Source organism: Pseudomonas sp. B20(2017), assembly GCF_002113125.1.
In the GTDB taxonomy this organism is placed as follows: domain Bacteria; phylum Pseudomonadota; class Gammaproteobacteria; order Pseudomonadales; family Pseudomonadaceae; genus Aquipseudomonas.
On record NZ_NEJP01000015.1, the window covers coordinates 115,343 to 173,013 of the forward strand.

The 57,671-nt window shown below is 61.5% G+C and carries 45 protein-coding genes and 1 pseudogene (2 of these 46 running past the window's edge); 23 read left to right on the forward strand and 23 right to left on the reverse strand.

Annotated elements, in window-relative coordinates:
* Positions 1-415 carry the 3' end of an acyltransferase gene (locus CAF63_RS21470; protein WP_085688545.1) on the forward strand. The gene continues 473 nt to the left of window position 1, outside the view, so the window shows 415 of its 888 coding nt (coding positions 474-888); the start codon falls outside the window, past its left edge; it ends in the stop codon at positions 413-415.
* Between the two features lies 1 nt (position 416).
* Here the strand turns inward: CAF63_RS21470 and CAF63_RS21475 are convergent, their stop codons facing one another.
* On the reverse strand, positions 417-974 hold the full coding sequence (locus CAF63_RS21475) for a DUF2780 domain-containing protein (protein ID WP_085688548.1): 558 nt from the start codon (positions 972-974) through the stop codon (positions 417-419).
* Between the two features lie 582 nt (positions 975-1,556).
* Here CAF63_RS21475 and CAF63_RS21485 point away from each other — a divergent pair.
* Positions 1,557-1,772 carry a cold-shock protein gene (locus tag CAF63_RS21485; protein ID WP_085688552.1) on the forward strand — a complete coding sequence of 72 codons (216 nt, stop codon included), beginning with the start codon at positions 1,557-1,559 and terminating at the stop codon, positions 1,770-1,772.
* A gap of 72 nt (positions 1,773-1,844) precedes the next feature.
* Here CAF63_RS21485 and fdhA read toward each other — a convergent pair whose 3' ends face one another.
* The 8 genes from fdhA to CAF63_RS21525 all read right to left on the reverse strand — a co-directional run bounded on the left by fdhA (position 1,845) and on the right by CAF63_RS21525 (position 11,885).
* Positions 1,845-3,044 (reverse strand): formaldehyde dehydrogenase, glutathione-independent, encoded by a 1,200-nt coding sequence (gene fdhA, locus CAF63_RS21490; protein WP_085688554.1) that lies wholly within the window; start codon positions 3,042-3,044, stop codon positions 1,845-1,847.
* A 174-nt stretch (positions 3,045-3,218) separates the two neighbouring features.
* Entirely contained in the window at positions 3,219-4,076 is an 858-nt protein-coding gene (purU, locus tag CAF63_RS21495) for a formyltetrahydrofolate deformylase (protein WP_085688556.1), read from the reverse strand.
* A 132-nt stretch (positions 4,077-4,208) separates the two neighbouring features.
* Positions 4,209-4,841 carry a sarcosine oxidase subunit gamma gene (locus CAF63_RS21500; RefSeq protein WP_039768018.1) on the reverse strand — a complete coding sequence of 211 codons (633 nt, stop codon included), beginning with the start codon at positions 4,839-4,841 and terminating at the stop codon, positions 4,209-4,211.
* Between the two features lie 168 nt (positions 4,842-5,009).
* The gene (locus CAF63_RS21505; protein WP_085654007.1) at positions 5,010-8,027 is read right to left on the reverse strand and encodes a sarcosine oxidase subunit alpha; all 3,018 of its coding nucleotides are present in this window, start codon (positions 8,025-8,027) and stop codon (positions 5,010-5,012) included.
* Positions 8,024-8,353 carry a sarcosine oxidase subunit delta gene (locus CAF63_RS21510; RefSeq protein ID WP_011336273.1) on the reverse strand — a complete coding sequence of 110 codons (330 nt, stop codon included), beginning with the start codon at positions 8,351-8,353 and terminating at the stop codon, positions 8,024-8,026. The genes CAF63_RS21505 and CAF63_RS21510 overlap by 4 nt, the downstream gene beginning before the upstream one ends.
* A gap of 14 nt (positions 8,354-8,367) precedes the next feature.
* Positions 8,368-9,618 (reverse strand): sarcosine oxidase subunit beta, encoded by a 1,251-nt coding sequence (locus tag CAF63_RS21515; RefSeq protein WP_085688558.1) that lies wholly within the window; start codon positions 9,616-9,618, stop codon positions 8,368-8,370.
* Between the two features lie 20 nt (positions 9,619-9,638).
* Positions 9,639-10,892, reverse strand: coding sequence for a serine hydroxymethyltransferase (gene glyA, locus CAF63_RS21520; protein ID WP_085688560.1), 1,254 nt, complete (start codon positions 10,890-10,892; stop codon positions 9,639-9,641).
* 282 nt (positions 10,893-11,174) lie between these two features.
* Entirely contained in the window at positions 11,175-11,885 is a 711-nt protein-coding gene (locus CAF63_RS21525; protein ID WP_085688562.1) for a TraX family protein, read from the reverse strand.
* Positions 11,886-12,012: 127 nt separating this feature from the next.
* On the opposite strand from CAF63_RS21525, the gene CAF63_RS21530 reads away from it, so the two are divergent.
* The gene (locus CAF63_RS21530) at positions 12,013-13,053 is read left to right on the forward strand and encodes a low specificity L-threonine aldolase (RefSeq protein WP_085688563.1); all 1,041 of its coding nucleotides are present in this window, start codon (positions 12,013-12,015) and stop codon (positions 13,051-13,053) included.
* Between the two features lie 235 nt (positions 13,054-13,288).
* Positions 13,289-14,113, forward strand: coding sequence for an NAD(P)-dependent oxidoreductase (locus tag CAF63_RS21535; protein WP_085688565.1), 825 nt, complete (start codon positions 13,289-13,291; stop codon positions 14,111-14,113).
* A 53-nt stretch (positions 14,114-14,166) separates the two neighbouring features.
* Here CAF63_RS21535 and gbcB read toward each other — a convergent pair whose 3' ends face one another.
* Positions 14,167-15,267, reverse strand: coding sequence for a glycine-betaine demethylase subunit GbcB (gene gbcB, locus CAF63_RS21540; protein ID WP_011336281.1), 1,101 nt, complete (start codon positions 15,265-15,267; stop codon positions 14,167-14,169).
* A 281-nt stretch (positions 15,268-15,548) separates the two neighbouring features.
* On the opposite strand from gbcB, the gene gbcA reads away from it, so the two are divergent.
* Positions 15,549-16,841, forward strand: coding sequence for a glycine-betaine demethylase subunit GbcA (gene gbcA / locus CAF63_RS21550; RefSeq protein WP_085688567.1), 1,293 nt, complete (start codon positions 15,549-15,551; stop codon positions 16,839-16,841).
* 107 nt (positions 16,842-16,948) lie between these two features.
* Here the strand turns inward: gbcA and CAF63_RS21555 are convergent, their stop codons facing one another.
* The 9 genes from CAF63_RS21555 to CAF63_RS21595 form a co-directional block, all read right to left on the reverse strand.
* The gene (locus CAF63_RS21555; RefSeq protein ID WP_085688569.1) at positions 16,949-18,193 is read right to left on the reverse strand and encodes a metallophosphoesterase; all 1,245 of its coding nucleotides are present in this window, start codon (positions 18,191-18,193) and stop codon (positions 16,949-16,951) included.
* Between the two features lie 25 nt (positions 18,194-18,218).
* Entirely contained in the window at positions 18,219-20,087 is a 1,869-nt protein-coding gene (locus CAF63_RS21560) for a hypothetical protein (RefSeq protein WP_085688571.1), read from the reverse strand.
* Between the two features lie 163 nt (positions 20,088-20,250).
* On the reverse strand, positions 20,251-23,703 hold the full coding sequence (locus CAF63_RS21565; protein WP_085688573.1) for a GMC family oxidoreductase N-terminal domain-containing protein: 3,453 nt from the start codon (positions 23,701-23,703) through the stop codon (positions 20,251-20,253).
* 1,087 nt (positions 23,704-24,790) lie between these two features.
* Positions 24,791-25,561, reverse strand: coding sequence for an electron transfer flavoprotein subunit beta (locus CAF63_RS21570; RefSeq protein WP_085688575.1), 771 nt, complete (start codon positions 25,559-25,561; stop codon positions 24,791-24,793).
* A 9-nt stretch (positions 25,562-25,570) separates the two neighbouring features.
* Positions 25,571-26,791: an electron transfer flavoprotein subunit alpha/FixB family protein gene (locus CAF63_RS21575; RefSeq protein ID WP_085688577.1), complete on the reverse strand. Its 1,221-nt coding sequence runs from the start codon at positions 26,789-26,791 to the stop codon at positions 25,571-25,573.
* Positions 26,791-28,740, reverse strand: coding sequence for a dimethylglycine demethylation protein DgcB (gene dgcB, locus CAF63_RS21580; protein ID WP_085688579.1), 1,950 nt, complete (start codon positions 28,738-28,740; stop codon positions 26,791-26,793). The genes CAF63_RS21575 and dgcB overlap by 1 nt, the downstream gene beginning before the upstream one ends.
* 155 nt (positions 28,741-28,895) lie before the next feature.
* On the reverse strand, positions 28,896-30,956 hold the full coding sequence (dgcA, locus tag CAF63_RS21585; RefSeq protein ID WP_085688582.1) for a dimethylglycine demethylation protein DgcA: 2,061 nt from the start codon (positions 30,954-30,956) through the stop codon (positions 28,896-28,898).
* A 15-nt stretch (positions 30,957-30,971) separates the two neighbouring features.
* Complete coding sequence (locus tag CAF63_RS21590) at positions 30,972-31,502, reverse strand: DUF5943 domain-containing protein (protein WP_010452075.1); 531 nt, start codon at positions 31,500-31,502, stop codon at positions 30,972-30,974.
* Positions 31,503-31,579: 77 nt separating this feature from the next.
* Complete coding sequence (locus tag CAF63_RS21595) at positions 31,580-32,557, reverse strand: dipeptidase (protein WP_007959776.1); 978 nt, start codon at positions 32,555-32,557, stop codon at positions 31,580-31,582.
* Between the two features lie 234 nt (positions 32,558-32,791).
* Between CAF63_RS21595 and CAF63_RS21600 the strand changes: the two genes are divergently transcribed.
* The 3 genes and pseudogenes from CAF63_RS21600 to CAF63_RS21610 all read left to right on the forward strand — a co-directional run bounded on the left by CAF63_RS21600 (position 32,792) and on the right by CAF63_RS21610 (position 33,877).
* Entirely contained in the window at positions 32,792-33,193 is a 402-nt protein-coding gene (locus CAF63_RS21600) for a lysozyme inhibitor LprI family protein (protein ID WP_085688675.1), read from the forward strand.
* Between the two features lie 16 nt (positions 33,194-33,209).
* Positions 33,210-33,428 (forward strand): annotated as a pseudogene (locus CAF63_RS21605) (helix-turn-helix domain-containing protein); the annotation flags it as partial.
* A 32-nt stretch (positions 33,429-33,460) separates the two neighbouring features.
* On the forward strand, positions 33,461-33,877 hold the full coding sequence (locus tag CAF63_RS21610; protein ID WP_085688587.1) for a DUF3010 family protein: 417 nt from the start codon (positions 33,461-33,463) through the stop codon (positions 33,875-33,877).
* 138 nt (positions 33,878-34,015) lie between these two features.
* On the opposite strand, the gene CAF63_RS21615 is transcribed toward CAF63_RS21610, so the two are convergent.
* Complete coding sequence (locus tag CAF63_RS21615) at positions 34,016-34,960, reverse strand: GlxA family transcriptional regulator (RefSeq protein ID WP_085688589.1); 945 nt, start codon at positions 34,958-34,960, stop codon at positions 34,016-34,018.
* A 191-nt stretch (positions 34,961-35,151) separates the two neighbouring features.
* Here CAF63_RS21615 and choX point away from each other — a divergent pair, with 191 nt between their 5' ends.
* From choX to CAF63_RS21645, 6 genes are all read left to right on the forward strand, one after another.
* Positions 35,152-36,096 carry a choline ABC transporter substrate-binding protein gene (gene choX / locus CAF63_RS21620; protein ID WP_085688591.1) on the forward strand — a complete coding sequence of 315 codons (945 nt, stop codon included), beginning with the start codon at positions 35,152-35,154 and terminating at the stop codon, positions 36,094-36,096.
* Between the two features lie 75 nt (positions 36,097-36,171).
* Positions 36,172-37,059, forward strand: coding sequence for a 3-keto-5-aminohexanoate cleavage protein (locus tag CAF63_RS21625; RefSeq protein WP_085688594.1), 888 nt, complete (start codon positions 36,172-36,174; stop codon positions 37,057-37,059).
* Positions 37,060-37,200: 141 nt separating this feature from the next.
* A complete protein-coding gene (locus CAF63_RS21630) occupies positions 37,201-38,166 on the forward strand; it encodes an L-carnitine dehydrogenase (protein ID WP_085688596.1) in 966 nt (321 codons plus the stop codon).
* Between the two features lie 128 nt (positions 38,167-38,294).
* Positions 38,295-38,771 carry a thioesterase family protein gene (locus tag CAF63_RS21635; RefSeq protein ID WP_085688598.1) on the forward strand — a complete coding sequence of 159 codons (477 nt, stop codon included), beginning with the start codon at positions 38,295-38,297 and terminating at the stop codon, positions 38,769-38,771.
* Positions 38,772-38,795: 24 nt separating this feature from the next.
* Positions 38,796-39,959, forward strand: a complete 1,164-nt coding sequence (locus tag CAF63_RS21640; protein ID WP_085688600.1) for a gamma-butyrobetaine dioxygenase — start codon at positions 38,796-38,798, stop codon at positions 39,957-39,959.
* A gap of 401 nt (positions 39,960-40,360) precedes the next feature.
* Positions 40,361-40,621 carry a hypothetical protein gene (locus CAF63_RS21645; protein ID WP_085688602.1) on the forward strand — a complete coding sequence of 87 codons (261 nt, stop codon included), beginning with the start codon at positions 40,361-40,363 and terminating at the stop codon, positions 40,619-40,621.
* Between the two features lie 75 nt (positions 40,622-40,696).
* On the opposite strand, the gene CAF63_RS21650 is transcribed toward CAF63_RS21645, so the two are convergent.
* Both CAF63_RS21650 and CAF63_RS21655 read right to left on the reverse strand, forming a co-directional pair.
* Entirely contained in the window at positions 40,697-41,800 is a 1,104-nt protein-coding gene (locus CAF63_RS21650; RefSeq protein WP_085688604.1) for a GlxA family transcriptional regulator, read from the reverse strand.
* A 541-nt stretch (positions 41,801-42,341) separates the two neighbouring features.
* A complete protein-coding gene (locus CAF63_RS21655; RefSeq protein ID WP_085688606.1) occupies positions 42,342-43,718 on the reverse strand; it encodes an L-serine ammonia-lyase in 1,377 nt (458 codons plus the stop codon).
* Between the two features lie 436 nt (positions 43,719-44,154).
* On the opposite strand from CAF63_RS21655, the gene CAF63_RS21660 reads away from it, so the two are divergent.
* From CAF63_RS21660 to choV, 3 genes are all read left to right on the forward strand, one after another.
* On the forward strand, positions 44,155-45,102 hold the full coding sequence (locus CAF63_RS21660) for a choline ABC transporter substrate-binding protein (protein WP_085688608.1): 948 nt from the start codon (positions 44,155-44,157) through the stop codon (positions 45,100-45,102).
* A 66-nt stretch (positions 45,103-45,168) separates the two neighbouring features.
* A complete protein-coding gene (gene choW / locus CAF63_RS21665) occupies positions 45,169-46,014 on the forward strand; it encodes a choline ABC transporter permease subunit (protein WP_064380213.1) in 846 nt (281 codons plus the stop codon).
* Entirely contained in the window at positions 46,011-47,189 is a 1,179-nt protein-coding gene (choV, locus tag CAF63_RS21670; RefSeq protein WP_085688611.1) for a choline ABC transporter ATP-binding protein, read from the forward strand. Before choW ends, choV begins: the two co-directional genes overlap by 4 nt.
* Before the next feature lie 195 nt (positions 47,190-47,384).
* Here the strand turns inward: choV and betT are convergent, their stop codons facing one another.
* Positions 47,385-49,382 (reverse strand): choline BCCT transporter BetT, encoded by a 1,998-nt coding sequence (gene betT / locus CAF63_RS21675; protein WP_085688614.1) that lies wholly within the window; start codon positions 49,380-49,382, stop codon positions 47,385-47,387.
* Between the two features lie 425 nt (positions 49,383-49,807).
* On the opposite strand from betT, the gene betI reads away from it, so the two are divergent.
* The 6 genes from betI to mdtD form a co-directional block, all read left to right on the forward strand.
* Positions 49,808-50,401 (forward strand): transcriptional regulator BetI, encoded by a 594-nt coding sequence (gene betI, locus CAF63_RS21680; RefSeq protein WP_085688616.1) that lies wholly within the window; start codon positions 49,808-49,810, stop codon positions 50,399-50,401.
* A gap of 88 nt (positions 50,402-50,489) precedes the next feature.
* On the forward strand, positions 50,490-51,962 hold the full coding sequence (gene betB, locus CAF63_RS21685) for a betaine-aldehyde dehydrogenase (RefSeq protein WP_085688619.1): 1,473 nt from the start codon (positions 50,490-50,492) through the stop codon (positions 51,960-51,962).
* A gap of 180 nt (positions 51,963-52,142) precedes the next feature.
* Positions 52,143-53,846, forward strand: a complete 1,704-nt coding sequence (gene betA, locus CAF63_RS21690; RefSeq protein WP_085688622.1) for a choline dehydrogenase — start codon at positions 52,143-52,145, stop codon at positions 53,844-53,846.
* 284 nt (positions 53,847-54,130) lie between these two features.
* Positions 54,131-55,573: a TldD/PmbA family protein gene (locus CAF63_RS21695; protein WP_085688625.1), complete on the forward strand. Its 1,443-nt coding sequence runs from the start codon at positions 54,131-54,133 to the stop codon at positions 55,571-55,573.
* The gene (locus CAF63_RS21700) at positions 55,573-56,910 is read left to right on the forward strand and encodes a TldD/PmbA family protein (protein WP_085688628.1); all 1,338 of its coding nucleotides are present in this window, start codon (positions 55,573-55,575) and stop codon (positions 56,908-56,910) included. The genes CAF63_RS21695 and CAF63_RS21700 overlap by 1 nt, the downstream gene beginning before the upstream one ends.
* Positions 56,911-57,056: 146 nt before the next feature.
* Positions 57,057-57,671: the 5' end (the start) of a multidrug transporter subunit MdtD gene (gene mdtD, locus CAF63_RS21705; protein ID WP_085688631.1), read on the forward strand. Its footprint extends 813 nt past the window's final position; the window shows 615 of its 1,428 coding nt (coding positions 1-615); the start codon lies at positions 57,057-57,059; the stop codon falls past the right edge of the window.

Below are 57,671 nucleotides of genomic sequence, written 5' to 3' on the forward strand. Positions count from 1 at the left end.
CAAAGCCGCCTGCGAGCTGTTCAAGCGCCAACCGGTGACGGTGGTGAATTATCTGGAAGGCACGCGTTACACCGCTGCAAAAAGCACTCAGCAGCAGTCACCGTTCAGCCACCTGCTCAAGCCCAAGGCGGGCGGCGTGGCGTTCGTACTGGCGGCGATGGGCGAACAACTGGACGCGATTCTCGATGTGACCGTGGTTTATCCACAGCAAAAGATTCCGGGGTTCTGGGACCTGATCAGCGGCAATGTGCCGCGCGTGATCGTCGACATCCAGACCCGCGAGCTGGATCCGGCCCTGTGGCAGGGCGATTACGAAAACGATCCGGCGTTTCGCGAGAAGGTCCAGAACTGGGTCAACCAGCTCTGGACTCTCAAGGATCAGCGCATCGCCGAACTCAAGGGCGAGCGCCGCTGAGTCAACCGTTGGTGCCGGTGCCCCAGATGTTGCCCAGGCTTTGCAGCAACGAACCGCCAACACCCTGCTGACCGAGGTATTGCAGGAGGATCGGGGCAAACTGGCCGATCATGCCGCTGTCCATGCCCAGCGCACCGAAGGCGTTGTTCAGGTCATTGGTGTCCTTGACGTTGCCCAGCGCATTTTCCAGCCCGGCGGACTTGCCCGAAGAGCCGAGCAAACCGCTCAATGCCGCAAGGCTGCCAGCCCCGCCCGACAATTGATCGATGCCCGGGACTTCCTTGGCCAGTTCGGAATAATCGCTGCTGCTCAACTGGTTCTTCGCCAGCCCCAGCATCGCACTGGTGCCACCTACGGCCTGTTGTGGCGTCAAGTCCAGCGCGCTCAACGCACTCAACAGACCGGCGGTTTCCGAGGTCGGCGCAGCCGTTGCTGCCTTGTCACCGCCCTGCATGCCCGATACCACGCCGGCCACATCATTCAAACTGAAACCGGCAAACACCGGCCCTGCCGCCAGGGTCAGGAGCGATGCCAGGGCAAAACCGCGTGAAATCTTCATTCAGACATCCTCTTGTGGCGTGAAGATCGCCCGGTACTGGCGATCAAACTGCCGGTTTGACCGGGTAGGCGGCAGCATGTTCCGGCGTGCAACTGGATATTCACATCCTGTTTGTGAAGGAAGCGTGACGCGCTTTCAGCCGAAGGACCGACCCTTTATTTCTCACCCTCATAAAAAGGCGGGCGTTGATGCCGAAAGGATTTCTTTACCTGTCAGATATGACAGTTACCGAGTCATCGGAACTGGAATACGGTGAAGTGGCATCAATGATTCGGAAACAGCGAGGGTCAGGCGCCAGCCATTTGAATGGGAGATACGGCGATGGAAAAGCAATGCGTAGAGCGCAATGAAATACCAGACTCAAAAGTCTCGCCGATCATCTTCTGCATCGACCGGGGCCATCCGGACTTCAAACATATCAAAGCGGGGCGAAAGGTCACTTATGACCTTGTGCAAAGTGATAAAGGCCAGTTTTATGCAATCAACATCCGACTGGCTCAAGACGAGGACGTAGCCAGACCGGCTCGGTTCTCTAAGCTTTTGTAACGCGTCAATCAATCAAACGAAGCGGGAAGCACGAACATGTCAGATGAGAGAGTGAAAGGAACCGTCAAATGGTTCAATGATGAAAAAGGGTTCGGATTCATTACCCCACAAGGTGGAGGCGATGACCTTTTTGTCCATTTCAAAGCGATCCAGAGTGACGGCTTCAAAAGCCTTAAAGAAGGGCAGTCCGTGAGTTTCGTTGCAAGAAAAGGACAGAAGGGAATGCAGGCAGAAGAGGTTCGGCCGGAATAAAACACCCGAAGCCTTTCGTCTTCCAATAAAAAACGGCGACCCGAGGTCGCCGTTTTTTTATTGCCTCATCGCTTACGCCGCACTGAACAACTTGTGCGGATCAATCACAAACTTCTTCGGCACACCCGCATCGAACTCGCCGTAGCCTTCCGGCGCCTGGTCGAGGCTGATGACCTGCACGCCCACCACTTCGGCGATGTTGATGCGGTCCCACATGATCGCCTGCATCAGCTGACGGTTGTACTTCATTACCGGGGTCTGGCCGGTGTGGAAGCTGTGGGATTTGGCCCAGCCGAGGCCGAAGCGGATGCTCAGGCTGCCCATTTTCGCGGCGGCATCGACAGCGCCCGGATCTTCGGTCACGTACAGGCCCGGAATACCGATCTTGCCGGCCACGCGCACCACGCCCATCAGCGAGTTGAGCACGGTGGCCGGGGCTTCGGATTTGACGCCGTCGTGACCATGACCACGGGCTTCGAAACCGACGCAGTCCACCGCGCAATCCACTTCGGGCTCGCCCAGCAGCGCGGCAATCTGTTCGTGCAGCGGGGTGTCTTTCGACAAGTCGACGATTTCGAACCCTTGAGCCTTGGCGTGGGCCAGGCGGATGGTATTGACGTCTCCGACGATCACTACCGCCGCGCCGAGCAAACGGGCGGAGGCGGCTGCGGCCAGACCGACCGGACCGGCGCCCGCGATGTAAACGGTGCTGCCCGGACCAACGCCAGCGGTAACGGCGCCGTGGTAGCCGGTCGGCAGAATGTCGGAGAGGCAGGTCAGGTCACGGATTTTCTCCATGGCCTTGTCGCGGTCCGGCAGTTTCAGCAGGTTGAAGTCGGCGTACGGCACCAGCACGTATTCGGCCTGGCCACCGGTCCAGTCGCCCATGTCGACGTAACCGTAGGCACCACCGGCACGAGCCGGGTTGACGGTCAGGCAGACGCCGGTGTGTTGCTCCTTGCAGGAACGGCAGCGCCCGCAAGCCACGTTGAACGGAACGGACACCAGGTCGCCGATTTTCAGGTTTTCGACGTCGCTGCCCTTCTCGATCACTTCACCGGTGATCTCGTGCCCCAGCACCAGACCGACCTGGGCAGTGGTACGGCCGCGCACCATGTGCTGGTCGGAGCCGCAAATGTTGGTTGAAACCACACGCAGGATGACACCGTGCTCGATCTTCCTGCCGCGCGGATCCTGCATTTTCGGATAGTCGATTTTCTGTACTTCGACCTTGCCAGCGCCGAGATACACCACACCACGATTGCCAGACATGCTTTCACCTCGCTGTTGTTTTTATGGAACCGCGCCGCCCAGGCAGGCAGCGCGTTAAGTGCTCGGGTACAGATGCTGATTCTTGTGTTGCCTGTTATGGCCTCATCGCGAGCAAGCTCGCTCCCACAGGGGTACGCATTCCAATGTGGGAGCGAGCTTGCTCGCGAAAGCGATCTAGAGAACGACCGTGCGATTGGCGTTCAAAAACACCCTCCGCTCAATGTGATACCCCACCGCCCGGGCCAGGGTCAGGCCTTCGATATCACGCCCCTTGGCGATCAGGTCTTCGGGGTAATGACTGTGATCCACCGCCTCGACGCCCTGGGCGATGATCGGCCCCTCGTCGAGGTCGTTGTTGATGTAATGCGCGGTTGCGCCCACCAGTTTCACGCCCTTGTTGTAGGCCTGGTGGTACGGCTTGGCGCCCTTGAAGCCCGGCAGCAGCGAGTGGTGGATGTTGATCGCCTTGCCATCGAGCTTGCGGCACAGCTCCGGTGACAGCACCTGCATGTAGCGGGCGAGAATCACCAGTTCAGCGCCGGCCTCCTCGATCACCTGCCACACCTGCCGCTCCTGGGCCGGTTTGTCGTTCGGATCTAGGGGGAAATGGTAGTAGGGAATCTGGTGCCAGTCGGCCAGCGGCTTGAGGTCCGGGTGGTTGGAGACCACCGCCGCCACATCCATCGACAACTGGCCGATGCGCTGGCGGTAGAGCAAGTCGTTGAGGCAGTGATCGGCCTTGGAAACCATGATCACCACTTTTGGCCGGTAGTTCGGCGCGGTCAGCTCGAAGATCATGCCGAACGCCTGACCACGTTCGGCGAGGCCGGCGCGGAAGGATTGCTCGTCGAAGCCTTCGGGCTGACGGAATTCCACCCGAATGAAGAACCGGCCCGAGAGCCGGTCATCGAACGAGTGGTGCTCGGTGACGTAACAGCCCTGCTCGAACAGAAAACGCGTCACCGCGTCCACGGTGCCGAGAACGCTGGGGCAGTCGGCGGTCAGAATCCATGTATCCGGGGCGCGGCTCATCGTTTTCTCCTGGGGCTGGCCTCTGATCGTTCCCATGCTCTGCGTGGGAATGCCGCAATGGACGCTCTGCGTCCGTTCTTGGGACGCGGAGCGTCCCGGGATGCATTCCCACGCAAAGCGTGGGAACGATCATTACGCCTGAACGCTCAGGCCGTATTCGGCGGACGCATCCTGCAACCACAACCACCAGTAATCCGAGAAGCTGCGGCGGATCAGCAGTTCCCAGGTGTCTTCGGCGGTGTGGCGAATCATCAGCTGCGACTTGGCGAACACCGTGCCCACGGCCTTGCCGACCGGGAAGTTGTTCGGGTGCACGTCGTAGCTGGTGGATTTCATCAGCACCTGACGCACGTTAGGGCCACTCAGTTCGAGAATCTGCTGGCCGCCGCTGACGTTGACGATTGCGATGTGCAGATCGCCCAGCGCTTCGCGCAGTTTCTGCTCGGCGGCGAATTCTTCACCGCTCGGCACGATCAGCAGCCACTCGTCCGGGCCCATCCATTGCAGGCTAGTTTCACCTTTGACGATCACGCTCAGGGCGCCCGGCAACTCGATGCCCAGGGCCTTGTGCACGCCGGCAGCGAACGCGGCATCGTGGCCGTCGCCACGGATGGTCAGATGACCGAGGAGTTTCTTCTCGCGCACGGTCACGCCGGCGGTCTTGCGGCCCTTGCCGACCAGGCTGGCGAGGTCGGCGTGATGCAGCGACGACTCGGCCTTGGCCCCGGTGGTCGGGCGTTGTTGGTAAACGTTGGCTGCGGTCATAAAACACCTTCCTGAATTCTGTTTATTCCGGCGAATGTGGCGGCTGTTCTACCGCCTTCGCGAGCAAGCCCGCTCCCACATTCGACCGCATTCCCCTGTGGGAGCGGGCTTGCTCGCGAATCGGTCAGACGACTCGTTGCAACTGCCCGCCCACAAGGCCCGAGCCCTTTAGATGTTCTGGCGATCGCCTTTCGGATCGAAGAACACCGAAGAAACGATTTCCGCCTCGATCACGCTGCCGTCCGCCAGCGGTGCGAACACCCGCTCGCCCATGCGCTTCAGACCGCCCTTCACCACGCCCATGGCAAACGAATAGCCGAGGGAGTTGTGCGCGTAGCTGGAGGTCACGTGGCCGACCATGGTCATCGGGATCGACTGCTTGGTGTTGAACACCAGCTGTGCACCTTCCGGCAGCCAGACGTTCGGATCGATCGGCTTCAGGCCCACCAGCTGTTTACGCTGGTCACGCACGCAGTCTTCACGGTTCATGCCGCGCTGGCCGATCCACGAGAACGGCTTGGTGCGACCGACACACCAACCCATGTTCAGGTCGTCCGGGGTCATCGAGCCGTCGGTGTCCTGGCCGACGATGATGAAGCCCTTCTCGGCCCGCAAAACGTGCATGGTTTCGGTGCCGTACGGCGTCAGGTTGTACTGCTTGCCCGCCTCGACGATTTTTTCCAACACACCCATCGCGTAATCGGCCTGGACGTTGACTTCGTACGACAGCTCACCGGTGAACGAGATGCGGAATACCCGCGCCGGCACACCGCCGACCAGACCTTCTTTCCAGGTCATGAACGGGAACGCTTCGTTGGCCAGGTCGATGTCGGTCACGGCGCTGAGCAGCTTGCGGCTGTTCGGACCGGACAGGGTCATGGTCGCCCAGTGGTCGGTGACGGAGGTGAAGTACACCTTCAGGTCCGGCCATTCGGTCTGGTGGTACAGCTCCAGCCACTGCAGGACGCGAGCCGCGCCGCCGGTGGTGGTGGTCATGACGAAATGGTTGTCGGCCAGACACGCCGTCACACCGTCGTCGAAGACCATGCCGTCTTCCTTGCACATCAGGCCGTAACGGGCCTTGCCCACGTCGAGCTTGGTCCAGGCGTTGGTGTACACGCGGTTGAGGAACTCGCGGGCATCCGGGCCCTGGATGTCGATCTTGCCCAGGGTCGAAGCGTCCAGCAGGCCAACGCTGTCGCGCACAGCCTTGCATTCGCGTTTGACCGCGGCATGCATGTCTTCGCCGTTCTTCGGGAAGTACCACGGACGTTTCCACTGACCAACGTCTTCGAACTCGGCGCCGTTTTTCAGGTGCCATTGATGCAGTGCGGTGTAACGCACCGGTTCGAAGATGTGCCCGCAGTGACGGCCGGCTACCGCGCCGAATGTTACCGGCGTGTAGTTCGGACGGAACATCGTGGTGCCCATCTGCGGGATGGTCACGTTCAGCGAACGGGCGGCAATCGCCAGGCCGTTGACGTTGCCGAGCTTGCCCTGGTCGGTGCCGAAGCCCAGTGCGGTGTAGCGTTTGACGTGCTCGACCGATTCGAAACCTTCGCGGGTCGCCAGTTCGATGGCGGCGGCGGTCACGTCGTTCTGCAGGTCGACGAATTGCTTCGGCGCCCGGGAAGTACCTTTCTCGTGCGGCACCTGGAACAGCGCCAGGGTTGGTTCTTCGAGACGGCTCAGGGCTTTCGGCAACACGGCTTCAACGGTCTGGAAACCGGCTTCGGACGCAGCGCGCACGCCGCCTTCAAAACCGTCAGCCAGCGAATCGCCAAGACCGTAGACGCCGTTGATGCCACCGACGCACACGCGTTTCTGCGGTGCTTCGCCCGGCACGAAACCGAGGATGTCTTCGCGCCAGATCGGCTTGCCGCCAAGGTGCGACGCCAGGTGAACCACCGGGCTGTAACCGCCGGAGCTGGCGATCAGGTCGCAGTCGAGCCATTCGCCCGGACTGGTGACCTTGTGGCCTTTGACATCGATCGCCGCCACGCGGGCAGCGGTGACGTGCTTGCTGCCACGGGCCTCGATCACGGCGCTGCCGGTGAGGATGCGAATGCCTTTGGCGCGGGCTTCTTCGACCAATGCGCCGCGCGGATTGCTGCGGGCGTCGGCGATGGCGACCACTTGCAGGCTGGCGTCGAGCCAGTCCAGCGCCACCCGATAGGCGTGATCGTTGTTGGTCGACAGCACCAGCTTTTTGCCCGGTGCCACGCCGTAACGGCGCACGTAGGTCGACACTGCGCCGGCGAGCATGTTGCCCGGCACGTCGTTGTTGCCGTAGACCAGCGGACGCTCGTGAGCGCCGGTCGCCAGCACCACACGCTTGGCGCGGACGCGGTGAATGCGCTGACGCACCTGGCCGATCGGAGCGCGGTCGCCGAGGTGATCGGTGAGGCGTTCGTGAATGGTCAAGAAGTTGTGGTCGTGGTAACCGTTGACCGTGGCGCGCGGCAACAGCAGCACGTCCGGCGTGTTCTTCAATTCAGCGATGACACTGGCCACCCACTCCATCGCAGGCTTGCCGTCGAGGCTTTCGCGGGAGTCGAGCAGGCTGCCGCCGAACTCTTCCTGTTCATCGGCGATGATCACCCGCGCACCGCTGCGCGCAGCCGCCAGCGCAGCGGCCAGACCGGCCGGGCCGGCGCCGACGATCAGCACGTCGCAGTGCTGGTTCATGTAGTCGTAGGTGTCCGGATCGACCTCGGTCGGCGAGCGACCAAGACCGGCAGCCTTGCGAATGTACTTCTCGTAAGTCATCCAGAACGATTGCGGGTACATGAAGGTTTTGTAGTAGAAACCCGGCGGCATCAGCTTGCCGCCGACCTTGCCGAGAATCCCCATCATGTCGTTGTTGACGCTCGGCCAGCCGTTGGTGCTGGTGGCGACCAGGCCTTGGTACAACGCCTGTTGCGTGGCGCGCACGTTAGGAATCTGAGTAGCTTCGGTCGCACCGATCTGCAGCACCGCGTTCGGCTCTTCGGCACCGGCGGCGAAGATGCCGCGTGGACGCGAATACTTGAAGCTGCGGCCAATGATGTCGACGCCGTTGGCCAGCAGGGCTGCGGCCAGCGAGTCGCCTTCAAAACCTTTGTAGGTCTGGCCATTGAAGGTGAAGCTCAGCACTTTGTTGCGGTCGATCCGTCCACCGTTGGACAGGCGATTGGTCTGGCTCATACCTTCTCTCCCAGCGCCGTCGTGGCTGTTTTCGCAGTGTCAGCCTTGTCGGTGAATTGCGGCTTGGTGCCGATCTTGTAGGTTTCGAGAATCTCGTAGGTCACGGTGTCGCGGGTGACGTTGAAGTACTGGCGGCAACCGGCGACGTGATCCCACAACTCGTGGTGCAGACCGCGCGGGTTGTCGCGGAAGAACATGTAGTCGCCCCACTCCTCGTCGGTGCAGCTGTTCGGATCCAGCGGACGCGGAATGTGCGCCTGGCCGGATGCGTGGAATTCCTCTTCGGAGCGCAGTTCGCCGCAGTGAGGACAGAAGATATGCAACATGGGGATTTCTCCTGTTAGTGGGCGACAGCCGCAGCGCCGTGTTCGTCGATCAACGCACCGCTGTGGAAACGGTCGATGGAGAAAGGTGCGGCCAGCGGGTGCATTTCACCCTTGGCCAGACTCGCGGCAAACACGTTGCCCGAGCCAGGTGTGGCCTTGAAGCCACCGGTGCCCCAACCGCAGTTGAAGAACATGTTCGGGACCGGGGTCTTCGAAATGATCGGGCAGGCGTCCGGCGTGGTGTCGACGATGCCGCCCCATTGACGGTTCATGCGCACCCGCGACAGCACCGGGAACATCTCGACGATGGCCTGGATGGTGTGCTCGATCACCGGATACGAACCGCGCTGACCGTAGCCGTTGTAGCCGTCGATACCGGCGCCGATCACCAGGTCGCCCTTGTCGGACTGGCTGATGTAACCGTGCACGGCGTTGGACATGATCACACTGTCGATGATCGGCTTGATCGGCTCGGACACCAGCGCCTGCAGCGGGTGGGATTCGATCGGCAGACGGAAACCGGCGAGTTTGGCCATGTGCCCGGAGTTACCGGCGGTGACCACCCCGACGCGCTTGGCGCCGATGAAGCCCTTGTTGGTTTCGACGCCGATGCACACGCCGTTTTCCTTGCGGAAACCGATCACTTCGGTCTGCTGGATCAGGTCCACGCCCAAGGCGTCGGCGGCACGGGCAAAACCCCACGCCACGGCATCGTGACGGGCCACGCCGCCGCGACGCTGAACGGTTGCGCCCATCACCGGGTAGCGGGTGTTTTTCGAGCAGTCGAGGTACGGAATTTCGTCCGCGACTTGCTTGGCGTTGAGCAGTTCGCCGTCCACGCCATTGAGGCGGTTGGCGCTGACCCGACGCTCGGAATCACGGATGTCCTGCAGGGTGTGGCACAGGTTGTAGACGCCGCGCTGGGAGAACATCACGTTGTAGTTCAGGTCCTGAGACAGGCCTTCCCACAGTTTCATCGCGTGTTCGTACAGGTGAGCCGACTCGTCCCACAGGTAGTTGGAGCGAACGATGGTGGTGTTGCGCGCGGTGTTACCGCCGCCCAGCCAGCCCTTCTCGACCACGGCCACGTTGGTGATGCCGTGCTCTTTGGCCAGATAGTAGGCCGTCGCCAGACCGTGCCCGCCGCCGCCGACGATGACTACGTCGTAGACCTTTTTCGGGGTCGGCGTGCGCCACATGCGCTGCCAGTTTTCGTGGTGGCTGAGGGAGTGTTTGAAGAGGCCGAAGCCGGAATAGCGTTGCATAGTCATGTACTCCAGAACGCTCAGCGATAAACCGGGAAGTCAGCGCACAAGGCCGAAACCTGCTGGGCGACGTTGGCCTCGACATCGGCATCGCCGAGGTTGTCGAGGATGTCGCAGATCCAGCCGGCCAGCGTCACGCACTGGGTCACCTTGAAGCCGCGGGTGGTCACCGCCGGGGTGCCGATGCGCAGGCCGGAGGTGACGAACGGCGACTGCGGGTCGTTCGGTACGGCGTTCTTGTTGACGGTGATGTGCGCGCGACCGAGGGCGGCGTCTGCGTCTTTACCGGTGAGGCCCTGACGGATCAGGCTGACCAGGAACAGGTGGTTGTCGGTGCCGCCGGACACTACATCGTAGCCACGTTTGATAAATACGCTCGCCATCGCCTGGGCGTTGTCGATCACTTGTTGCTGATAGGCCTTGAAGCCAGGCTCCAGCGCTTCCTTGAAGCACACGGCCTTGCCGGCGATGACGTGCATCAGCGGGCCGCCCTGGGCGCCAGGGAATACCGCGGCGTTGAGCTTCTTCTCGATTTCTTCGTTGGACTTGGCCAGGATCAGGCCGCCACGCGGACCGCGCAGGGTCTTGTGGGTGGTGGTAGTGACCACGTCGGCGTACGGCAGCGGGTTCGGGTACAGACCGGCGGCCACCAGACCGGCAACGTGGGCCATGTCGACGAACAGCAGCGCACCGACCTTGTCGGCGATCTGACGGAAGCGCGGGAAGTCGAGGGTTTTCGAGTAGGCCGAGAAACCGGCGACGATCATTTTCGGTTTGTGCTCGACGGCCAGACGCTCGACTTCGTCGTAATCGATCAGGCCGGTGTTGGTGTCGATGCCGTACTGCACGGCGTTGTACAACTTGCCCGAGGACGAAACCTTGGCGCCGTGGGTCAGGTGACCACCGTGGGCCAGGCTCATGCCGAGGATGGTGTCGCCCGCTTGCAGCAGGGCCAGGTACACGGCGCTGTTGGCCGAGGAACCGGAGTGCGGCTGGACGTTGGCGTAATCGGCGCCGAACAGTTGCTTGGCGCGTTCGATGGCGAGGGCTTCAACCTTGTCGACGTGCTCGCAGCCACCGTAGTAGCGCTTGCCCGGATAACCTTCGGCGTATTTGTTGGTCAGGCCACTGCCTTGCGCTTGCATGACGCGTTTGCTGGTGTAGTTCTCCGACGCGATCAGCTCGATGTGATCTTCCTGACGTTGCTCCTCGGCATTCATCGCCGCCAGCAGTGCATCGTCGTAACCCTGGATCTGGTCTTGCTTGCTGAACATCGCGTCTCTCCCAGCGGCATCTGTGCGCCATTCGTCTCGGTAAGGCACGGCGTTCAGCCAGTGCCCTTTGATGCGATGGTATGGCCGGCGCAGGGAGGTCAAATGCCTACGGGCGCCACGCAAAGGTGCGTTTACGACATGACGTGAAAAGCCCTCGCCAGACTCCATCTCGAAAACACTGGAGAACCCTGTGGGAGCGGGCTTGCCCGCGAAGAGGGAGTGCCAGTCGACATCATTGCTGTCTGACCCGGCGCATTCGCGGGCAAGCCCGCTCCCACAGGGTTACAGGCAAGCCGTGCGTACTGCGACCAACAGGAGGAAATGTACGGGATAGAGGGCATAGGCCCAGCGGTGCATCGGAGGCGGCTGAAGATGTCGCGCATGTCGCAACAGGAACATTCCGAGCAGTGGCGCGATCAGGCAGGTCGCAATCCCGAGGATGGCGACGATGTTGCCGAACTGCGCGGATTCGTAGAGCACCCGCCATTGATTCGCGGCCAGACACACCAGGCCCGGCAGCAGGCTGAAATACCAGGGTTTGCGAAACACCAGCAACATCGCCAGTGGCAGCAGGACACCGAACAGACCGAACATCAGTTGTTCCGGGAACAACGCAGCCACCAACAAGGCGCTGAGACCCAGCAGTCGTGGAATCGCGCTTCGATCCTGCCAGCCCCGCGCCACCAGTAAACCCAGCGCCAGCGTGGGCATCACGTTCAAAGTGTCGGGCTCGGGAATGTACAAGCGGTAGGGAATCTCGCTGAGCAGGCTGAACAGCAACAACCAGCCCAGATAGCGCCATTCGGTCTTGCGCGCGCCATCACGGGCCAGATTCGCTGCCATCGCCAGGCAGAACCAGGGGAACGCCAGCCGTCCTGGCACATACAGCCAATCGGCGCTGATCCCGACATATCGCAGGTGATCGAGCAGCATGCTCAGCAGCGCCAGCCACTTGAGCAGATCGAGTGCGCCGTCGCGCTGGCTCAGGTGCATAATCGGCTCGCATCCTTGTAAAGTTCTGACAGCGACATCCCGTGTGCTCCCCGGATGATCTTCGGTAAAGTGCGCACCATCATTGACCAACGGAGCGCCACAAGCGCACCGACCACGGAAGCCGGCCATGACCGACAAGAGCCAACAATTCGCCAGCGACAACTATTCCGGTATCTGCCCTGAAGCCTGGGCTGCCATGGAACAGGCCAACCACGGCCACCAGCGCGCCTATGGCGACGATGAATGGACAGCCCGCGCCGCCGATTATTTCCGCAAGCTGTTCGAGACCGACTGCGAAGTGTTCTTCGCCTTCAACGGCACTGCCGCCAACTCCCTCGCGCTGTCGTCGCTGTGCCAGAGTTACCACAGCGTGATCTGCTCGGAAACCGCCCACGTCGAAACCGACGAATGCGGCGCCCCGGAGTTCTTCTCCAACGGTTCGAAACTGCTGATCGCCGGCACTGAAAACGGCAAGATCACCCCGGCCTCGATCCGCGAAGTCGCGCTCAAGCGTCAGGACATCCACTACCCGAAACCGCGCGTCGTGACCCTGACTCAGGCCACTGAAGTCGGCAGCGTCTACACCCCGGAAGAAGTCCGCGCCATCAGCGACACCTGCAAGGAGCTGGGCCTGAACCTGCACATGGACGGCGCGCGTTTCTCCAACGCCTGCGCATTCCTCGGCTGCTCGCCGGCAGACCTGACCTGGAAGGCCGGCGTCGACGTGCTGTGCTTCGGCGGCACGAAAAACGGCATGGCGGTGGGTGAGGCGATCCTGTTTTTCAACCACAAACTGGCCGAAGACTTCGACTACCGCTGCAAACAGGCCGGGCAATTGGCCTCAAAAATGCGCTTCCTGTCGGCGCCGTGGGTCGGCATTCTGGAAAACGACGCCTGGCTCAAATACGCCCGCCACGCCAACCACTGCGCGCAACTGTTGGCCGAACTGGTCAGCGACATCCCGGGCGTGGAACTGATGTTCCCGGTCCAGGCCAACGGCGTGTTCCTGCAACTTTCGGAACCGGCGATTGCCGCCCTGACCGCTCGCGGCTGGCGCTTCTACACCTTCATCGGCAAGGGTGGCGCCCGCTTCATGTGCTCGTGGGACACCGAAGAAGAACGCGTACGCGAACTGGCGCGCGACATCCGCGACGTCATGTCGGCCTGATCCCTCCCGCTCTGATCGTTGATCGTTCCCACGCTCCGCGTGGGAATGCCTCCCGGGACGCTCCGCGTTCCTGCCGCACCGCCGATTCAACGCCTGCCACCGTCATGACGCGGAGCGTCAAAGGCTGCATTCCCACGCGGAGCGTGGGAATGATCTGAGACCGCGTTACTTTCACTGCTTGGTCTACATTGTCTGTCGAGCCATCGCTCACATAACAATAAGCAGGAGCTTGCGCATGTCGCTAAAAGGCAAAACCTTGTTCATCACCGGCGCCAGCCGTGGCATCGGGCGCGAGATTGCGCTGCGGGCTGCACAGGACGGGGCCAATATCGTGATCGCGGCCAAGAGCGCCGAACCGCACGCCAAATTGCCCGGCACCATCCACAGCGTCGCCGCTGAAGTCGAAGCGGCCGGCGGCAAGGCCCTGGCGCTGCAACTGGATGTGCGTGATGAAGACGCGGTGCGTCAGGCGCTGGCCCAGGCCAATGAACATTTCGGCGGGATCGATGCACTGGTGAACAACGCCGGGGCGATCAAGTTGACCGGTGTGCAGCACATCGAACTCAAGCGCTTCGACCTGATGCACCAGATCAACACCCGCGCGGTATTGCTGTGCAGCCAGGCGGCCCTGCTCTACTTGAAGAAATCCTCCGGGCACATTCTCAACCTGTCACCGCCGCTGAATCTGGCCAGCAAATGGTTCGCGCAATACAGCCCGTACACCGTGACCAAGTACGGCATGAGCATGCTGACGGTCGGCATGAGCGAGGAATTCGCCAACTACGGGATCAGTGTGAATTCGCTGTGGCCGCAGACCATGATTGCCACGGCGGCGATCGAGTTTCAATTGGGCAACCGGGAGTCGTTCAAGCATGCGCGTACGCCGGCGATCATGGCGGATGCCGCCCACGTTATTCTGGGCAGCAGCGGACGACGGATTACCGGACGGTTGTTGATTGATGAGGAGATCTTGCGCGAAAGCGGTGTGACCGAGTTCGATCATTACCGCTTTGAACCGGGGAGCGATGCGAAGTTGATGACGGATTTGTTCGTCGATTGAACGACAAACCTGTGGGACCGAGCCTGTTCGCTCCCACAGGTTTCATGCCGGCATCAGTACTCGATACGAACATCCCCCTTCGGCACACTGCAGCAAGAAAGAATGTACCCCTCCGCCTCGTCGTCCTCGGTGATCCCGCCGTTGTGATCCATCTCCACCTCGCCGCCGAGCTTGAGCACCTTGCACGTCCCGCAAATGCCCATGCCGCAGGCTTTCGGGATCATCAGGCCGACCTTGGCCGCCGCCGCATGCACGGTCTCGCCCGGCGCAACGCGGATGCTCTTGTCCGAAGAGGTGAATTCCACCAGGTGCAGATCCGCCGCCGGGACTTCCGGTGCCTCTGCTGCCTGCTCCGCCTGCTCGACTGCATCGGCGCGGGCTTCCGGTGGTGTGGCGCCGAAGGACTCCTCGTGATAGCGCTTCATGTCGTAGCCGGCGTTTTCCAGCAGGCGTTTGACCGCCGTCATGTACGGCGTCGGGCCGCAGCAGAAGACTTCGCGCTCGAGGAAGTCCGGCACCATCAGTTCCAGCATCTTGTGGTTGAGGTAGCCGCGATAGCCGGCCCACGGCTCACCCAAGCCGTGCTTCTCGCAAATCAGGTGCAGGCTGAAGTTGTCGATCCGCGACGCCATGTGTTCCAGTTCGCGGTGGTAAATGATGTCTTTCGGCGAGCGGGCGCTGTGGATGAACGTCATGTCGACGTTGCCGTTGGTGTCGTAGAACCAGCGCGCCATGGACATCACTGGGGTGATACCGACGCCACCGCTCAGGTACAGCACTTTCGGACTCGGGAAATCGATGGCGTTGAACAGCCCGACCGGTCCGTGCACCGCCAGCTCCTGGCCTTCATGCAGAGTGTCGTGCAACCAGTTGGAGACTTTGCCCCCCGGCACGCGCTTGATGGTCACCGAAAAGCTGTACGGCACCGACGGCGAGCTGGAGATGGTGTACGAACGCATGATCGGCTGGCCTTCGATCTCCAGCTCCAGGGTGACGAACTGCCCGGGCTTGAAGAAGAACAGGATCGGCTGGTCGGCCATAAAGCAGAAGGTGCGCACATCCCAGGTTTCCTGGATGACTTTGACGCAACGGACGATGTGTCGGCCATTGGCCCAGGTCTGGGTGGTGACCGGATTCAGGAAGCTGTTCGACATGCTGTTCTCCACGGCCGACTGTCGGCCTTCATGTGGCGATTCTGCGTATAGCGCGAACGGCCCGTTTACCTATCCGCGACATTCACATACTTATCGCGACCAGCCCCCAACCACCGGGGGTTGCGCGTCGGGAACAGATTGCACCATGTCGCCCATGGATAAGGTTCCGGGAAGCGCCGGCCCCACACTCGCCCTCAACACAAACGGTTTCTTTACACCTTGCGCTGCAACCCTGATCAGCCACTTTCGCGGCCACGCAGATGGCCTTGAGGAATTCATCGATGGACACCGCAAAAATCAGCCTGGGCGACCCGCTGGAACCCGCACGCAAGGCCACCGCACAAATGCTGCAGGAACGCGAGCGCACCTTCTCGCTGCCGCAACCGTTCTACAGCGACGAGCGCCTGTTCGATATCGACATGCAGGAGATCTTCCAGAAAGAGTGGTTGATCGCCGGCATGACCTGCGAGATCCCGGCCAAGGGCAACTACCTGACGCTGCAGATCGGCAAGAACCCGATCATCGTGATCCGCGGCGCCGAAGGCGTGGTACACGCATTCCACAACGTCTGCCGCCACCGTGGCTCGCGCCTGTGCACCAGCGACAAGGGCAAGGTCGCCAAGCTGGTCTGCCACTACCACCAGTGGACGTATGAGCTGGACGGTCGCCTGCTGTTCGCCGGCACCGAGATGGGCGCCGACTTCGACATGAACCAGTACGGCCTCAAACCGGTGAACGTGAAGACTGCCGGCGGCTACATCTTCATCAGCCTGGCCGAGAATCCGCCGGCCATCGATGACTTCCTGTCGACCCTGAACCACTACATGGAACCGTATGACATGGAAAACACCAAGGTGGCGGTGCAAACCACCTTGATGGAAAAGGCCAACTGGAAACTGGTGCTGGAAAACAACCGCGAGTGCTACCACTGCAACGGTTCGCACCCGGAACTGCTGAAAACCCTGCTGGAATGGGACGACGTCACCGACCCGCGTGCCGATCAGGCGTTCAAGGATCACGTCGCCGCCTCCGCTGCCGCGTGGGAAGCCGAAAAGATCCCTTACGCCCACGCCAGTTTCGGCCTGCGCAACCGCATCGTGCGCATGCCGCTGCTCAAGGGCACCGTGTCGATGACCATGGACGGCAAACAGGGCTGCGCCAAGCTGATGGGCCGGATCAAGAACCCGGACCTGGGTTCGATGCGCATCCTGCACCTGCCGCACTCGTGGAACCACTGCATGGGCGACCACATCATCGTGTTCACCGTGTGGCCGATCAGCGCCCAGGAAACCATGGTCACCACCAAGTGGCTGGTGCACAAGGATGCGGTCGAAGGCGTGGACTACGACGTCGAACGCATGCGCAAAGTGTGGGACGCGACCAACGATCAGGACCGTCGTCTGGCTGAAGAAAACCAGCGCGGGATCAACTCCACCGCCTACCAGCCGGGCCCGTACTCCAAGACTTATGAGTTCGGCGTGGTCAACTTCGTGGACTGGTACAGCGAGCGGATGCTGAGCAACCTCGGGGCCGAGCCTGCTCCGTACCTCAAAGGCGTGCCTGTCCAAGGCTAAAAGCAAAAAGCATCGCCAGCAGGCTGGCTCCCACAGGGGATTTCTGTGCACCGGAGATCCAGTGTGGGAGCTAGCCTGCTAGCGATGGCGTCATCACTGTCATCGCATCACTTGGATGACCACCTCACGCTGCCATCCTCCCCGATAAACTCCTCGAAAATCTCCTCCCCCACCAACCTGATCTTCGCGTAGCCATTCAACACCCGCAGCGGATAGTCCGGATCGTTAGCATCCTTCGTCTCCGAAAACAGCACCCGCGAATGTCCGTTCAGCTCGCTGGTGGTGCCGTAAGGAATCGCGCCGTGCCCGGCACAGCGCGCATGCAGCCCACCCTGTGGTGCGTAGACGATGCCGTTGTGCAGATGCCCCCAATACCAATAATCCGGCTCGCGTCCCAATGCATCGCACACCGGCTGATACAGCGCGGTCTTGTTGTGCCCGGTGATGTCAAAGCCCTGATGGTGGCTGAGCACCATGAGTTTCTTGCGTTTCGGCAGGCCCTTCATCCACTCGATCTGCGGCTTGTTCAGGGTGCCGTCCATGTACAGGTTCATGACGTCCGAGGCATACGCCGTGTCCAGACCGACAATCAGCCAGTCGTCGTTGATCAGGGCAAAGTAGCTGGTGCCCTGCTGCCCCGGAAAACGCGCGGCCAGTTCCTTGAAATAGCCGTGGGCGCCGCTGTACATCTCGTGGTTCGAATTAAGGGTGAACGAGCCGCGGGTGCCCATCGGCCAGCCCGCCATGTCGGTGTCTTCCTGAGAATGGGTGCCGGCGTAATAAACGTCCCCCAGGTGAATGGTGAAATCGGCATTGGCCAGTTGCATCTGATTGGCCACCGACACCGCCGGCGCATGGCTGTTGAACGGCCCGGTGCCCCAATCGCCGGCAATCGCCAGCGTCACGTCGCGCTCCATTTTCACCAGCGCCGGATCAGTGCCGAAGGTCGCGTGATGGCGCAGGTTTTCGATCCACTTGAGCAGCGCCTCGCTCCACAGCAGATCCAGCAGTTCCCATTTGCGGCAGCCCAGCAGCGTGCCGTCCTTGAGCACCTTGGTTTGCAGTTGATCGGGCGATTGCGGCAGCGGTGTCGCGTTGCCGATGCGCAGGATCGACAAGCCGTGGGACAGTTCCCACGGCACCGCCGGTTCGTCGTCCGGCAGCTCGCCGTGCTTGAGCACGTATTGCGCCTGATCGTGACCGCGCTGGAGCAATTTGATGATGGCTTGAAACTCCTGCGGCTCGAGTTCGCTGATGAGCTTCATCCAGGCCATTTCGATGCGCGTGAACAGGCCGTGCAGGCGCACCTTGACCTTGTCGTATTCGTGTTTCAGATGACCGACCGCTGACATGACGTAATCCTCTATCCGTAAGGGTTCACAGGGTTTTCATGAATTCGATCAGCGCACGCTTGTCGTCGTCCGACAGCGTCGTGCCGTACAGGTGACCGCTGTTGTGGTTGCCCTCCAGGCGCGTGTCGTAGGTGAAATCCGCCGAAGCCTTGGCCTGTGCGCCACTGGTCACGAAGCCGACGTTGACCGGGTCGTAGACATCGGAACCGGTGATGAACACCTGCGGCCGTTTTTCCGGCGGTTGCAGCAAGTCCCACAGGGTCGGCACCGAACCGTTGTGCAGGTACGGCGCGCGCAGCCAGATGCCGTCGGTGGGCGTGTTGCTGTAGCTCTGGGTCTTGCGGTAGGCGCCGAAATCGAACGGCGGTTTCTTGAAGGTATGGAACGCCGCCACCAGCCCGGTAGTGAACGAGTTCAGCCGGTGCGGATCGGTGCCGAGCTGGTCGATGTTAGTGGTGACCTGCCCGGTGTCGACGCGACCGAAATCGTGACAACCCGCGCAGTTGGCCTCCCACACCGGTTTGCCCTGAGCGACCCTGGCCTGATCCAGCGCCCACGGCCACGCCGGCGCCGTGTGCCCGAGCAGCCAGTTGGTCACCCGGTTGAAGCTCGGCGGCAGCACCGATTCCGGCGTCGCGCCCACGGCCATCGCGGCAGCGTAGTTGCGCTCGTGGATCTTGTTGTTATTGCCGTCCCAGTGCAGGTACATCGATTCCCGGGGTTTCTGATTCCACACTTGCGGCAGATCGACGGTGCCGATGGTCGAGTCATCCGGGAAGCCGAACACCACCATTTTCGTCGGGTTGAAGGTGTCGGTGCGTCCCGGCCCCTGTTGCGGGCGCAGCTTCTGCCAGGCGTAGGCCTGCTTCTGTTTGAGCAGCGCGGTCTTGGCCATCGGGATGATCAGGTAACGGTTGTAGAGCTTCTCGAAAAAGCCCAGCTGGAACTTGCTGTTGATCGCCGCCATCACCGCGTCGGTGGTGAATTTCGGATCGCTGGCGCAATCGTAGGCGAACCACTGGAAGGCTTGCAGTTGCAGGGTATTGGCCGGCGCGCTCGGCACATTGACCGCGACGTCGCTGGCATTCGCCCGGTAGGAGCCGGTGTGACACAACGCGCAGTTCGGCTCGACGGTCGGATAACCGATCTGCCGCTTGGCCATCCCGATCGGCAGGTCCTTGCCGTTCTCGAACAGGAAACCGAAGACTTCCCAGCCGCCGGGTTTCGGCAGTTTTTCCGGGCACATCTGCGGCAATACCGAGAACAGGTAATAGGGAATCCGCGCTTCGATGCCCAAACCAATCGCGGCGTATTTGTAGTGATCTTCGTCGGAGGCGTACTCCTGCTCCGGCACCACGCGCAGCATCTGATACCAGGTCTGGTAACCGATGAACGCCAGCAGCGCCACAACGATCAGCGTGCCGACCTTGAACGCGTGACTCTGCCAATGCCGCGCCCACGCCGCGCGCCATTCGCGCCAGCCGTCACAGAGCAGCGCCAGTGGCCGGTTTTCAGGCGTGGTGCCGAGGTACAGCAGAATGCCGAGGATCAGGAAAAAGCTCAGGTCGCCCATCAGCATCGGCACGAACACCGAGCCCTGGCTGCTGGTGTTGATCAGGTAGATCCAGAACGCTACGGCGATCAACCGCGTCAGCACGCACAGCCAGGAATGCACCACGTAGCGCGGCGCGTTGAAGCCCGACGGCATGTAGAACACGCTGATGCCCACCAGCAGCATCCCGGCGTTTTCCAGCCACGGGTCGGAGAGTTGCGGCGGCAGGCCGACCGCCGATGTCAGCAACCCCGGCGCGAACAGCGCCGGGATCGCGAACACCATGTTCATCGCAATGCCGAGCCAGATGAAGCGTTGAAACCAGCGGATGTAGCTGTCCATGTCATCCATTTCCTTGTGCAAACCCGAGAGATGTATTGCCTGACCTACCGCCTTCGCGAGCAAGCCCGCTCCCACATTGGACTGGGGTGTCTGCTGACTTTGTGTCTGGCACAAAACCCTGTGGGAGCAGGCTTGCCCGCGAAGCGGACGACTCGGTCCGAGATCAACCGAGGGCTGTTTTCTCCAGGTGTTCAAGGATGATCGGATACACATCAACCACCGCGTTCTTGCCGAACATGCAATCGATGTGGCCGTAACCCGGCACCACATGCCGGCTGTAACGTTCCGGCCCGTGCTTCTCGCAAACCCGCTGGTAGGTCTTGAGCGTGCTTTCAGGCAGATAACACTGGTTGTCGGCGCCGCTGATAAAACAGATCGGCATGGTCAGCCGATCAAAGTGCGGCATGTACACGTCGTGCCCTTTGAAATCCACCAGATGCCCTTTGCGCACGATCAGCGCCAGGTGCTCAAAGGTCTCGATGTTCGACTCGCCGAACAGCTCGTGCAGGTTGTCGTGCAGCGTCTCGTTGAGGGTGTCGTGGCGGTACAGCGAGGCGTACATGAAGGTGATGCGGTGGCACACCGGGTTGGTGCAATAGCCCTGGGCTTCGATCCGTGCGTAGCCGTTGAGCGCCTTGTCGTAGAGCCGGTTGAACCAGTTCTCCTTGCTGTCGGCGTAGGCAGTCATCGATTTGATACCGATCGCGTCGAGCATCCCCGGCAAGTGCAGACCGGCCTTGAGCCCCGTCGCCGTTGCGACCACCGTGTCGGCGGCGATCTGCGAGCAGACCACCGAGCGCACGCCCTGCAAACCGGCGAGCAGCGACATGAAGAACGTCGTGGCGCCGTAACAATGCACCACGCACTGCACGTCCTTGGCTTGGGTTTCCTGCTGGATCTGCGCAATGGCGGCCTTGAAGTCGTACTGGGCGATCTGGTCGCCGTTCCATTCCTTCTTGCTCGCCGGCAGCAGGATGCTCACCCGGAAATCCAGCAGCCACACGTCGTAGTCGTGCTTGCAGAGAAACTCCAGCAGGTTGGTCTGGATGGTATCGGTGGAAAAGATATTCGAGCCCACACCCAGACCATGCACCAGCATCACCGGGCCTTTGCTGCCAGCCTGATAGCGGGTCAGACGCAACTGCACGCCATCTTCTGTGGAGAAGAAATGCACGGCCGGCGTCGGCGCATCCAGCGGCCGTTTCAACCGTGGCGGCGCGTCGGGGTTGAAGTATTTGTCGCCGGCAAACACGCCGCCGTAACTCTCCCAGAGGATCCCGGCGAAGAACTTGCCGAACCGCGCCAGCCCTTCGATGCGCTCGCGCTCGTTGCGCGCATTGAGGACCTTCATGGTGGTCATCTGTTTGGCGAAGTCGGTCGGCTTGATGTGCATCACGCCAGAGCCGATCACCTCGCCGGTCTTGTCCGGCCCGCGATACAGCGTGACGTAGAGGGTGCTGGTGTCGTGCCAGATATTCAGCACGCCGTTGTCTTCCGGCACGGTCTTGAAGGCGCTGAAGAAATAGTCGTTGCCGTCCTCGGCAGTCAGTTTCATGTCGTACTTCATGTGGCGCGTATCGACCTGCTGCTCGAACTGCTCGAACAGGTTGAACACACCGTTGCTGGCGGTCAGCGGTTCCGGCGACAGCGCCGGGGCGATCACCGTGCCGACAATGGTCGCGGCGTGTTCCGGCTCCTTGATCATCCGGTTGAGGTCGTTGGCGGTGATGGTCAGGGTGAAGTCGATTGGCGAGTTGTCTGCCTCGCCGCGTTTGGCTGCCGCCTCGTAGACCTTCAGGTCGGTGCTTTGCGCAGCGGTGAAGGCGCGGGAGAAGTAGCCTTTCATGGTCTCGGTGAATTGCACGCCAAGGGTCGGTGGCACCGGTTGTTTGCGCGGTGCCGAGGGCAATGTGTAATCGATCTTCCAGCCCCGGTCGGCGGCCAGCAGGCCCATGTTGCGCTCGCTCACGGCGGAGATGGTCAGCAGTGGGTTGACTGCCAGTGACGTCGGGATCACTGCGCCGTCGGTCACGTACAGGTTGGCGTAGACATCGGTGCCACTGGCGCCGCTGAACACCTGGCCCTTGTGGTTGACCACGCCTTGCGCGGCGTCTTCGCCCATCACGCAGCCGCCCAGCGGATGCACCGAGACGATGCTGTGCTTGAGCAGCTTGGTCCAGATCGGATTCTCGACCCAGATCCCGCCCAGGGCTTTGGTGCTCTGGTACAGCCGTTCGTTGCCGATCTTGAAGTTTTCCTGCTCCCCGACGCCCGGCCAGTCGATGCGCAGTTGATCCTTGCTGTCGAGGACCATGCGTCCCTGGCCGCTGTCGTGGCTCATGATCAGGTAGGTCTGCATGTTGTGCAGCGCGCCGTGATAAGGGCCGCGCAGAAAGCTTTCCGCTTCGCGCTCCTTGTACTTCACTTTGCCGCTGAAGCTGTCGTCGGTGGGCTTGCCGATCATCTCGGCGAACCCGGCCATCGCCGGCACCATCGGCCGACCGAGTGCGCCGGGGATCGAACCTTCCTCGATGACCATGCGACTGCTGCGGTCACCCTCGGTGCGCATGTCGATGATCGAGGTGATGCACGGGCCGACCGGTTGCAGTTCCTTGGCCGAATGCGCGCCGAAACCGATGCCGTTGATGGTCTGCTCGCAGTTATGGCCGAAGCCGAGGATGTCGCCGTTGCCGCTCATGTTCTCGCCGAGCTGGCCGGACATCGCCAGGCCTTTGTCCCGCGAACGCAGCAGAATTTCAGTGGAGCCGAGGGTGCCGGCGGACACCACCACGATGTCGGCTTTCACGAACAGCGTCGGCGCGTCGAACTTCTCGCGGCCGCTGTCGAGGTATTGGAAGTGCACGATCCAGCCGTTGCCGTCGCGCTCCAGATGCCGCACCTGGGCCTGGCAGAAAATCTCCGCGCCGTGATTGGTGGCGTCCGGCAGGTAGTTCATCAGCGTGGTGTTCTTGGCCTTGTTGTTACAGCCCGAAACGCAGTCGCCGCAGTGGTTGCACGGCAGTTGCTCGACGCCGACGTGGTTGAGGTTGTTGGGCAGTTTGTCGAAGGTCACATTGATTGGCGGCTTGTAGAAGTGCGCGCCTTGCTTGAGGAAGTCTGCGGATTTTTTGTTGGCGTCGAGTTTCGGCAGGTTTGGCGCGGTGCTCGGGTAGGGGTTGGGTTTGAGCATCTCCCGGGCCCTTTCGTAACCCGCCTTGAGCAGGCCGTCGTGGTCCTCGCGCACCGCCAACGGCCAGCGTGGATCCTTGAACACATCGGCTGTCGGTTCCAGCGAGACGTTGGCATTGATCAGCGACGTACCGCCGAGGCCGCAACCGACCACCACGTTCTGCTGCGCGTTGACGTGCAGATCGAACAACCCGGTACGCGAGCCGATATGGCCGTCCGGATCATGTACCTGCAACTCCTCGGTCGCGGCGATCATGGTGTTGGGGTATTCGCCGGGCTGAATCTCCCGACCGCGTTCCAGCAGACAGACCTGTTTACCGGCCCGGGACAGGCGCGACGCGGCAATGCCGCCGCCATACCCGGAGCCGATGACGATCACGTCGTAGTGTTCCTTGATTTCGCTGATGGGCGTTGCGATCCGTGTCATGAGGGGGTTCCTCTCTCAGGCAGATGGGGCAACTCTGCGGTTGCCTGCAATCAATGGGCGAACGGGCACCTGGCCTCGGGGAAATCCCGACGGCAGTACAGCGGTTTGGGCAGGAATCAGGCGCTACAGACGGGCGTGCTGATTGGCGGCACGACGCAACGTGCGCTTGCGCGGCGAAGGTGCCGGCAGAGCGCGGAGCGTGCAGGGACTGAGGGGTAAGCGGTGGGCCCGGGTATCCATCACGCGTTCTCCCTGAACCAGATGTGGATAAGTGACAGCTGTCCTTGTGCCATTGCAGTGAAGACAGGCACCGGATCGAAGTCAAGGCAGGTTTTTAGAACTGTATGAAATCTGATCAATTGCCTTTCGGACTAAGCACGACGGGGGTTGCCGGGTTTGGCGAACAAGTTATCCACATAGCCACCCACAGCTAATGGGGACAACTGTGGATGACATGGAAAAATAATCGGGGGTTTGTGAAGAAAAACCGTGACTTATCCAGAAGCAGGGTTTCCATTAGCGATTGATTGTTTTTTGATCAATCCGCTACACGGCACGTATTACGTGGATTACAGAGGATGGCGAACACCTTATCCACAGAAGCGCCAACAGAGTTCGGGGGTAACTTGAAGAGTGCTGTGGAAAAGCGCGGGAGGCGTTGATAATTCGGAGTTGGCGTGGGGATTCGCGGTTAAAAGGCTGAATTGAGCGTTTTTTAATCAGAGCGTTGTAAGCCTCGGTTTATATGGCTCTTAGCGGGTAGCGAACATCTTATCCACAGAAGCGCCAACAGAGATTGGGGGCAAGTCTGGGATTTGCTCTGGGGAAAAACCAGGAAAAAACCGCGAGTCAGGCTGGTTGTTTTTTGATCTGGGGGCTGGAGGGCTTGATTGGCGTGGGGTGCAGGGAGGGGCGAACACGTTATCCACAGATCCGCCAACAGGGATTGTGGGTAAACATACCGCAAGCTTCAAATGTGGGAGCGAGCCTGCTCGCGATGGCGTTGGGTCAGCCGGCACGTCTGTCAACGGGCAGTCCGCTATCGCGAGCAGGCTCGCTCCCACAGGGGGATTTTCGGTTCGGTGTATTAACGGACAACACCTTCTTCGATCAGCAGCTTGAGAATGGCTTCAGCACCGGCCTGCGCCGTCGCGCCTTTCAGCACCTGGCCCCCTCCCCCACTGGCCTTGGCCGTCGCCGCCTTCATCCGATCCGCCCCGCTCTTGGCTTTGATCACCTTCAACCGTTTCGGCCGAGGCTTGGCCGGTTGCAAGGTCGCCACCGCCAGCAATTCGTCGTCCACCACTTCCACATCTTCTGCCTGCAGAACACCACGCCGCGCCGGGCCATAAGCACTTTGCCGAGGCTTGGGCGCGGCGTTATCCACAGTCGCGAGAAATGGCAGTCGCACCTTCAGCCGGCGCCGCTGCCCACGGGGCAACGCTTGCAGCACCAGCGCCGAACCGTCGTTGATCGACTCGACCTGCGCCAATCCAACCACCAGCGGCCAGCCCAGCCCTTCGGCCAGCAGGAACGGCAGCATCCCCGAGCCTTCGCCGGTTTCCGCCTGGCTGCCGGTCAGTACGACCTGGGCACCGGCATCACGCAGATACTCGGTCAACGCCGGCAACGCATCCGCACCGGCCGGTTGTTCCAGCACATGCATTTGTTCCAGACCCATGCCCAGATAAGCGCGCAGCGCAGGTTCCGCAATGTCCCCGGCGTGCAGCACTTGCAGGTTATCCCCAGCCAGCTGCAAGCCGAGTTCCACCGCGCGGGCGTCCTGGTCGGCGCGGCGTGGGCGGCCGGAGGTCGGGTGGGCGCCGATTGAAACCAGACTGATGATCTTTGTGCTCATAACCGTTCCTTAAGCCGCATCGCGCTTGGCTTCGTTGCGGTAAGCCTCTACCGCCGCGATCAAGGCCTGAAGAATTTCCGCGCTTTCGCCGATCACCGACAGGTCGGCACGCTTGATCATGTCGCAACCCGGATCGAGGTTGATCGCCACCACCTTGTCGCAGGCTCCGATGCCTTGCAGGTGCTGGATCGCCCCGGAAATCCCCACGGCCACGTAAACCCGCGCGGTAACCCAAGTGCCGGACGCACCGACCTGACGGTCGCGAGCCATGAAGCCGTCGTCCACCGCCACCCGCGAAGCGCCTTCGGTGGCGCCGAGGGCTGCGGCAGTCCTGTGGAAAAGCTCCCAGTCCTTGACCCCGTTGCCGCCGGAGAAGATGAACTCGGCTTCGGCCATTGGAATCGCTGCCGGGTCCACCGCCACTGCGCCCAGATCCTCGATCCGCGACAGGCTGCGCGCGACGGGTGTGGATAACTCCACCGGCAACGCTTCGTGACGGGTTTCGCTGACCGGTTCGGCGCACTCGGCGGACGCCAGAATCAGCCGTGCGACCGGGCGGGCGAGATCCTGCAACCCGGCACCGGCGCGGCCAATGCATTCCTGATCCTTGACCTGCCACACCCGCGTGGCCGGGCGCTCGCCCAGCGCCGCCGCGAAGCGCCGACCGAGTTCGCCGCCACCGCTGCGGCTGTCCGGCAGCAGCCAGTGACGCGGGTTGAACTGGTTATCCACAGCCCGCAGGCCCTGGATCCGTTGTTCCGGTGCATAACCGCTGAATTCTTCGCCTTCCAGCACCAGCAAGCGGTCAACGCCCGCCGTGGCAAAAGCGTTTTCCTTGTGCTCGCCGAACACCACGACCAACACCGCGCCGTCGCTGCCGGCCAGTTGATGAGCCAGACCGAGCAGGTCGCGGTCGTGGCTGCTCAAGCGGCCGCCGACCATGTCGGGCACCACGCTGATATAGAACGCCGGCGCCGGCACCTGATGCAGCGGCAATTGCACTTCCACCGCTGCCGAACGTTTGACAGCCCCGCCCTGCTGGGCGCCGCTGCGGTCGATGCGCTTGATGCCGTTCGGCCCGATGAAGCCGATGCCGTGCAGGTTCTTGCGGATGATCCCGTTGGGGCCCATCCAGCTGTGTTGCGCCGGTTGCATGGCCGCGTGCAGCGGGTGCAGGCGGTTGCGTGCGATCCATTCGGCGCGGGGGTCGCGGCGGATAATGTCGCTCATCAGTGGGCCTCCGCAGGTTCACGTTTGGCCGGGGTGGCAGGCTTGTTCGGCGCGGCGTCTTCGAGCAGCGAGTCGGCCACCAGTTCGGCGATGTCCTTGATCACCGGACGCGGTTCGACCACGCCTTCGAGCATCGCTGTGCACTGTGGACAACCCACAGCCACCAGCTCGGCGCCGGTCTCGCGGATGTCTTCCATGCGCATGTCGGGGATCCGCTGCTTGCCCGGAATGTCGGTGATCGGCGCCCCGCCACCGCCGCCGCAGCAGCGCGAGCGGAAGCCGGAACGTTGCATCTCTTTCACTTCAATACCGAGGGCGCGCAGCACTTCGCGCGGCGCCTCGTACTCGCCGTTGTAACGGCCGAGGTAGCACGGATCGTGATAGGTCACGCTGTTGCCTTTGTGCTGACCGAGGTTCAGCGCGCCGGCCTGGATGATTTCCGCCAGATAAGTGCTGTGATGCTGCACGAGATAATTGCCGTCGAACGCGCCGTACTCGTTTTTCAGCACATGGAAACTGTGCGGATCGCAGGTGACGATGCGGTTGAAACTGTATTTGGCCAGGGTCTGGATATTGCGTTTGGCGAGCAACTGGAAGGTCGCTTCGTCACCAAGACGGCGGGCTACGTCGCCGCTGTCGCGCTCTTCCAGACCGAGTACCGCGAAGTCGACCTTGGCCGCTTTCAGCACTTTGACGAAGGCGCGCAGGGTGCGCTGGTTGCGCATGTCGAAGGCACCGTCGCCCACCCAGAACAGCACGTCGGTGGACTTCTTCTCGCTGAGCAGGTTGAGGTTCAGGTCCGCCGCCCAGTTCATCCGTCCGCCCGGGGCGAAACCGCCAGGGTTATCGGTGGCAATCAAATTTTCCAGGACTTCGGCGCCCTTGTTCGGGGTCGCGCCTTTTTCCAGGGTCAGGTGACGACGCATGTCGACGATGGCATCGACGTGCTCGATCATCATCGGGCATTCCTCGACGCAGGCGCGGCAGGTGGTGCACGACCACAGGGTTTCGGCATCGACCAGACCGTTGACGATCGGTTGATGCGGATTGCCGCTGTGTTCGCCCACCGGTTTGCCCGGATACGGGCTGCCGGCGAACTGGGCATCGGTGCCGCCGGCGAGGCCGACGACCATGTCCTGAATCAGTTTTTTCGGGTTCAGCGGCTGGCCGGCGGCGAATGCCGGGCACGCGGCTTCGCACTTGCCGCACTGCACGCAGGCGTCGAAACCGAGCAGTTGGTTCCAGGTGAAATCCTTGGGCTTTTCCACACCCAGCGGCGCGGTCGGATCATTCAGATCCAGCGGTTTCAAACCGGTGGAACGACCACCACCAAAACGTTCGGCGCGACGGTGCCAGGCCAGGTGCAACGCACCCGCGAAGGCGTGTTTCATCGGGCCGCCCCAGGTCATGCCGAAAAACAGCTCCGACACACCCCACAACACACCGACCCCGAGAATCGCTGCGAGCACCCAGCCGCCGAAGTTCTCCGGCAGGATCCCGGCCACCGGCAAGGTCACCAGGAAGAACGAGGCCGAGAACGCCAGCAGGCTTTTCGGCAAGCGCATCCACGGACCTTTCGACAACCGCGACGGCGGGTTGAGCCGGCGCCGATAAACGAAGATCGCCCCGACGAACATCACCGCCGTCATCAGCAGTAACGCGTAGCCAAGAATGCGGTTATGCAGGCCGAAACCGTGTACCAGAATCGCCAGCACGATCGACGCCACCGCCCCGCCCGCCGTGGCGACGTGGGTGTTGGCGATGTATTTGTCCCGCGCCACCACGTGGTGCAGATCGACCATGTAACGCTTGGGCATGGCGAACAGGCCGCCGATCAGATCGACCTTCGAGGCCCGGCCCCGACGCCACATGGCCACCCGCCGCAACGCCCCCAGCACCGCGAGGGCCAGGGCTGCGAACAACAGGATTGGAAGAAGGGTGTTCAACATGGTGAAGCTCCCACCAGTACAGCCTGGAGAAACACGTTCGGCGTGTTCCTGTGGGAGCGAGCTTGCTCGCGAAAGCGCCGGGTCAGTCGATGCAGCGGTGACTGACTGAATGCATTCGCGGGCAAGCCCGCTCCCACAGGGTCATGTGCAAACCTTTAGAAGTCTTTGCACAACCGCAGGGCGTCATAGATCGCAGCGTGGGTATTACGCTGCGCCACGCAGTCACCGATGCGGAACAGCAGGTAACCGTCGCCATTGCTGCTCAACGAAGGTTGCGGCTGGATCGCGAACAGCGCCTCGACATCGATCTGGCCCTTGTTGCGCGAGCCGTCCTTCAGCGCGTAGTAGATTTCTTCGTCCGGGCGTACGCCGTTCTCGACGACCACCTGATCCACCACCCGCTCCTCTTTGGCGCCGGTGTACTCGTTCTCCAGCACCGCGACAAGTTTGTCGCCTTCGCGGTAGACCTTCTCCAGCATCATGTCGCCGGTCATGATCACTTCTTTCGGGTACATGCTGCGGTAGTAGGTCGGGAACGACGTACCGCCGATGGCCACGCCCGGCTTGATGTCGTCGGTGACGATCTCGACCTGGCTGCCCTTGTCGGCGAGGAAGTCCGCCACCGACATCCCGGTGAACTCGCAAATGGTGTCGTAGACCAGCACGTTCTTGCCCGGCGCGACCTTGCCGTCGAGCACGTCCCAGCTGCTGACGACCAGCCCTTCGGCGGCGCCCCAGTGTTCGTTCTGTTCCAGGTACGGGTGACCGCCAACAGCCAGCACGACGATGTCCGGACGCAGGTCCATGATGGTGTCGGCATCGGCGGCAGTGCCCAGACGCAGGTCGACTTTCAGCCGCGCCAGCTCCAGCTGGAACCAGCGGGTGATGCCGGCGATCTGGTCACGCTGAGGCGCTTTTGAGGCCGTGGTGATCTGCCCGCCGATAAATTCCTTCTTCTCGAACAGGGTCACGTCGTGGCCACGTTCGGCCGCCACGCGGGCAGCTTCCATCCCCGCCGGGCCGGCACCGACGATCACCACCTTGCGTTTCGGCCCGGTGGATTTCTCGATGATGTGCGGCACGCCCATGTATTCACGGGAGGTCGCGGCGTTCTGGATGCACAGCACGTCCAGACCTTGATACTGACGGTCGATGCAATAGTTGGCGCCGACGCACTGCTTGATCTGGTCGACCTGGCCCATCTTGATCTTGGCGATCAGGTGCGGGTCGGCGATGTGGGCGCGGGTCATGCCGACCATGTCGACGTAACCGCCCTCCAGAATGCGCGTGGCCTGGTTCGGGTCCTTGATGTTCTGCGCGTGCAGCACCGGAACCTTGACCACTTCCTTGATCCCGGCCGCGAGGTGCAGGAACGGCTCCGGCGGATAACTCATGTTCGGAATCACGTTGGCCAGGGTGTTGTGGGTGTCGCAACCCGAGCCGACGACGCCGATGAAATCGAGCATGCCGGTGTCGTCGTAATACTTGGCGATCTGCTTCATGTCTTCGTGGGACAGACCGTCCGGGTGAAACTCGTCACCGCAGATGCGCATGCCGACGCAGAAGTCGTCACCGACCTCGGCACGCACGGCCTTCAGGACTTCCAGACCGAACTTCATCCGGCCTTCAAAAGTGCCGCCCCATTCATCGGTCCGCTTGTTGACGCGCGGGCTCCAGAACTGGTCGATCATGTGCTGGTGCACGGCCGACAGTTCGACGCCGTCCAAGCCGCCGGCCTTGGCGCGACGCGCGGCTTGCGCGTAGTTGCCGATCACCCGCCAGATTTCTTCCGGCTCGATGGTCTTGCAGGTGGCACGGTGCACCGGTTCGCGGATGCCCGACGGCGACATCAGGGTCGGCCAGTGGAAACCATCCCAACGGGAGCGCCGGCCCATGTGGGTAATCTGAATCATGATCTTGGCGCCATGCTTGTGCATGGCGTCGGCGAGATTCTGGAAGTGCGGGATGATCCGGTCGGTCGACAGGTTCACCGAGCTCCACCATTGCTGCGGGCTGTCGATCGCCACCACGGACGAACCGCCACAGATCGCCAGGCCGATGCCGCCCTTGGCTTTCTCTTCGTAGTATTTGACGTACCGTTCGGTGGTCATGCCGCCGTCGGTCGCGTAGACCTCGGCGTGCGCGGTGCTGAGCACGCGGTTGCGGATGGTCAGTTTGCCAATTTGAATTGGCTGAAACATTGCTTCGAAAGCCATGGCGGGTTCCTCGACTTACAACGGCTTGACGGTGAACAGGCCGTCGTCGTGGCCTTCTTCGGAGCCACCGTAGACCTGCTCGGCCACGGTGCGGATCTGGCTGCCGCGAGCGGCGAGGATCTGATCCATGGCACCGGCAAACCAGCCGGTGAACATGTAGTCGACCTTGCGTCCGACCTTGCCGTAGACGTAGACGAACGCCGAGTGTTCGAGCTTGACGCTGGCGGTGCCTTTGTCGAGGTCGATGTCCTGGATCTTGAACAGGCCCCAGCCGCGCTGCGACAGGCGCTTCATGTAGTGCTCGAACACCGCGACGCCTTCCAGACCGTGGCACTCGGCTTCTTTTTCACACCAGTGCCAGGCGGATTTGTAGCCGGCCTTGTAGAGGATTTCGGCATAGGCCTCGGCGCCCAGCACTTCCTCGATGCCCATGTGGTTGTTGACGAAGAAATGCCGTGGCACGTACAGCATCGGCAGGGCGTCGGAGGTCCAGACACCGGTCTCGCTGTCGACTTCGATTGGCAATTGCGGGGCGATCTTGGCCATGGAAACTTAACTCCAGAAAAATTTTGGTGTTGCCCCCGACGCGGACGGCCGGGGGAAAGTATTCGGGAAGCGGCGGCTTATTCGCCCCAGACGTCTTTCAGGACGTTCACCCAGTTTTCGCCCATGATCTTGCGCACCACACGTTCGGAGTGGCCACGCTTGAGCAGGGTTTCGGTCAGGTTCGGGAACTCGCCAACGGTGCGGATACCCAGCGGGTTGATGATCTTGCCGAAGTTGGTCAGACGGCGGGCGTAGCCCTTGTCGTGGGTCAGGTATTCGAAGAAGTCCTGACCGTGACCCTGGGTGAAGTCGGTGCCGATGCCGATGGCGTCTTCGCCGACGATGTTCATGGTGTACTCGATGGCTTCAGCGTAGTCGTCGATGGTCGAATCGATGCCTTTGGCCAGGAACGGCGCGAACATGGTCACGCCGACGAAACCGCCGTGGTCAGCAATAAACTTAAGCTCTTCATCGGACTTGTTGCGCGGGTGCTCTTTCAGCCCCGACGGCAGGCAGTGGGAATAGCAGACCGGTTTTTTCGATTCGAGGATGACTTCTTCGGAAGTCTTGGAGCCGACGTGGGACAGGTCGCACATGACGCCGACACGGTTCATTTCGGCGACGATTTCGCGACCGAAGCCCGACAGGCCGCCGTCACGTTCATAGCAACCGGTGCCCACCAGGTTCTGGGTGTTGTAGCACATCTGCACAATGCCGACGCCGAGCTGCTTGAACACCTCGACATAGCCGATCTGGTCTTCGAACGCATGGGCGTTCTGGAAGCCGAAGAGGATGCCGGTCTTGCCCTGCTCCTTGGCCTTGCGGATGTCGGCGGTGGTGCGGACGGGGATCACCAGATCGCTGTTTTCACGAATCAGTTTCTGGCTGGCGGCGATGTTGTTGACCGTGGCCTGAAAGCCCTCCCACACCGACACGGTGCAGTTGGCCGCCGTCAGACCGCCCTTGCGCATGTCTTCGAACAGCTCGCGGTTCCATTTGGCAATGATCAGACCGTCGATAACGATGCTGTCGGCGTGTAATTCGGCTGGGCTCATCAGGCGTCCCCTTATTGGCGATTCATGCGCCGAATCGTCTGCCGGCGCTTTGGGGCCAGCATATGCCTCGGTGCGCGACCAGCCGGGTGCAAAAACGACAGGGGAATTGCCGAAAGCGTCAATCCGCGACAAAGGGTCGCCAACCGGTCCGACCGGCCACCTGTTCAAGCCCGCGAGCTTGAGCCAGAATCTGCCGCATCCCGGAAACACCACTGGATTAGAGCGGCGACATCAATGAAATCGATCTTCCTGGCCCTGGCCCTGATTGCGACCGGCGTACACGCCGCCGAAGAGTCCGACAACAACCCGTGCGACGCGGTGGAAAACGACATCCAGACCCTGGAATGCTCGACCTACAGCCGCACCACCGCCGAAGACCTGCTCAAGGACAACTACGCCAGCCTGAACGAGCGCATGCAGTCGACCTACGGCAAAAACCCCGCGCAACTGGCAGACATCACCGCCAAACTCAAGGCCGCCCAGCAACAATGGCTGAAAACCCGCGACGCCGACTGCGCCGTCGAAGCTTTCCCGGCGACGGATGGCAGCAAGGCGTTCAAGATTGCGCAAAATGATTGCGTGGCGCGGATGAGTGACGAACGGTCGGAGTTTTTGGAGTCGATCGGGCAGGAGTGAGTTGAAGATGGAAAGCATGATTCCCCACGAAGTCGTTAGCCGCATCGTTGATGGTGCCCTCCCGGTTCGCGCCTGGCGCGAACATCTCAACCTGACTCAGGAAGAAGTGGCGAAACGCATGGGTATTTCGCAGCCAGCCTTTGCGCAGCAGGAAACCGTTGCAAAGCCGCGCAAGGCCACTCGCGAGAAGATTGCAGCGGCGTTTGGCATCACCGCCAACCAGCTTGAGCTGTAAGCTGCACCTCTTCAGCCAATCAAGGGATTCTCATGAACATCTGCGGTATCGAAATCAAAGGCAGTGAAGCGATCATCGCCGTGGCCTCCCTCGACGGTTCGGTGCTGAGCCATGTCGCTCTGAGCACCAAGAAAATCGCGCTGGACGATGACGACGAGGCGGCCAACGTGAAGCTGTTCGCCGCACAAGTGGCGTCATTCGTGCGCGAGAACTCGATTGATCGCATCGCGATCAAGAAGCGCAGCAAGAAGGGTGAGTTTGCCGGTGGGCCGACCACGTTCAAGATCGAAGGCGTGTTTCAGTTGCTGGATGGTTGCGAGGTGACGCTGCTGTCGCCGCAGACGATCAATGCCCAGGCCAAGAAGCACAATTTCGAGCTGCCGGGGACGCTGAACAAGTATCAGCATGAAGCCTACAAGGCAGCGTGCTCGGCGCTATTGAAGAAGTAGGAATTTATCCAGCCAACACAAACCACTGTGGGAGCGAGCTTGCTCGCGAAGAGGGAGTATCAGTCGACATATTTGTTGTATGACCCGCCGCATTCGCGAGCAAGCTCGCTCCCACAGGTTCTTTTTCTGGCCTCAAAATCAAGCCTGAGCGGTACGCCGATCTTCGCGCGGACACCGGGCAAACTTGGCCCGGTAGCTGCGGGTGAAATACGACGGTGATTCGAACCCGCAGGCGATGCTGACTTCCAGCACGCTCATGTCGGTCTGGCGCAACAGCTGCCGGGCCTTTTCCAGCCTTAAGCGCAGATAGAAATTGCTCGGCGTGTCGTTCAGGTGCAGGCGGAACAACCGCTCCAGTTGCCGTCGCGTCACCTTGATCGACTCTGCCAGTTCGAGGGTGGTCAGCGGCGGTTCGCTGTGCTGCTCCATCTCGCCGATCACATGCACCAGCTTCTTGTTGCTGATCCCGTAACGCGTGGCGACTTCCATGCGCTGGTGGTCCTTGCGAGGACGAATCCGCCCCAATACAAACTGCTCGCTGACCTGGATCGCCAGTTGCGGGCCGTGGGCCTGGGCGATCAGGTCGAGCATCAGGTCGATGGACGCGGTGCCGCCAGCGGACGTGATGCGCCGACGGTCGATCTCGAACAGCTCCTGGGTGACGCTGAGCTGTGGATAAGATTCCTTGAAGGCGTCGATGGCCTCCCAGTGCAGCGTCAGGCGATGCCCATCAAGCAGGCCCGCCTCGGCAAGGACGAAGCTGCCGGTGTCGATGGCGCCGAGGGTCACGCCTTCGTTGTCCAGCCGTCGCAGCCAATGCTCCAGCGCCGGGGTGGCGAACTTCAGCGGTTCGAACCCGGCGACCACCAGCAGCGTCGCACCTTTCTTCAGCGGCTCCAGCGCCGCATCGGCGTTGACCGACATCCCGTTACTCGCCAGCACCGCCCCGCCATCGGCGCTCAAGACGTGCCAGCGGTACAACTCGCCGCGAAAGCGGTTGGCCACCCGCAGCGGTTCGATCGCAGAGATGAAACCGATGGCGGAAAAACCCGGCATCAACAGAAAGTAGAAATCCTGGGACATGGCGCGCACTCGGTCAGCGGGTAGCGTGCAACGTTGATACGCCAGTTGTCGGCGGCATTCAAGAGCACAGGTCGCTGCAGTGCAAGAGCTGGTCGCCGCAGTGCGTTTTTGCGGGGGCATTGCTGCGTAATTTGGCATCACCGGCGCACAGACGCCGGAACCCACAATAACGACCTGCCGAGGAACCCGACATGAAACGACTGATCAGCAGCTGTGTTCTCGCACTCAGCGGTACCGCGTTTTTAAGCGCCAGTGTCATGGCGGCCGATTCCGCATCGTGTAAGAACGTGCGCATGGGCGTGGTGAACTGGACCGACGTGATCGCCACCAGTGCCATGGCCCAGGTTCTGCTCGACGGCCTCGGCTACAGCACCAAACAGACCAGCGCCTCTCAGCAAATCGTCTTCGCCGGCATCCGCGACCAGCGTCTGGATCTGTTCCTCGGCTACTGGAACCCGCTGATGACCCAGACCATCACCCCGTTCGTCGACGCCAATCAGGTCAAGGTGCTTGAAGCGCCAAGCCTCAAGGATGCCCGCGCCACCCTCGCCGTGCCGACCTATCTGGCGGACAAGGGTCTGAAAACCTTCGCCGACATCGCCAAGTTCGAGAAAGAACTGGGCGGCAAGATCTACGGCATCGAGCCAGGCTCGGGCGCCAACACCCAGATCAAGGCGATGATCGCCAAGAACCAGTTCGGCCTCGGCAAGTTCCAGCTGGTGGAATCGAGCGAGGCCGGCATGCTCGCCGCCGTCGATCGCGCCGTGCGCCGCAAGGAAGCCGTGGTGTTCTTCGGCTGGGCGCCACACCCGATGAACGTCAACGTGCAGATGACCTATCTGACCGGCAGCGATGACGCCCTCGGCCCGAACGAAGGCATGGCCACCGTGTGGACCGTCACCGCGCCGAAATACGCCGAACAATGCCCGAACGTCAGCCGCCTGCTGAGCAACCTGACGTTCACCGCCGAAGACGAGAGCCGGATGATGCAGCCGTTGCTCGATCACAAGGACGCTTTCGAATCGGCCAAACAATGGCTCAAGGATCACCCGCAGGACAAACAGCGCTGGCTCGAAGGCGTCACCACTTTCGATGGCAAACCGGCGGCTGAAAACCTCCAGCTCACCAGCAAATAAACCGCAACGAACGAACCACTTCGCAGCCCGCCACGGGCTGCGAACAGACCCATCACGCCTGAAGGAAAACGCACCATGAACCACGACGTCATCATCACCTGCGCACTCACCGGTGCTGGCGACACGACCGCCAAGAGCCCTCACGTGCCGGTCACTCCTAAACAGATCGCCGATGCCGCAGTAGAAGCGGCCAAGGCCGGCGCCACGGTCGTGCATTGCCACGTTCGTGACCCGCAGACCGGCAAGTTCAGCCGCGACGTGGCGCTGTACCGCGAAGTCATGGAGCGCATCCGCGAAGCCGACGTCGACATCATCGTCAACCTCACCGCCGGCATGGGCGGCGACCTGGAAATCGGCCCGGGTGAGAACCCGATGGAGTTTGGTCCCAACACCGATCTGGTCGGCCCGCTGACCCGTCTGGCCCACGTCGAAGAACTGCTGCCGGAAATCTGCACCCTGGATTGCGGCACCCTGAACTTCGGCGACGGCGACACCATTTACGTGTCCACCCCGGCTCAACTGCGCGCCGGCGCCAAGCGCATCACCGAGCTGGGCGTGAAGGCAGAGCTTGAGATTTTCGACACCGGCCACCTGTGGTTCGCCAAACAGATGATCAAGGAAGGCCTGCTCGACAACCCCCTGTTCCAGCTGTGCCTGGGCATCCCGTGGGGCGCACCGGCCGACACCACCACCATGAAAGCCATGGTCGACAACCTGCCGGCCGACGCGGTGTGGGCGGGTTTCGGCATCGGCCGGATGCAAATGCCGATGGCTGCGCAAGCGGTACTGCTCGGCGGCAACGTGCGGGTCGGCCTGGAAGACAACCTCTGGCTGGACAAAGGCGTGCTGGCGACCAACGGCCAACTGGTCGAGCGCGCCACCGAGATCCTCAGCCGCCTCGGCGCCCGGGTGCTGACCCCGGCAGAAGGTCGCAAGAAGATGGGCCTGACCCAGCGCGGCTGACGGCCACACATCAAACCCTGTGGGAGCGAGCCTGCTCGCGAAGAGGCCGGTACATCCGAAGCATCTTCATCAGCAGTGCCGCCGCATTCGCGAGCAAGCTCGCTCCCACGGGGAATCACCGAATTTTCCTAGGAAATCACCATGAGCTTTATCACCGAAATCAAAACCTTCGCAGCACTGGGCAGCGGCGTCATCGGCAGCGGCTGGGTCGCCCGCGCCCTCGCCCATGGCCTCGACGTGGTGGCCTGGGACCCGGCGCCGGGTGCCGAAGCGGCGCTGCGCAAACGCGTGGCCAACGCCTGGGGCGCGCTGGAGAAAAACGGTCTGGCGCCGGGCGCATCGCAGGATCGCCTGCGCTTTGTCGCGACCATTGAAGAGTGCGTGCGCGATGCGGATTTCATCCAGGAAAGCGCCCCGGAACGCCTCGAACTGAAACTGGAGCTACACAGTAAAATCAGCGCGGCGGCCAAGCCGAATGCGTTGATCGGTTCCAGCACCTCGGGCCTGTTGCCGAGCGAGTTCTACGAGAGTTCGACCCACCCGGAACGCTGCGTGGTCGGTCACCCGTTCAACCCGGTTTACCTGCTGCCGCTGGTGGAAGTGGTCGGCGGCAAGAACACCGCGCCGCAAGCGGTTCAAGCGGCGATGAAAGTCTACGAATCCCTCGGCATGCGCCCGCTGCATGTGCGCAAGGAAGTGCCGGGCTTCATCGCCGATCGCCTGCTCGAAGCGCTGTGGCGCGAGGCGCTGCACCTGGTCAACGACGGAGTGGCGACTACCGGTGAAATCGACGACGCGATCCGCTTTGGCGCTGGCCTGCGCTGGTCGTTCATGGGCACGTTCCTGACTTACACCCTGGCCGGGGGCGATGCCGGCATGCGTCACTTCATGTCGCAGTTCGGCCCGGCGTTGCAGTTGCCGTGGACGTACCTGCCGGCACCGGAACTGACGGACAAACTGATCGACGATGTGGTGGATGGCACCAGCGATCAACTGGGTCGGCACAGTATTTCGGCGCTGGAGCGCTATCGTGATGATTGCTTGCTGGCGGTGCTTGAGGCGGTGAAGACCACCAAAGAGAAGCACGGGATGAGTTTCAGCGAGTAATCCTTGCGCCAGCAATTCCGGCCTCTTCGCGAGCAAGCTCGCTCCCACAGGGGACTGCATTCAACTGTGGGAGCGAGCTTGCTCGCGAAGACGGCAACCCAGACAACATCAATGTCGGAACAGATACCATGCCCACCCTCACCACCTACCAAACCAGAATCATCCCCGACTGGGTCGACTACAACGGCCACCTGCGCGACGCCTTCTATCTGCTGATTTTCAGCTACGCCACCGACGCCCTGATGGATCGCCTCGGCATGGACAGCAGCAACCGCGAAGCCAGCGGCCACTCGCTGTTCACCCTCGAACTGCACCTCAACTACCTGCACGAAGTGAAACTCGACGCCGAAGTCGAAGTGCGCACGCAGATCATCGGCCACGACCAGAAACGCCTGCACCTCTATCACAGCCTGCATCTGGCCGGCGGTGACAAGGAACTGGCCGGTAACGAACAGATGCTGTTGCACGTCGACCTCGCCGGGCCGCGCTCCGCGCCGTTTACCCCGGACACCCTGAGCCGTCTGCAAGCCATCGTCGCCGAGCAGGCCGACTTGCCCGCGCCTGCTTACATCGGCCGGGTCATCGCCCTGCCCCCAGCCCGGTAAATTCATCCATCGCAAGGAGCCGTCATGCACACCGCCGCCGCAGTTGCCGATTTCCGTACTTATCCGTTGATCAGCGCGCTGAACGGCGTGCAGAACCTGGCGGATCGCGTCCTGATTGAATGGGCCGACGGGCGTGTCAGCCCGTTTCACCATGTGTGGTTGCGGGACAACTGCCCGTGTCCGCACTGCGTCTACAGCGTCACCCGCGAGCAGGTGTTCGAGATCGTCGATGCGGCGCAGGATCTGTCGCCCTCCGCCGCGCATATCGACACCGATGGCTGCCTGCGCATCGACTGGCAGGACGGCCACCTCAGCCGCTTCGATGCAGGCTGGTTGCGGGCCCACGCCTACGATGACGAATCCCGCTCCGAACGTCTCGCTGCCAAGCCGAAACCCTTTTTGTGGCGCAGCGATTTGCAGTTGCCAGTGTTCGACTATTCAGCCCTGATGAACGACAACGCCGCACTGCTGCAATGGTTGCTGGCGGTACGCGATATCGGCCTGACCCAGGTGCGCGGCGTACCCACCGAGCCCGGCTCGCTGAAGCTGATCGCCCAGCGAATTTCGTTCATCCGCGAGAGCAACTTCGGCGTGCTGTTCAACGTGCAATCCAAGGCCGACGCCGACAGCAATGCCTACACCGCTTTCAACCTGCCGTTGCACACGGACCTGCCGACCCGCGAGCTGCAACCCGGGCTGCAATTTCTGCATTGCCTGGTGAACGACGCCGAGGGTGGCGAAAGCATTTTCGTCGACGGTTTTGCGATTGCCGAAGCCTTGCGTCAGGAAGACCCCGCGTCATTCCAGGCGCTGTGCGAGATCCCGGTGGAGTTTCGCAACAAGGATCGCCACAGCGACTATCGCTGCCTGGCGCCGGTCATCGCCCTGGATGCGTTGGGCCGTGTCGCGGAAATCCGCATGGCCAACTTTCTGCGCGGGGCGTTCGACACGTCCGTGGAACAGATGCCGCGGCTGTATCGCGCTTACCGGCGCTTCATCGCCATGACGCGCGAGCCACGTTTCCGGGTCATGCAGCGACTCAATCCGGGCGAGCTTTGGTGCTTCGACAACCGCCGCACCCTGCACGCGCGCAACGCGTTCGACCCGGCCACCGGGGCCCGGCATTTTCAGGGCTGCTACATCGACCGAGACGAGTTGCTGTCGCGGATTCTGGTGTTGCAGCGCTAGACCGCGTCAGCCTTATTCGCGAGCAAGCCCGCTCCCACATTTCTCCGCGTTCCCCTGAATGAACGCGGTCACCTGTGGGAGCGGGCTTGCTCCGGGCGGCGTTCCGACGAAAGCGTCAGATCCAGCAACACACCTCTCCCGGATTCGCAGGCAAAAAAAGCCCCGATACAAGCCGTGACAGGATCGGGGCGAGGGTACTGTTGAGGAGCTGCCGTGGCGAGGGTGACCAAACCTTCGTGAAGCGAGCTGAGGCCAGTGTGCCCACTCCCCTGGCCGGCAAGTTAGCCGAAAACGACCTGTTCATAGCCGTCGCGGCCACTGCGACAAATCGCCCTTGCCGTGCCTCGGCATGCCTACCAGAATCGAGCCACGACCTCCGTTGCCAAAGAAGGATTCGCGTCATGATGTATGCCGATTTGATCGATCAGGAAGACCTGTTGGGCCAGCTCAAGTCGTTGGGATTCGAAGTACCGTCGGGCTCCACTGCCCAGCAGGCCTGCGAATGCGCGGTGCGGGGTCTGGATGATGTGCGGGCCAACACGCTGCGCACCATGGTCAAGCAGATGTACACCAGCAGCGCGAGTATTCAGCCGATCGTGCGCGAAGCCATCGACAAGCAGTTGCTGCCGGCACTGGCTCAGTATCAGCAAACCCGCGCCTGATACCTGACAAAAAAAGATCGCAGCCTGCGACAGTGCCTTTCCTGAAGGCGCTGTCGCAGGCTGCGATCTTTCGTTTTAGAGGCGCACGCTGGCGAAAGTCGACTCGTTGCGCGCCTGACTGAGTGCCGACATCGGCCCGGACAGCGGCGACATTACGATGGCTTGCGGCAGCGGCATCATCGCCACCTGTTGGGTGGTGTTGGAGCCGACGCGCTCGTCGCGCGGCGGAATGCCAAAGTATTCGCGGTAGCACTTGGAGAAGTGCGGCGTCGACACGAACCCGCAGACCGACGCCACTTCGATGATCGACATCGGCGTCTGCTTCAGCAGTTGCCGCGCACGGATCAGGCGCAGCTTGAGGTAGTAGCGCGACGGCGAGCAGTGCAGGTATTTCTGGAACAGGCGCTCGAGCTGGCGACGGGAGACGGAGACGTATACCGCCAGTTCGTCGAGATCGATCGGCTCTTCGAGGTTGGCCTCCATCAGCGCGACGATTTCCTGCAGTTTCGGCTGGTTGGTACCGAGCATGTGCTTGAGCGGCACGCGCTGGTGATCCTGCTCGTTGCGGATGCGTTCGTAGACGAACATCTCGGAGATCGCGGCGGACAGTTCACGGCCGTGATCGCGGCTGATCAGGTGCAGCATCATGTCCAGTGGTGCGGTGCCGCCGGAGCTGGTGAAACGGTTACGGTCGAGGGTGAACAGACGGGTGCTCATCGCGACGCGCGGGAAAGCTTCCTGCATCGCCGCCAGACATTCCCAGTGCACGCTGCAATCGAAGCCGTCGAGCAGGCCGGCGCAGGCCAGTGCCCAGCTGCCGGTGCACACGGCACCGAGGCGGCGAGACTGACGCGCCTGGCTTTGCAGCCACGAGACGTGTTCACGGGTAACGGTGCGTTGAATGCCGATCCCGCCGCACACGATGATGGTGTCGAGGGCCGGGGCTTTGTGCATGGAGGCGTCGGGGGTGATCTGCAGACCGTCACTGGCCCAGACCTGGCCGCCATCAACGGTGAGGGTGGTCCAGCGATACAACTCGCGACCGGACAACTGGTTGGCCATGCGCAGGGGTTCGACTGCGGAAGCCAGGGAAATCAGCGTGAAATTGTCCAGCAGCAGAAAGCCGATGGATTGAGGCGCACGGTTCTGGGGTTGAGCCCCGGAGTTGAACGACGTCATCGCGGTATCTCCTCACACAAAGCGGGTGATGGCCTCAGGCGGAGGCTCTTGTTATTGCCATCGTTCTCTTGCGTGAGACGGGCTTTGTTATGACAGAGCAATTGCCATGCCTAAATTTGAATGGCTGTTCAATAACTCCTGAAAACGACGTCGCGACGCGTCTATACAAGCGCTCGGACAAAGGGTAATTCGAAGTGCCATCAGCGGCCGCGAATGCCCTGCTCTGCAGCGTGTGAGCAAATCGGTAGCACTTGTGGGTACTGGCCTGCGCACGATTGTCCTACAGTGTCACCACAGGCACAGGTGACGGACGGTAGCGCCTGTGAATCAGACGCTGGAGGTGGGAAAGACTCTTATCTGATAGCGACGCGCCAAAAGGTGGCGCGTTTTGATTCCGGTGTGCACTTAACGCGCAGTTTTGACTGGTCTGACGCCTTCGCGAGCAAGCCCGCTCCCACATTCAATCGCATTCCGGCAGAGGAACCCTGGTCAAATGTGGGAGCCGGCTTGCTCGCGAATGCCACACCTCGGGTTTACTGACTCAGCACTCCACCGCGCTGACCGCCAAGCCGCCCCGTGAAGTCTCTTTATATTTGTCATGCATGTCGGCGCCGGTATCGCGCATGGTGCGGATCACCCGATCCAGCGAAATAAAGTGCTGACCATCCCCACGCAAGGCCATCTGCGCCGCGTTGATCGCCTTCACCGCCGCAATCGCATTGCGTTCGATGCACGGCACTTGCACCAAGCCACCCACCGGATCGCAGGTCAGGCCGAGGTTATGTTCGAGACCGATTTCTGCCGCGTTGCACAATTGCTCCGGCGTGGCGCCGAGCACTTCGGCCAGCCCGGCCGCCGCCATTGCACAGGCCGAACCGACCTCACCCTGACAGCCGACTTCGGCACCGGAGATCGAAGCGTTCTTCTTGCACAGAATCCCCACCGCCGCCGCCCCGAGGAAGTAATCGACCACGTTGGCGTCGGTCACCGCCTCGCTGAATTTCATGAAGTAGTGCAACACCGCCGGAATGATCCCCGCCGCGCCATTGGTCGGTGCCGTGACCATGCGGCCGCCGGCGGCGTTTTCCTCGTTCACCGCGAGGGCGAACAGGTTGACCCACTCCATCGCGCTGAGGGTCGAGCCGATCACGTTGGGCTTGTTCAATTCCTGAAGGCTGCGGTGCAACTTCGCCGCGCGGCGGCGCACGTTGAGGCCGCCGGGCAAGATGCCTTCGTGCTTGAGGCCCTGCTCGACGCAATCCTGCATCGCCCGCCAGAGTTTCATCAGGCCGGCGCGGATTTCCTCTTCACTGCGCCAGACCTTCTCGTTGGCCATCATCAATTCGGCCACGCGCAGGTTGTGGGTCTTGCACAGTTCCAGCAGCTCCACCGCGCTGGAAAAGTCGTAAGGCAACTCGGTGCGATCCAGGTCCACCACGCCGCTGGAAGCCTGCGCCTCGTCCACCACAAAACCGCCACCGACCGAATAGTAGGTGTCGCGATGCAGCTCGCCGTGATCGCCTTCGGCAACCAGGGTCATGGCGTTGGGGTGGAACGGCAGGTTCTCGTCGATCAGGCGCATGTCGCGGCCCCATATAAAGGGCACCGACAAACGACCGTCGAGCAACAGCGTGTGGGTTTCGCGCAGGGCCTGGATCCGCGGGCCGATCTGCGAAGGGTCGATTGCGTCCGGCCACTCGCCCATCAAGCCCATGATCACCGCGTTGTCGCTGCCGTGACCGACACCGGTAGCCGACAGCGAACCGAACAACTGAACCTCGATGCGGCGCACCTGCTCCAGCAAGTGTTTGTCGCGCAACGACTCGACGAAAAGGGCGGCGGCGCGCATGGGGCCGACGGTGTGGGAACTGGAAGGGCCGATGCCGATTTTGAACAGGTCGAAAACGCTGATAGCCATTGCTGCAGAGCTCCTGAGAGTGCCGGTCCGGGGCATGAAACGCCCGCTGGCGGAGCTGCTACGCTCAAGCTGCGATCCGCCGGAATGCCCGCATCATCGGGCTTTTCCCGGGTCGCTCGGCGTCTGACACCGACGTACTCATGCCCACTAACGCCGTGCCGGTTTCAGCCCGTGTTTTCGCCGTTTTTATGCGGTTCAGATGGCCAGACAGGGCAGAAAAAAGCTGTAAACGACGTCACTGACACTGGATGCGACCATCCCTGTACTGGATACGACGCACCCTGTAGGCGTCAGATTTTCACTGGTACATGATCGTATCGACTCGATTGCAAGGCGCTGCGGTAGAGCTGTCTCCAGAACGCCATCCAACCGCAACCCATAAGTGCGGTGGTCCAATCGGAACACTGCCAAAAAAAACACCAAGGAGTCCCCATTCATGAAAGGTTCCCCGTCGTTGTTGTTGGCCGCCATGCTGAGTCTGCCATTGCTGGCTCAAGCCGCAGAACCGGCGCAGTGCAGTACCGTGAACTTCTCCGATGTCGGCTGGACCGACATCACCGCAACAACCGCCACCACCTCCGTCGTGCTCCAGGCCCTCGGCTACAAGACCAAGACCACCATGATTTCCGTACCCGTGACCTACAAGTCGCTGGCCGACGGCAAGAACATGGACGTGTTCCTCGGCAACTGGATGCCGACCATGGAAAACGACATCAAGGCCTACCGCGACGCCGGCACCGTAGAAACCGTGCGCACCAACCTCAAGGGCGCCAAGTACACCCTCGCCGTTCCACAAGCCTTGTATGACAAGGGTCTGCACGACTTCGCCGACATCGCCAAATTCAAGAAAGAACTCGACGGCAAGATCTACGGGATCGAGCCGGGCAACGACGGCAACCGCCTGATCCAGAGCATGATCGACAAGAACGCTTTCGGCCTGAAGGACGCCGGTTTCAAGGTCGTCGAATCCAGCGAAGCGGGCATGCTGTCGCAGGTCGACCGCGCACAGAAACGCGACACCGCCGTGGTGTTCCTCGGCTGGGCGCCGCACCCGATGAACAAGCGCTTCAAGATTCAGTACCTGACCGGTGGTGACGATTTCTTCGGCCCGGATTTCGGCGCCGCCACCGTGGCGACCAACACCCGCAAGGGTTACGCCGAGGAATGCAGCAACGTCGGCCAACTGCTGAAAAACCTGGAGTTCACCGTCGACATGGAAAGTGAACTGATGGGCAACATCCTGGACGACAAGATGAAGCCTGACGCGGCTGCCAAGGCCTGGCTGAAAAAGAATCCACAAGTGCTCGATACCTGGCTCGCTGGCGTGACCACCATTGACGGTAAACCAGGCCTGGAGGCCGTGAAAGCCAAGCTGAATCAGTAATCGCTTATGCCGGACGGCTCACGCCGTCCGGGCTGTTTATTTCCTTGCATGCGGACGTTCACTACCATGCTGATTGATCAGAAAATCCCTTTAGGCCAGTACATCGCGGGCTTCGTTGAATGGTTGACGCAACACGGCGCCAACACCTTCGACGCAATCGCCGTGACCCTGGAAACGATGATCCACGGCGTGACGTTTGCGCTGACCTGGTTCAACCCGCTGGTGCTGATCGGCCTCATCGCCCTGCTGGCCCACTTCATTCAACGCAAATGGGGCCTGACCGCGTTCGTGGTCGCCTCCTTCCTGCTGATCCTCAACCTGGGGTACTGGCAGGAAACCATGGAAACCCTCGCCCAGGTGATGTTCGCGACCCTGGTCTGCGTGGTCATCGGCGTGCCGCTGGGCATCGTCGCCGCGCACAAACCGATGTTCTACACTTTGATGAGGCCGGTGCTCGATCTGATGCAGACCGTACCGACCTTCGTTTACCTCATTCCTACCCTGACCCTCTTCGGGCTGGGCGTGGTGCCGGGCCTGATCTCCACGGTGGTGTTCGCCATCGCTGCGCCGATCCGCCTGACCTACCTGGGCATCCGCGATGTCCCGGAAGAACTGATGGACGCCGGCAAGGCCTTCGGCTGCTCGCGTCGCCAACTGCTCTCACGGATCGAACTGCCCCACGCCATGCCGAGCATCGCGGCCGGCATCACCCAGTGCATCATGCTGTCGCTGTCGATGGTGGTGATCGCGGCACTGGTAGGCGCCGACGGACTCGGCAAACCGGTGGTCAACGCACTGAACACTGCTGATATCGCCCTGGGCTTCGAAGCGGGCCTGGCGATCGTACTGCTGGCGATCATGCTCGACCGTATCTGCAAACAACCCGACGCCAAAGTAGGGGGTGACGCATGAGCATTATTCGCTTCGATAACGTTGACGTTATATTCGCAAGAGATCCACGCGAGGCACTCAAGCTGCTGGATCAGGGCATGACCCGTAACGAGATCCTGAAAAAGACCGGGCAGATTGTCGGCGTTGAAAAAGCCAGCCTGGATATCGAGAAAGGCGAAATCTGTGTACTGATGGGCCTGTCCGGCTCCGGTAAATCCAGCCTGCTGCGCTGCATCAACGGCCTCAACACCGTGAGCCGCGGCAAGCTGTTCGTCGAACACGAAGGCAAGCAGATCGACATCGCATCCTGCAGCCCGGCCGAACTGAAAATGATGCGCACCAAGCGCATTGCGATGGTGTTCCAGAAGTTCGCCCTGATGCCCTGGTTGACCGTTCGCGAGAACATCAGCTTCGGACTGGAAATGCAGGGCCGTCCCGAGAAAGAACGCCGCAAACTGGTGGATGACAAGCTCGAGCTGGTGGGCCTGACCCAATGGCGCAACAAGAAACCCAACGAACTGTCCGGCGGCATGCAGCAGCGTGTTGGCCTGGCCCGCGCGCTGGCGATGGACGCCGACATTCTGCTGATGGACGAACCGTTCTCGGCCCTCGACCCGCTGATCCGTCAGGGTCTGCAGGATGAACTGCTGGAACTGCAACGCAAGCTGAGCAAGACCATCGTGTTCGTCAGCCACGACCTCGACGAGGCGCTGAAACTCGGCAGCCGCATCGCGATCATGAAAGACGGCCGGATCATCCAGTACAGCGTGCCGGAAGAGATCGTGCTCAACCCTGCGGACGATTACGTACGCACCTTCGTCGCCCACACCAATCCGCTGAACGTGCTGTGCGGTCGCAGCCTGATGCGTACCCTCGACAACTGCAAACGCATCAACGGTTCGGTGTGCCTGGATCCGGGCGGCGACTCGTGGCTGGATCTGGCTGAAGGCAACACCATCAAGGGCGCACGCAAGAACGGCTCGGCACTCGATCTGCAGAACTGGGTGCCGGGGCAAGCGGTGGAAGGCCTTGATCGTCGTCCGACCTTGGTGGACTCGAACATCGGCATGCGTGACGCCTTGCAGATCCGTTATCAGACCGGCAACAAACTGGTGCTGCACGACAACAACCATGTGGTGGGGATTCTTGGCGACAGCGAGCTGTATCACGCGCTGCTCGGGAAGAACCTGGGGTAAAGAGAGCAGACACAAAAACGCCGCGAGAGGATCGCGGCGTTTTTGTTTATGGGATATCGGGCAAAGCCGTGTTGAGGCAGATGGCCCCTTCGCGAGCAAGCCCGCTCCCACATTTGGAATGCATTCCCCTGTGGGAGCGGGCTTGCTCGCGAAGAAGGCAACGCGGTGTCACTGAGGCACCGCGTCACTTACATCTCAGCTATAAACACGGCCAAGGAGTTGCCGATGGCTTTCAAACTGATCGAGCACATCGCGCGTGATCTGATCCTGTGTGAAGCCCATCAGGTCGTAGTCCTGGCTGCCGTTGTGCAGGTACACCTCGGCGCGGTAGAAACGCTGACGCGCCTCATCGGACTGAACCGACTCGCTCGGGGTGGCCAGATAGCCGTCCAGGCTCACTTCGTAGACAAAAGGGTTGCCCTCTTCCATCTCGACCCGCACGCCCATGCAGCGTTTGGATTTACCCAGCAGCGTCTGCACTTCCAGACCCTGAGCACGCATTTGCGCGGCAGCATCTTCCAGCGCCGGGCTGACGTGTTTGTCCATGAAGCGCTGAACCACCGATTGGCTCGGTTGCAGATCCAGCTGAGTCAGACGCTCGCTGAAACCACGACGACCGCGTTCGGCCAGTTGCGCTTGCTCCTGTTCGATCTGCGTGTCCTGGCGCATTGCCTTGTGCAGGCCGAACATGAAGAACACCAGCACCACCGAGAACGGCAGACCGGCCAGCACCACCATGGTTTGCATGGCTTCGAAGTTACCGGCGAACAGCAGGCCGATGGTCACCAGCGTGATCACGACCGACCAGAAGATCCGCAGCCAGTGCGGGGCGTCTTCGTCGACGTTGCCGCCCTTGCAGGACAGGTTCGCCATCATCACCGCGCCAGAGTCGGCCGGAGTAAGGAACAGCACGAAACCGACGAAGATCGACACACCGATGACGACTTTCGACGCCGGGTAGTGTTCAAGCAACTGATAGATCGCCATCGACGGCTGTTCCAGCGCCGTCTTGCCGAGTTCCACCGCGCCCTGGTTCATCACCAGATCCAGCGCCGAGTTACCGAAGATCGACAGCCACGCCAGGGTGAAACCCAGTGGAATCAGCAGCACGCCAGCCACCAGTTCACGCACGGTACGACCACGGGAAATACGTGCGATGAACATGCCGACGAATGGGGCCCAGGAAATCCACCACGCCCAGTAGAACAGAGTCCACAGGCCCAGCCAGCGGTCGGACTTCTCGCTGTCGCCTTCATAGACGTACAGGTCGAAAGTCTTCAGCACCACGCCGTTGAGGTAGTCGCCGATGTTCTGCACGAAGCCGTTGAGCAAGTGCAGGGTCGGGCCGAACAGCAGGACGAAAATCAGCAGGCCGCTGAACAGGATGATGTTGAGGTTGGACAGACGACGGATGCCGTTTTCCACGCCGGACACGGCAGCGATGGTCGCCACGGTGCTCATCACGATGATCACGATCAGCAGGTTGGTGTTGCTGTGCTCCATGCCGAACAGGTTTTCCAGGCCCGAAGACACTTGCAGCGAACCGATCCCCAGGTTGGTCACCAGACCCAGCAGGGTCACGAACATGCCGAAGCCGTCTACCGCATGACCGGCCGCTCCCTTGACCCAGCGCTCACCCGCAAGCGGATACAGCGCCGAACGCAGCGCCAGGGGCTGGTTGTGACGGTAAGCAAAATACGCCACGGCCAGACCGACCAGCGCGTAGATCGCCCAGCCGTGCAGGCCCCAGTGCAGGAAGGTCAGCTGAACAGCCTGACGTGCCGCCAGGTTGGTGGCCGACGCGCCTTCCGGCGGGTTGAAGTAGTGATCCAGCGGCTCGGAGGCGCCGAAGTACAGCAGCGAAATACCGATACCCGACGAGAACAGCATCCCCGCCCAGGCGCCGTAGCTGAAATCCGGGGTGTCATCCTTGCTACCCAGTTTGAGTTTGCCGTAGGAGGAAAACGCCAGGCCCACCACGAAAACGAGGTAAGCGGCGATCACCACCATGTAGTACCAGCCGAAGCTGCGGGACAACCAGGCCTGGGCCACTCCCAGCATTCTGCCGGCCTCTTGCGGGGCGATGATCAGAATGGCGGTCAACAACAGAATCAGCGCGGTAGAGGTGTAGAACACCCAACCGTTGACCGTCACCTTCTCGGGCGGGGTCTTTATAAGCGAGGCAGAACTCATGGCACAAATGCTCCAGGCAGTGCGAGAGAAGAACACAAGGCAACACGGAACCCGACCAATCGGTTAGTTGGCAGCCGACCGGCGGGTGATATAAAGACACCCCGAAAAAAGCCCGAACCTGCAGAGATGGCACCGCGAATCGCCGTCGTGGCCGAGGCATGGACGTTCATCCGAAACCTGGCCTTGAGCGTCTTGCCCATTCAACACGTCCATCGAACGTCGAACCGCGCCTTGCCCCGCGCAGGTTTCGAGCATTTTCGGATGTCGGTTTATCGCCACTTACACGTAGGAAAAATCTGTAGGCAGCGACGATTTGTCGCAGATCTTATTCTTTGTTGATTGAACGTTCAATCAAAACAAAATAGACTGGCCCTCAATCCGATCGGCGTCATTCGCCCGTCGGAAGGCCTAAGGAGATGTGCAAGATGCCCAAGGTCGGTATGCAACCCATCCGCCGCCAACAACTGATCGAAGCCACTTTGCAGGCGGTTGATCAGGTCGGAATGGGGGACGCCAGCATTGCGCTGATCGCCCGTTTGGCCGGTGTCTCGAATGGCATCATCAGTCACTATTTTCAGGACAAGAACGGCCTGATTGCCGCCACGATGCGGTATCTGATGAGCGTCCTCAGCGAGAACGTCACCGCGCGCCGTCAGGCGCTGGCAGACAGCAGCCCCCGGGCGCATCTGCAGGTGATCATCGAAGGCAACTTCGACGCCAGCCAGGTCAATGGCCCGGCAATGAAAACCTGGCTGGCCTTCTGGGCCACCAGCATGCACCAGCCGTCTTTGCACAGGTTGCAGCGGATCAACGATCACCGTCTGTATTCCAACCTGTGCTGCGAGTTCCGCCGTGTGTTGCCGCTCGAAGATGCGCGCACCGCCGCCCGCGGACTGGCAGCTCTGATTGACGGCTTGTGGTTGCGCGGCGCGCTGTCGGGAGACGCTTTCGACACTGCGCAGGCGCAACAGATCGCTTACGAATACATGGATTTCCAATTGGCCAAGAAGGTGAGCTAGAGCACACAGAAAACGCTCGGCCCCTGAACGCCACCGCAGCCTGATCGCGGTGGTCAACGCCAACCACTTATGCACTTGCGAGGACACTATGGCCCGTTTCGAACTGCAAAAACTCTACATCGATGGCGCGTACTCCGACGCCGGCAGCGATGCCACCTTCGAAGCCATCAACCCGGCTAACGGTGAAGTCCTCGCACAAGTGCAACGTGCGACCAAGGAAGACGTCGAGCGCGCAGTAGTCAGCGCCGAAAAGGGCCAGAAAATCTGGGCTGCGATGACCGCCATGGAGCGTTCGCGCATCCTGCGTCGCGCCGTCGACATCCTGCGCGAGCGCAACGATGAACTGGCTGCCCTGGAAACCCTGGACACCGGCAAAGCCTTCTCCGAAACCAAGTACGTCGACATCGTTACCGGCGCCGACGTGCTGGAATACTACGCAGGCCTGGTACCCGCCATCGAAGGCGAGCAGATCCCGCTGCGTGACACCTCGTTTGTCTACACCCGTCGCGAGCCGCTGGGCGTTGTCGCCGGTATCGGCGCTTGGAACTACCCGATCCAGATCGCCCTGTGGAAATCCGCTCCAGCCCTGGCGGCCGGTAACGCGATGATCTTCAAGCCAAGCGAAGTCACCTCGCTGACCACCCTGAAACTGGCCGAGATCTACACCGAAGCCGGCGTTCCGAACGGCGTGTTCAACGTCCTGACCGGCAGCGGCCGTGAGGTCGGCACATGGCTGACCGAGCACCCGCGCATCGAGAAGATCTCTTTCACCGGCGGCACCGACACCGGCAAGAAGGTCATGGCCAGCGCTTCGGCTTCGTCGCTCAAAGACGTGACCATGGAACTGGGCGGCAAGTCCCCGCTGATCATCTGCGACGACGCCGACCTGGATCGCGCCGCCGACACCGCGATGATGGCCAACTTCTACAGCTCCGGTCAGGTCTGCACCAACGGCACTCGCGTGTTCGTGCCGAGCCACCTGAAAGCCGCTTTCGAAGCCAAGATCGTCGAGCGCGTTGCCCGCATCCGCGTTGGCAACCCGGAAGACGAAAACACCAACTTCGGCCCGCTGGTCAGCTTCGCGCACATGGAAAACGTGCTGGGCTACATCGCCAAGGGTAAAGAAGAAGGCGCCCGCGTTCTGTGCGGCGGCGAGCGCATGACCGACGGCGAATTCGCCAAAGGCGCGTTTGTGGCTCCGACCGTGTTCACCGACTGCACTGACGACATGACCATCGTCCGTGAAGAAATCTTCGGCCCGGTGATGGCGATCCTGACCTACGAAACCGAAGAAGAAGTGATCCGCCGCGCCAACGACACCGACTTCGGCCTGGCCGCCGGTATCGTCACCCGCGACCTGAACCGCGCCCACCGCGTGATTCATCAACTGGAAGCCGGTATCTGCTGGATCAACGCCTGGGGCGAGTCCGACGCAAAAATGCCGGTTGGCGGTTACAAGCAGTCGGGCGTCGGCCGTGAGAACGGCATCAGCTCGCTGAACAACTTCACTCGCATCAAATCGGTACAGGTCGAGCTGGGCGATTACGTCTCGGTGTTCTAAGACCCGAGTCTCGTATTGCCTGCGAGGGCCTCTTCGCGGGCAAGCCCGCTCCCACAGGTTTGGGGTCGTCCTTCAAATCCGTGGCAACTCCCAATCCCTGTGGGAGCTGGCTTGCCAGCGATTCGAGTGCATAGCACTCGCCGAGGCCCGATCTGACCACATCTAAAGAGGGTGCATTCAATGTCCCAAGAATTCGATTACATCATCGTCGGTGCCGGCTCTGCCGGTAACACCCTGGCGACCCGTCTGACTGAAGACGAAGGCGTGACCGTCCTGCTACTCGAAGCCGGCGGCCCGGACTACCGTTTCGACTTCCGCACGCAAATGCCGGCCGCTCTGGCCTTCCCGCTGCAAGGTCGTCGCTACAACTGGGCATACGAAACCGATCCAGAGCCACACATGGACGGTCGCCGTATGGAATGCGGTCGCGGCAAGGGCCTCGGCGGTTCCTCGCTGATCAACGGCATGTGCTACATCCGTGGCAACGCGATGGACTACGATGGCTGGGCAAAACTGCCAGGCCTGGAAGACTGGACCTACCTCGATTGCCTGCCGTACTTCCGTAAAGCGGAAACCCGCGACATCGGCCCGAACGACTACCACGGTGGCGACGGTCCGGTCAGCGTGACCACGCCGAAGGCGGGCAACAACCCACTGTTCCACGCGATGGTTGAAGCTGGCGTACAGGCCGGTTACCCGCGCACCGAAGACCTCAACGGCTACCAGCAGGAAGGCTTCGGCCCGATGGACCGCACCGTGACGCCGAAAGGCCGTCGTGCTTCCACCGCCCGTGGTTACCTGGACGTGGCCAAGAAGCGTTCGACCCTGACCATCGTCACTCACGCTCTGACTGACAAGGTTCTGTTCGAAGGCAAGCGTGCCGTTGGCGTACGTTACCTGGTCGGCGCCGCTGAAGAACGCGTCGAAGCCCGCGCCCGCAAAGAAGTCATCGTCTGCTCCGGCGCGATCGCTTCGCCGCAACTGCTGCAACGCTCCGGCGTCGGCCCGGCGAAACTGCTGGAAAGCCTCGACATCCCGGTCGTTCACGACCTGCCGGGCGTCGGCGAAAACCTGCAGGATCACCTCGAGCTGTACTTGCAATACGCCTGCACCCAACCGGTCTCGCTGTACCCGTCGCTGCTCTGGTACAACCAGCCGGCGATCGGTGCCGAGTGGCTGTTCAACGGCACCGGCATCGGCGCCAGCAACCAGTTCGAAGCCGGCGGTTTCATCCGTACCCGTCCGGAATTCGAGTGGCCGAACATCCAGTACCACTTCCTGCCGGTGGCGATTAACTACAACGGCAGCAACGGTGTGAAAGAACACGGCTTCCAGGCGCACATGGGCTCCATGCGTTCGCCGAGCCGCGGTCGCGTCCAGGTCAAATCCAAGGATCCGCGCCAGCACCCGAGCATCCTGTTCAACTACATGGCCACCGAGCAGGACTGGCAGGAATTCCGTGACGGCATCCGCCTGACCCGTGAAATCATGCAACAGCCTGCACTGGACGCCTTCCGTGGCCGCGAAATCAGCCCGGGCATCGAAGTGCAAACCGATGAGCAGCTGGACAAGTTCATCCGCGAGCACGCCGAAACCGCGTTCCACCCGTCCTGCTCGTGCAAGATGGGCACCGACGACATGGCGGTAGTGGATGGCGAAGGCCGCGTGCATGGCATGCAGGGTCTGCGTGTGGTCGATGCCTCGATCATGCCGATCATCACCACCGGCAACCTGAACGCGCCGACGATCATGATGGCCGAGAAAATCGCCGACAAGATCCGTGGTCGTCAGCCACTGCCGCGCAGCAAGGCGCCGTACTACGTCGCTGGCGATGCGCCGGTGAAAGGCAAGCCGATGCGTGAAGTGAGTACTGTTGCTCAGTAAGTCGTAACACCGAGGCGCGGCCTTCGCGAGCAAGCCCGCTCCCACATTCGATATCGCATGTTCACAAGTTCTGTGTTCACTGGAGATCAAGTGTGGGAGCGGGCTTGCTCGCGATGGGGCCCTCACATTCAGCACAAATCCCTCTGTTTCAAGTAAATCTCCCTACACCCCCTCTTCACTTGATCCTACCCCCTCGCAGGCCTACTCTAGTCCTCGCCCAATCGTTTCACCCCCTCCCCGCCGAATTCGCTTCGCCGCTTCTCCCATGACAAGGAGGTTCCCTGATGTTCGATTTCCATCCCCAGCTCAAGCAGCGCTTCGCTGCCTTGCGCACGGGCGCCGAGTTCTTTTCCTTGAGGTATGTCCGCGAGTCCGGCCAGTACCTGTCGGTGCGCAAGAACGTCGCCGAACCGCCGAGCCTGAGCCGCGATGAAGGCGCGATGCTCACCGTCCGGGTCAACGGCGTCGAAGCCTATGCCGCGACCAATGACCTGTCGCAACAAGGCCTGCAAGCCGCCCTTGAGCGTGCCGAACAGCAGGCCCGGCGGATCAAACCGCACGCCCTGCTCGACCTGAGCCTGCAACCGGTTTCCAGCGACCGCGCCGACTACTTTTCACCCAATCTCGAACAACCCTTCCCGTCTTTGAGCGAGTGCTTCGAGCTGCTCGGCGCAGAATCCGCCTCGGTGCCAAAGGATGAGCGCCTGGTGAATTGGGAAGTGAGCATCGGCATCACCCACGTCGAACAGATCTACCTGAGCAGCGCCGGCGCCGAGTTGCGCCAGGCCCAGCGCTTCGTCTATCCGGGCCTCGACGTCACCGCCTACGACGGCAACGACAGCCAGACCCGCAGCCTCGGCCGCGAGAACTTCGGCCAGCAGGGCGGCGCCGACGTGATCAGCCGTTGCGGCCTCATCGGTGCCGGCCCGCAAGTCGCCGATCAGGCGCTGCAATTGCTGCTCGCGCCGAACACCCCGCAAGGCCCGCGCGATCTGCTGCTGATGCCCGATCAGATGATGCTGCAGATCCACGAATCCATCGGCCATCCGCTGGAGCTCGACCGGATCCTCGGCGACGAGCGTAATTACGCCGGCACCAGCTTCGTCAAAGCCTCGGATTTTGGCAGCCTGCAATACGGCTCGAAACTGCTCAACGTGACCTTCGATCCGGACATTCCCGAAGAGCTGGCGAGTTACGGCCACGATGACGACGGCTCCAGGGCCAGCAAGCAATTCCTGATTCGCGAAGGTCTGCTGGTGCGGCCGTTGGGCGGTGCGCTGTCGCAGTTCCGCGCGGGGCTCGACGGTGTCGCCAACAGCCGCGCCTGCGGCTGGAACCGACCGCCGATCGACCGCATGGCCAATCTCAACATCGAACCGGGCGACCAGTCGCTGGAGCAACTGATCGGCGGCATCGAAAACGGCATTCTGATGAGCACCAACCGCTCATGGTCGATCGACGATGCTCGCAACAAATTCCAGTTCGGCTGCGAGTGGGGCCAGTTGATCGAAAACGGTGAACTCAAGGGCGTCGTGAAGAATCCGAACTACCGGGGCATTTCCGCGCACTTCTGGAAGAGCCTGCGCGCCGTCGGCAATGCCGGCACCACCCAGGTGCTGGGCACGCCGAACTGCGGCAAGGGCGAACCAAACCAGGTGATCCGCGTCGGCCATGCGTCGCCGGCCTGCGTGTTCAGCAATGTTGATGTGTTTGGGGGAGACGCCTGATGAGTATTTCCAAGAACCCGTCCGAGGCGTTCAAGGTGCTGGTCAACTGGCTGCGCGATGCCGTGCGCGAGCCGGAACAGTTCACCCTGAGTTACGACGCCGAATCGTCGGCCTTCGTGCGCTTCAACCACGCCAAGGTGCGTCAGGCCGGGCAAGTGCAACAAGCCGGTATCGGTCTGAAACTGATCGACGATGGTCGCCATGCCGACCTGCACATCACCCTGTCCGGTGAGCAGGCCACCGACCTGCAACGCCTCGCCGAAGGCCTGCAGCAACTGCGCGAAACCCTGCCGCTGCTGCCGCAGGATCCGTACCTGTTGCTCAACCACAACAGCTGGCAGAGCAAGAATGTGCAGGAGCATCCGCTGCCGGACACCGAGCAGGTCGTGGCTGAAATTGCTCAAGCGGCCGAAGGTCTGGATCTGGTCGGCTTCTACGCTGCCGGCCCGATCAGCCGCGGTTTCGCCAGTTCTTCCGGCGCATTCGGCTGGCATCAGGCCAACAGCTTCAACTTCGACTTCAGCCTGTTCCACGAGAACGGCGAAGCGGTGAAGGCCAGCTACGCCGGGCATGACTGGAACAGCGAAGATTTCGCCAGACGCATCCAGCAGGCCCGCGAACAACTCGAGTTTCTCGGTCGCCCGCTGCGCACCCTGCCACCGGGACAATACCGCGCCTATCTGGCACCGGCAGCCCTGGAAGAAATCATGGGCATGTTGTGCTGGGGTGGATTCTCGGCGCAGTCGATTGCCAGCAAGAGCAGCCCGTTGCAGAAGCTGTATGCCGGCGATCAGGCGTTCAGTCCGCTGGTGTCCCTCGACGAAAAAGTCAGCGGCTCGCTGAGCCCGGCGTTCTCCGGCGAAGGTTACCCGCGCAGCGATCTGCGGTTGATCATCGAAGGCAAAGCAGGTGATCAGTTGGTCGGTTCGCGCAGTGCTGCCGAATACGGTCTGACAGCCAACGGTGCAGGCGGTGGCGAATCGCCGAGCGCACTGAACATGGGCGCAGGTGATTTGCCGCAGGCCGAGATCCTCAAGCAGTTGGGTACCGGCTTGTATATCAGTAATCTGTGGTACCTGAACTTCTCCGATCAACCGGCGGCGCGACTGACCGGCATGACCCGGTTTGCCACGTTCTGGGTCGAGAATGGCGAGATTCAGGCGCCGGTCAGCACCATGCGTTTCGACGACAGTGCCTACAGCCTGCTGGGTTCGCAGCTGGAAGCGTTGACTGCCGAGCGCGAGTTGCTGCTGTCGGCGAGCACTTACAGCCAGCGCAATACCTCGTCGGCGCTGTTGCCGGGGGCGCTGGTGAGCCGATTGACCCTGACGCTGTGACACTCTGTGGGAGCGAGCTTGCTCGCGAATAGGCCTGTTCATCCAACATTGAAGTTGACTGACAGACCGCTTTCGCGAGCAAGCTCGCTCCCACATTGACCGAGCTCGACCATGGATATGCATTAACCCCAATCACCAGAGGTTCCATGCCCAACCGCCCGCCGCTCGACGCCATCACCGCCCGCTGGTTGCCGTGGGTCGTCGCCATCGCTTTTTTCATGCAGTCCCTCGACGGGACCATTCTCAACACCGCCCTGCCGGCCATGGCCAGGGATCTGGCCGAAGACCCGCTGCGCATGCAGGGCGTGATCATCGCCTACATGCTCACCGTGGCGTTGCTGATTCCGGCCTCGGGCTGGATCGCCGACCGCTTCGGCACCAAGAAGATCTTCTTCGGCGCGATCCTGCTGTTCAGCATCGGCTCGCTGCTCTGTGCCCTGTCGAGCAGCCTGTCCATGCTGGTCGGCGCTCGGGTAATCCAGGGCCTCGGCGGTGCACTGATGCTGCCGGTCGGGCGCCTTGTGGTGCTGCGCGCCTACCCGCGTTCGGAACTGGTGCGGATCATGGGTTTCATCACCATTCCCGGCCTGCTCGGCCCGCTGATCGGCCCGACCATGGGCGGCTGGATGGTGGAATACCTGACGTGGCACTGGATCTTCCTGATCAACCTGCCCGTCGGCGTCATCGGTTGCTACGCGGTGTGGAAATTCATTCCCGACCTGCGCGGCACCGAGCGCACTCGCTTCGATAGCCTGGGTTTC

What these genes read in the sequence shown, in the direction of transcription:
- CAF63_RS21610 (WP_085688587.1), top strand. Translation starts at nt 33,461, where the DNA reads ATGAACATCTGCGGTATCGAAATCAAAGGCAGTGAAGCGATCATCGCC.
- CAF63_RS21500 (WP_039768018.1), bottom strand. Translation starts at nt 4,841, where the DNA reads ATGACCGCAGCCAACGTTTACCAACAACGCCCGACCACCGGGGCCAAG.
- choX (WP_085688591.1), top strand. Translation starts at nt 35,152, where the DNA reads ATGAAACGACTGATCAGCAGCTGTGTTCTCGCACTCAGCGGTACCGCG.
- CAF63_RS21660 (WP_085688608.1), top strand. Translation starts at nt 44,155, where the DNA reads ATGAAAGGTTCCCCGTCGTTGTTGTTGGCCGCCATGCTGAGTCTGCCA.
- CAF63_RS21565 (WP_085688573.1), bottom strand. Translation starts at nt 23,703, where the DNA reads ATGACACGGATCGCAACGCCCATCAGCGAAATCAAGGAACACTACGAC.
- CAF63_RS21635 (WP_085688598.1), top strand. Translation starts at nt 38,295, where the DNA reads ATGCCCACCCTCACCACCTACCAAACCAGAATCATCCCCGACTGGGTC.
- betA (WP_085688622.1), top strand. Translation starts at nt 52,143, where the DNA reads ATGTCCCAAGAATTCGATTACATCATCGTCGGTGCCGGCTCTGCCGGT.
- CAF63_RS21640 (WP_085688600.1), top strand. Translation starts at nt 38,796, where the DNA reads ATGCACACCGCCGCCGCAGTTGCCGATTTCCGTACTTATCCGTTGATC.
- CAF63_RS21595 (WP_007959776.1), bottom strand. Translation starts at nt 32,557, where the DNA reads ATGAGCCCAGCCGAATTACACGCCGACAGCATCGTTATCGACGGTCTG.
- glyA (WP_085688560.1), bottom strand. Translation starts at nt 10,892, where the DNA reads ATGTTCAGCAAGCAAGACCAGATCCAGGGTTACGACGATGCACTGCTG.
- dgcB (WP_085688579.1), bottom strand. Translation starts at nt 28,740, where the DNA reads ATGTTGAACACCCTTCTTCCAATCCTGTTGTTCGCAGCCCTGGCCCTC.
- CAF63_RS21695 (WP_085688625.1), top strand. Translation starts at nt 54,131, where the DNA reads ATGTTCGATTTCCATCCCCAGCTCAAGCAGCGCTTCGCTGCCTTGCGC.
- CAF63_RS21645 (WP_085688602.1), top strand. Translation starts at nt 40,361, where the DNA reads ATGATGTATGCCGATTTGATCGATCAGGAAGACCTGTTGGGCCAGCTC.
- CAF63_RS21510 (WP_011336273.1), bottom strand. Translation starts at nt 8,353, where the DNA reads ATGTTGCATATCTTCTGTCCTCACTGCGGCGAACTGCGCTCCGAAGAG.
- CAF63_RS21600 (WP_085688675.1), top strand. Translation starts at nt 32,792, where the DNA reads ATGAAATCGATCTTCCTGGCCCTGGCCCTGATTGCGACCGGCGTACAC.
- betI (WP_085688616.1), top strand. Translation starts at nt 49,808, where the DNA reads ATGCCCAAGGTCGGTATGCAACCCATCCGCCGCCAACAACTGATCGAA.
- CAF63_RS21650 (WP_085688604.1), bottom strand. Translation starts at nt 41,800, where the DNA reads ATGACGTCGTTCAACTCCGGGGCTCAACCCCAGAACCGTGCGCCTCAA.
- CAF63_RS21655 (WP_085688606.1), bottom strand. Translation starts at nt 43,718, where the DNA reads ATGGCTATCAGCGTTTTCGACCTGTTCAAAATCGGCATCGGCCCTTCC.
- choV (WP_085688611.1), top strand. Translation starts at nt 46,011, where the DNA reads ATGAGCATTATTCGCTTCGATAACGTTGACGTTATATTCGCAAGAGAT.
- CAF63_RS21525 (WP_085688562.1), bottom strand. Translation starts at nt 11,885, where the DNA reads ATGCACCTGAGCCAGCGCGACGGCGCACTCGATCTGCTCAAGTGGCTG.
- CAF63_RS21700 (WP_085688628.1), top strand. Translation starts at nt 55,573, where the DNA reads ATGAGTATTTCCAAGAACCCGTCCGAGGCGTTCAAGGTGCTGGTCAAC.
- CAF63_RS21530 (WP_085688563.1), top strand. Translation starts at nt 12,013, where the DNA reads ATGACCGACAAGAGCCAACAATTCGCCAGCGACAACTATTCCGGTATC.
- CAF63_RS21475 (WP_085688548.1), bottom strand. Translation starts at nt 974, where the DNA reads ATGAAGATTTCACGCGGTTTTGCCCTGGCATCGCTCCTGACCCTGGCG.
- CAF63_RS21590 (WP_010452075.1), bottom strand. Translation starts at nt 31,502, where the DNA reads ATGGCCAAGATCGCCCCGCAATTGCCAATCGAAGTCGACAGCGAGACC.
- CAF63_RS21485 (WP_085688552.1), top strand. Translation starts at nt 1,557, where the DNA reads ATGTCAGATGAGAGAGTGAAAGGAACCGTCAAATGGTTCAATGATGAA.
- gbcB (WP_011336281.1), bottom strand. Translation starts at nt 15,267, where the DNA reads ATGTCGAACAGCTTCCTGAATCCGGTCACCACCCAGACCTGGGCCAAT.
- CAF63_RS21615 (WP_085688589.1), bottom strand. Translation starts at nt 34,960, where the DNA reads ATGTCCCAGGATTTCTACTTTCTGTTGATGCCGGGTTTTTCCGCCATC.
- betB (WP_085688619.1), top strand. Translation starts at nt 50,490, where the DNA reads ATGGCCCGTTTCGAACTGCAAAAACTCTACATCGATGGCGCGTACTCC.
- dgcA (WP_085688582.1), bottom strand. Translation starts at nt 30,956, where the DNA reads ATGGCTTTCGAAGCAATGTTTCAGCCAATTCAAATTGGCAAACTGACC.
- CAF63_RS21630 (WP_085688596.1), top strand. Translation starts at nt 37,201, where the DNA reads ATGAGCTTTATCACCGAAATCAAAACCTTCGCAGCACTGGGCAGCGGC.
- CAF63_RS21560 (WP_085688571.1), bottom strand. Translation starts at nt 20,087, where the DNA reads ATGGACAGCTACATCCGCTGGTTTCAACGCTTCATCTGGCTCGGCATT.
- CAF63_RS21570 (WP_085688575.1), bottom strand. Translation starts at nt 25,561, where the DNA reads ATGAGCACAAAGATCATCAGTCTGGTTTCAATCGGCGCCCACCCGACC.
- CAF63_RS21505 (WP_085654007.1), bottom strand. Translation starts at nt 8,027, where the DNA reads ATGAGCCAGACCAATCGCCTGTCCAACGGTGGACGGATCGACCGCAAC.
- fdhA (WP_085688554.1), bottom strand. Translation starts at nt 3,044, where the DNA reads ATGTCTGGCAATCGTGGTGTGGTGTATCTCGGCGCTGGCAAGGTCGAA.
- CAF63_RS21625 (WP_085688594.1), top strand. Translation starts at nt 36,172, where the DNA reads ATGAACCACGACGTCATCATCACCTGCGCACTCACCGGTGCTGGCGAC.
- betT (WP_085688614.1), bottom strand. Translation starts at nt 49,382, where the DNA reads ATGAGTTCTGCCTCGCTTATAAAGACCCCGCCCGAGAAGGTGACGGTC.
- CAF63_RS21555 (WP_085688569.1), bottom strand. Translation starts at nt 18,193, where the DNA reads ATGTCAGCGGTCGGTCATCTGAAACACGAATACGACAAGGTCAAGGTG.
- choW (WP_064380213.1), top strand. Translation starts at nt 45,169, where the DNA reads ATGCTGATTGATCAGAAAATCCCTTTAGGCCAGTACATCGCGGGCTTC.
- CAF63_RS21575 (WP_085688577.1), bottom strand. Translation starts at nt 26,791, where the DNA reads ATGAGCGACATTATCCGCCGCGACCCCCGCGCCGAATGGATCGCACGC.
- purU (WP_085688556.1), bottom strand. Translation starts at nt 4,076, where the DNA reads ATGAGCCGCGCCCCGGATACATGGATTCTGACCGCCGACTGCCCCAGC.
- CAF63_RS21535 (WP_085688565.1), top strand. Translation starts at nt 13,289, where the DNA reads ATGTCGCTAAAAGGCAAAACCTTGTTCATCACCGGCGCCAGCCGTGGC.
- CAF63_RS21515 (WP_085688558.1), bottom strand. Translation starts at nt 9,618, where the DNA reads ATGCAACGCTATTCCGGCTTCGGCCTCTTCAAACACTCCCTCAGCCAC.
- gbcA (WP_085688567.1), top strand. Translation starts at nt 15,549, where the DNA reads ATGGACACCGCAAAAATCAGCCTGGGCGACCCGCTGGAACCCGCACGC.